The sequence below is a fragment of the Sphingobacterium faecium genome (assembly GCF_003054045.1).
GTDB lineage: Bacteria > Bacteroidota > Bacteroidia > Sphingobacteriales > Sphingobacteriaceae > Sphingobacterium > Sphingobacterium faecium.
Genome location: NZ_QBKH01000001.1, coordinates 461371 through 519041 on the forward strand (window position 1 = coordinate 461371; position 57671 = coordinate 519041).

Here is a 57671-nt window from a genome sequence, read left to right on the forward strand (position 1 = left end):
AGGTTTTAGCTGATTTAGCATTAAACAACCCAGATGCTTTCAAAGCAGTTATTGACGCAGTAAAATAGAGTTTTAACCCCGAGTCAATTTGTTAGATATTGGAAAGGAACCCATCGGGGTTCCTTTTTTTTATTTTTATTGTTACAAGCCACTCATTATTTTATCATTTAATAATGAGCTGTTTTACAGTTTATTTTTTTGAACTGTTTTGAAGTTTGTAATATATTTTTATTTTTATATAAAAGAGCCGTAATTTATGAAGTTTCAAGATCTAGTAAATTTGTATGAAGAGGGGAGATATGAAGATTGTTTATCTGAATTGGAAGTTTTTCTAGTATTGAATCCTCAAGATATCCCTGCATTATTATTAAAAGCGAACGTACTTAAAGAACTTGATTATCAAATTTCAGAAGAAGATAATAAGGAACTTTCCTTAAATGACTTTCAGGAAGTTATCACCCTATATAAAACCATTTTAGAAATTGAACCAAACAATGAAGCTGCATTATTTGGTTTATTGGAAACGACACGCTTTTTCTATAAAGATTTAGATTATGATGAGTACGCTTCCTATATCGAAAGATTGAGTGTGCATGAAGATGAATTGGAAAATGTGTGTCGATTTAGTGCTGATCTAAATTATTTACATGAAAAGTATACTGAATCTGTTCGCAATATAAATGAATTGCTTGCTATCTATGAAGTATTATATGTGCATGATCGGATTAGTAAATGTGCCTTGCTAACTGAAAGCGTACTTTTTAAAGCAATGATACTCCGTGAGAATCTCAATCAACATCAGCAAGCATTAGCCGAATTCAAAAAATATAAACACGATATACTGTCCAATAATGTTTTGTTATATCTGGATATCGGGCAACTCGCTATGGAATATCATGACTATGAAATGATGGGCTGGGCTGGGGTAAAAGCAGTTTTATATGGAAATGAAGATCCTGAAGTAGATGCCGAAATATTTAAGTATTATGAGCAGGTAATGGATCTATTAAATGGTGGATTGGAAAATAAGCAATGCATCTATTTTGCTATTATGGTACAGCGCAATTTTCGTGAAGAGCTAGGGCTTGATTTGTCCGATCCTCTAATCGAAGCTAAGCGTTATATCGACCTTTACCCAGAATGGTTTATACCTTATCATTTTGCAGGAACTTATATTCTGGAAGGGGGAAATTACGAAGAAGCGTTACCTTATTTAGCCAAAGCGGTAGAATTGGAAGGGTTTTCAATAACGATTCATCGTTATATCCTGACCTACTATGAAGTTTATAAGAAATTACCTGAGATTTTACACTGGCCAGAAGATGGTCCTATAGATTATTTTAATTCTGGATGTGAATTTTCAGAGTTTGAAAATTCGATCGGTTCACCCATTTTAGATATGCCTTTATTGAATTACCGCTTGCAGTTTTTCAAAAGGTCTTATTTGGGATTTAAAGCGTATTTCCACAAGAATAAATTTGAAGCTAATTACTTCATCAATAGCCAGCTTATGTCTATGTGCTGTAATAATTATGCCTTAGCGCTCAGTAGCAAACGGAAATATGATGAGGTCATCGATATCTGTAAAGAAGGACTTACTTATAGTAGGTTTTGGGAACTTTATAATACATTGGCTGATGCCTATTTTGAAAAGGGTGAATATGAAGATGCCTTGATCAATTATCATGAGCTACTGGATGAAAGTTTTAAAGAATTTGACTTACCCAATTACCTCCGTATTTCTGCTTATGTGACCAAATGTGAGTTTAAATTAGGCTATATAAAAGAAGCAGAAGAAAGATTAAAAATCATCTCTCAGGAATATGATGAACTCATTCATTCTGCAGATTACACCACGTATGATGAAGAGGATTTATTTGTAACTCGTCAAGCATATATGGAAATTCAGAATGCACGCTTTGATTTAATCAATCATAGGGGAGATTCTGAAACGTTAAAAGATTGGCAAAAAGAATTAGAAAGTAAACCTGATGATGCCTCAAATTGGTATATGTTGATGCAAAATTACTTTCAATTAGAGCAGTATGATCAATGTATAGCATGTGCCAATAATTATCAAGCAACAAAACCGTTGCAGGAAATGGCGCTGATCGATTATCGTAAGTTACATTATTTGAGGGGAAAATCGTACTTTTTGTTGGGCAACTATGCTGCAGCTTTACAAGATTTGTTAGTTGCTTATGATTCGACAAAGTCTACTTTAGTAGAAGAAGAATCATATGGTGATTTTCATTTGATACTCATTCATGTAGTCCGTGCTTATTTTCATTTGCAAGATTGGGAAAATGTGATTCGTATCAGTCAAGAATCCCAAGAAATGTATGTTGCCGAAAACTGGGAAGAAGATGATGATTGGGCGGAAATGACATTGATGTCTGCTGAAGCATCATTTGAATTAGGTGATCAAGAAATTGCGAAGGAAAAAATTCAAGCTATACTTAAAATATTTCCAAAGCATGTAAAAGCCATAGAAAAGAAAAAATCATGGGGATCGGGCTGGTTTGGCTGGCTAAAAAAATAAAAACTTTATATCCTTATTGATTGTTCTATTGACACAAAATATATTGTTATGATTATGATAAGAAAAAATATGATACTTGGTTTTGCAGCTATTTTATTAGCAGCAACAAGTGTAACCTATGCGGCGATCGATTCTAAACCGATTACTCAAGTTGATCAGGTAAAAGGAAAAGAGATTGTTATAGAAGGTAAGGGTAACAAACGTACGATTAAAGTGACTGCTAATGATGTGGTTAAAATAGAAGGTCTGGAAAATACAGTGACGATCGAGGGTTCTTTTGCAAAACTCGAAATTGAAGGTGCAAGTAACTCCGTCAACCTAGACGATGTCAAAAAAGTGAGTGTAGAAGGTATGGGTAATAAGGTCAATGCTAATCATGTTGATATCGTACATGTGGAGGGGACTCAAAACCATGTGCATTATAAATCATCAAAAAATAAGACAGGTAAGGCGGATACTAAAATAGAAGGTATTGATAATATGGTGATGAAAATTAAGTAATCATTTTTTATTTTATCATGTTATGAAGGGACTGATTTATTTAATCGGTCCTTTTTATTTAATCATAGATTGAAAAAAAAACACGCTTTAAGCGTGCGACAACTTGTTCAATAAAATTCAGGTTAATCTTCTCCTGATAATAAATCATCTCCATCAAATGTAAATTCGATTGCATCTGTGTAGCTTTCTAAAGCTGTTAATTCAAAGTCTTTAATCATCTCTTTTAATTTTTAATTACCATAAAGATAAGTTTGTGTTTTTACCATACGGTAAATCTGATGTGAAGTTTATGTTAAGTCTTTCAAAATAATTATCTAGTTAACATAACTATGGCTTTTATGGTGCAGTATTCATATATATCAGTTTGTAATCACTCGTTTTTTAAAAGAAAAACCTATCTTAGTGAAATTACATGATGTAGGTACAATCGTCATTTTGATGCCTACTTTTTTTTCCATATTGATCACTAAATGATAAAGTCTTCATGTCAAATTTAATTAATTTAAAAATTTTCAAGCAGTTTTTACAATCTAGTAATACGGGAGGTATTCTGTTATTTATCTGTGTTATTATTTCCTTGATTATTGCGAATACTCCACTGGCAACTTCGTTTAATAATTTATTAAATACAACAGTCGGATTTGAAACAGAAAATATTCATTTAAACTACTCCATACTGCTTTGGATTAACGATGGATTAATGGCGATATTTTTTCTATTGGTTGGTTTAGAAATAAAACGCGAATTGGTTGAGGGAGAATTATCATCTCCTAAAAAAGCATTATTACCAATTTTAGCAGCTGTGGGTGGTGCTATTCTGCCCGCGCTCATATACTTGTTCATTAATAAAGGACTACCGACAGAGCATGGTTGGGGAATTCCTATGGCTACCGATATCGCTTTTGCATTGGCTGTTATTACGCTATTGGGTAAACGGGTTCCAGCTAGTTTAAAGATTTTCTTGGCAGCCTTAGCTATTGTAGATGATTTACTAGCCATTTTAGTCATTGCTTTGTTTTATAGTGGTGATTTACATTACAGCTATTTATTTATTGCTTTAGGTATTTTCGCATTCTTATTACTGTTGAACTTTTTGGGAGTTAAGAAGATCTGGGCATATTTGATACCGGGCATATTTATTTGGTATTTTATCCATCATTCTGGCATACATGCAACAATAGCTGGTGTATTGGTGGCGCTGACATTACCAACTAATGCGACTGATGATGAATCTCCATTAGAAAAATTGGAGCACATCCTTACTTCCCCAGTAAATTTTATTATTATCCCTCTTTTTGCAATTGCTAATACCAACATCACGATTCATAGTGAAATGGTTGGGGGATTGACAACTGCTTTAGGAGTCGGTATCATCGGGGGACTGCTCGTTGGGAAGTCTGTTGGGATCTTAGGTATATCTTATATTGCTACAAAATTGAAACTATGCACCTTGCCTGAAGGAGCAAATTGGAAACATATCTTTGGAGTCGGTTTACTCGGAGGAATCGGATTTACAATGTCGATTTTTGTCTCTATACTCGCATTTACAGACCCTATGCTCATTGAGGAAGCAAAATTTGCTGTACTGATCGGGTCCTTATTTTCAGGAGCAATCGGCTACTTATTTCTCGCTAGCATTGGAAATAAAAAACCAGTATAATACTAGTCATCGAGATCCATTTTAAGAAAGTAAAGAATAAATCATATCAAGGGCTTGTGCAATACAATTGTACAAGCCCTTTTCTTTACAGAAATATTTCTCATCTAAAATATTAGGAGTTACATGTAACACCTTGCTAAATCCTCATCTTGAAAAAAAAAACCTTTAAAGTTTATAATATATTTAGAAAAGATAACAAAACTTTTTAAGTAAATAATAAATCTTATGTCATCATTAAATTTAACATATGATTAGCATTTATATATCGATCGTTTGATAAAACTTGAAAGTAGAAATCATTATTGTCTTTTTTTTGTTACAAAATGTATTTGTTACAATAAGTGTATATAATTTTATTCGCTATATATCAGTGTGTTATATATGATTTGAAAAGATATTTAACAAATAATTATGAAATTTCAATCGATTGCGTACATTTAATTAACAACTAAACATGTAGTGCTAGGGGAGATTCTTCAAGAGGATATAGCACTGATTAAATTACCAAATTAAACCTTTTTCACATTATGAGAAAACTACTACAGTTTCTTAATGAGGATTTTATTGAGCATAAAAAATCGATAAAATACTCTCTTTGGGCATCTACCGCGCTCGTATTGATTAGCCATCAAACCTTAGGTAACCCAATGTCCAAATTTGCCAATGCTACAAAATATGTAGTAAGCGCTCAAACAGTACAAAAACCCATTCGAGGAAAAATTCAAGATGCGGCCACTAAAGAAGCAATAGCTGGAGCAACAATTAAAGTTGTGGGAAAAACGACGGCAACGTCTTCCGACGCGGACGGTAATTTTCAGATTGATGCAGCTGTAAATGATGTATTAGAAATTACTTATGTCGGATTCTCAAAACAGACAGTGAATGTCACGTCCACTTCATTGCCCCTTGTTATTGGGATGTTAAGTCAAAGTGATAATCTGGAAGAAGTCGTAGTAACTGGCTACGGTACACAACGGAAAAAAGATTTAACAGGTGCGGTATCTGTGGTCAATGTGGATCAATTAAAGAGTACGCCAGCAGCAAGTGCCGTAGAATCTTTACAGGGTCGAGCTACTGGTGTTCAGGTGGTTACTGATGGTGCGCCAGGATCTACACCACAGATCAAAATTCGTGGATACAGTACCATTAACAACAACGAACCGCTGTATATTATCGACGGAGTACCTTACGAAGGGAAGTTAAGTTGGTTGAATCAAAATGATATAGAGTCTATGCAAGTGCTGAAAGATGCCTCAGCGGCCTCTATCTATGGTTCTCGAGCAAATAATGGAGTGGTGATTGTGACCACGAAAATGGGTAAATCGGGTAAACCACAAATTAATTTGGATGCCTATTATGGATTACAAGTACCTAATAGTAGTCGGTTTCCGAAAATGTTGAGTCCGCAACAAGTTTTAGATATTGAAAATAGATTGGATGGAAAAAACAATACTTTACCAGATTATATAATTGCAGGTGCAGCACTCGGCAATGCCATTACACCTGCTGACCTTGACATGTCAAAATATAAATACAATGCTACAAGTCGTTCCGACTTTTATCAAATCACAAAAGCAAATAAAGCAGGAACAAATTGGTTCGATGCTTTATCTCAAAATGCACCTACGCAATCTTATCAATTGAGTGCTACAGGGGGTGGTGAAAATGCAAATTATGCCTTTTCAGGAGGATATTTAAAACAAAAAGGTACCATTGTTCATACGGGTTTTGAAAAATATAATATCCGTTCAAATATGTCATTTTCGGCTTTTGATAAGAAATTGAGATTTGGCGAAAATATGCAATACTCTTTTACTGAAGGCTTTGGTATGGGAGTAAATACGAATACTGCAGGAGATTATATTGGAGAAGGAAGTGCACTTGGTTTCGCTTACCGTATTCACAATTTAATTCCTGTGTATGACGAAGGTGGAAATTTTGCAGGATCGGTCGGTGGACAATATGGTAATGGAGAAAATCCTGTAGCAATAGCTTATCGCGCAAAAGATAATAAGAATAAGAGTAATCTGTTTTTTGGAAATGTGTATGGTGAGTATGATTTGCTTAAAGGTTTGACTTTACGTACCAGTATGGGTATGAAGTATGAAAATTATAATACGGTTTCATATACCTATCCCAATCCAGAATTTACAGAGGGAAGCTTTAATAATGGAATGAATGAAGCTTCTGGAATTAACAAAGAGTGGACTTGGACAAATACGTTAAATTATAAAGCTGTAATTAATGATGACCATAACCTCAATATCTTATTGGGAACAGAGGCGATAGAGAATCGATATAGACAGATATCTGCTAGAGGAAATGGTTACTTTACAACATCCAGTTTAGATTATTTTTATATCAATTCTGCTTCAAGAGATGTTTTTGGAAATGGAGAAGGTACAGTAGGAGCACTATTCTCCATATTTGGAAAAGTAGACTACTCGTATAAAGACCGTTATATTTTTAGTGGAACTGTAAGACGAGATGGATCTTCTACTTTCGGACCTGATAATAAATACGGGGTATTTCCAGGAGTAAGTGCAGCTTGGCGCTTATCTGAAGAAGAGTTTTTAAAAGGCTCCTCTTGGTTGAATGATTTAAAGATAAGAGCTGGTTATGGTGTGACAGGAAATCAGCGGATTCCACAAAATCAATATGTGAATCGTTATCGGGTAGAAGTGAATGCATCCTCTTATCCGATCAATGGACCACTTACTTCAGGGGTATGGCAAAATGCATATAGTAATCCTGCGATCAAATGGGAGCAAGTTTCGGCATTAAACTTGGGATTGGATTTTTCAATTATGAATGGAGATTTTGATGGATCATTTGACTGGTATAATAAGAAAACCACGGATATGCTCTATCCACTTCCTTTGCCAGCAGTTGCCGCGGGTAGAGCAGATGCTCCTTATGTTAATATCGGTGATATGCAAAATAAAGGAATTGAGTTCTCCTTAAATTATCACTACGGTAAGAAGCAAGAGAAACCTTTCACCATAGATCTTTCGGCAAATATCTCTAAAAACGTCAATAAAATTGTGTCTTTAGCGCCATCTATTAGTCAACAAGTATACGGATCATTCCGTAGTATGGAAACATCGATATTGAAAGCAGGTGAGCCATTAGGTGCTTTTTATGGGTATCAAGTTGTCGGTATATATCAAGATGCCGCTGATATCGCAAGTGCTCCTTATGCTGATGGGAAATCAAGAATTGGAGGACTTAAATATGCAGATATCAATGGTGACAATGTCATCGACGCTAATGATAGAACGATCATCGGAAGTCCTCACCCTGATTTTGTCTATTCATTAAATATCAATGCTACTTACAAAAACTTTGATTTAATGGCCTATTTCTATGGTTCTAAAGGAAATCAAAATTATGAAGCAACACGTTACTTCACTGATTTTGGTGTATTCAAAGGACAAAAAAGTGTTCGCGTTTTAGATGAATGGAGTCCAACGAATACAGGAAGTATGATTCCATCGCAGGTCAATGATGCTTCACCATATGAGTATGCCTCTTCAAGTTATTATGTACAAGATGCTAGTTTTTTAAAGCTTAAAAATTTACAGGTAGGGTACAATTTACCAGTTCAAAATCTATTTGGAGGAAATAGTTCGATCCGCAAATTTAGAATGTATTTTGCGGTTACGAATTTGTTTACTATTACCAAGTATGAAGGTTTGGATCCAGAGGTAACTGCTACTCCTTCAGATTATCCTGCACTAGGTGTTGATTTTGGTGTCTATCCTCAGTCAAGACAATATATGTTAGGACTTAGTTTAGGTTTCTAAAGCTTTATTAATTATTAAAATTTAAATATCATGAAGAAAAAGAATATATATATGATACTGGGAGCCACTACACTTTTATTTGCATCATGCGGTAAGGGGTTTTTGGAAAAATTCCCACAGGGAGAGTTGGCCGAATCACAAGTTGAAAATGCAAAGGGAATTGAAGGGGTACTGATTGGCGCTTATGGGATTCTGAATGGAAATGTAAGTGGAACTTGGGGAAACTATTCATCTGCGCCTAGTCAATGGTTATTTGGTGAAGTTGCAGCTGACAATGCCCATAAAGGTTCTACTTCTACCGATCAACCCAATATGAATATGATCGAATTTCATACACCCAACAGCTCAAATGATAACTTGAGCCAAATGTGGGAAGTGTATTATGAAGGCGTATTGCGAACGAACAACACTTTGCGTCTATTAAAAGTAGATCAGGCTGGAGCCAAAACCATTACGGCAGCGCGAGCAAAAGAGATTGAAGGTGAAGCAAGAGTATTAAGAGCACATTATTACTTTTATCTATGGAGAGTCTTTAAAAACTTGGTATATGTCGATGAAAATACCACTTCAGATGAAGCAAAAGTAAAGCCTAATAAAGATGATGTATTGCCCAAAATAATAGATGATCTTAAGGTTGGTATTGAAAATTTACCTTTAACAAAAATTAATCAGGAGTCTGGTCGGATGGATAAAAATATCGCAAAAGCATATTTAGGTAAAGTGTATCTATACCAAAAGAAATATCCTGAAGCGCTTGTGTTGTTCAAAGAAGTTATGGCGGGTAAAGATATTCTAGGAATGCCTTTTCAAAATAACTTTGATGTGCTGAATGAGGATGGACCAGAAGCATTACTCGTGGCTAAACATGCGATCAATCCTGATGGAAGTGGTGACAATGCAAATGTCGGAGATATGCTAGCTGGTTTAAATGGAAATAATCCTGTTGGATGTTGTGGTTTCTATCAACCTACCATTGACTTGGTAAATGCTTATAAAGTAGATGCCAATGGTTTACCTATGTTAGATGGCTCTTACCGTACAAATCCTTATAAATCAGATTTCGATGCAGCATCGCCATTGACGTATAAATTGGATACTACTTTACGTTTTGACCCACGTTTGGATTATACCGTAGGTCGTAGAGGTGTGAGATATCTTGATTACGGTGTAATGCCAGGAAATGCTTGGATCAGAGAGGCATCAAGTGGTGGTCCTTTTGTTGGTATCAAAACCATGATACCACAGAGCCAATTTGCAAGCCATACAGCTTCTGGTGCAGCATATATCACGGATTTGGACGTTAATATTATACGCCTAGCCGACGTGATATTGATGGCGGCAGAGTGTGAAGTGGAAGCCGGAAATTTGGCAGGAGCGATGAATTATGTGAATGCAGTGCGTACTCGTGCAGCAAATTTGCCAGCTAAAAAAACAGCGTACAATAATAATGCGGCGGTCTATGTAGTAAAACCATACTTATCTTTTCCTGATGCAACCTATGCACGTAAAGCCGTTCGTTTTGAGCGTCGATTAGAGTTAGCGATGGAAGGACATCGTTTTTATGATTTAGTTAGATGGGGAGAAGCAAAGTCGACATTAGAAAGCTATTCAACTTTTGAAGGAGGTATTTTGCCAGCATATAAAGGTCTGAATTTTAAACCTGAAAATGAATATTTCCCAATTCCTCAAACGCAAATTGATAGAAGTGGAGGAGCTTTAACACAGAATACAGGATATTAATCATCCTTTTTTAAACAATAAAAAGTGGCTTGCCTGATTTCAGGCAAGCCACTTTTATATACTAATACTTATGAGATTTATTTGATTCTAAAAGAAATGTTATGGCGATCCCTATACGCTCAAGATGTCTATTGATAAAAGTGATCATTTTTAAGATGCCCTTTCCCTCAGATAAATAAAGGAACTCAATTTGCTCTTTAATCTTCTGAAATTTATCTACTGATAACTTAGAGTGATCTTAGATCTGCAATAAATGCATCTACATTTTTTTCATCTGTTGCCCAAGAAGTGATTAATCGAATTGCTGCATGATCATCATCGATTTCCTTCCATACATAGAATAGATAATTTTCATTAAGTTTCTGGATAACATCTTTTGGTAAAATAGGAAAGATCTGATTAGTCGTTGAATTTGTTAAAAAAGAAAACCCTTTCGACTGTACAGCGTCCACTATTTTCATGGCCATGGTGTTTGCATGCTTTGCCAAGTCAAAATATAGATCATGCCTAAATAACTCTAAAAATTGTATTGCTAGTAAACGTCCTTTAGCAAGCATGGCACCTTTCTGTTTCAATACATATTCAAAATCGAAGGCTAGTTCTGGGGTACTAAAAATAACCGCTTCTCCCAATAATGCACCATTTTTTGTTCCACCGATATAGAAGATATCTGTTAATCTTGCGATATCAGCGAGTGTCATATCATTATTTTGCGCCATGAGTGCATGCCCCAATCGAGCACCATCGAGATAGAGTAACAAATTATTGGTCTTGCAGCATGAAGATAAATCTTCTAATTCACTTTTTGTATATATGGTACCGATCTCAGTCGAATTGGAAATATAAACCATTCTTGGTTTTACGACATGTGGCTTTAGTGCATATTCTTTTAATGCGTTTTGGATATCTGAAGGTCTTAATTTACCATCTTCCGTTTCTACTGCAATAACTTTATGTCCCGTTGCTTCGATAGAACCGGTCTCGTTGGCCGAAATATGTCCTGTCTTAGCACTTATAACCGCTTCATGTACACGAAGTAGAAAAGAAATTACGATGAGATTTGTTTGTGTACCGCAAGAAAGAAAATGTATCGTAGCATGAGGATTTTTTATTTTTTCCTTTAATACCTCTTTAGCTTCAATACCATATTCATCTTCACCATAGCCCAGTTGTTGTACGAAATTTGTTTCTATGAGTTTAGTTAAAATATTGGGGTGTGCACCCTCAGAATAGTCATTTTTGAAATTATACATTTTTTAATATTTTCCTACGTTCTTTATCTATTCAAGTAGCTTTTATATAGCCTATGTAAAGATAAAATATAATTGATAAATTCATAACACCATAATTTTCTTAATGGGACTAGCTTAAGTTGAAAGGTGCTGATTTGAATATGGTATAAAATAAAAAATCACGGAATTATATTTCCGTGATTTTTAAAATCTTTTAGGAACCTGGCTCCTTTAACCTTTTTTCTTTTTCATGGTCATTTTAGCTTTTTTGCCAGCGCCATAATTATAGGTCTTGCTATTGCTTTCTTTCTTTTGATGAAAAGCTGCACCACGACTGTCAGGATTTTCTTGATCGATAAGCGTAGGATTTTCTTTTTTCGCGCTATAAATTGATAATTTTTCGGGTAAATCAAGTACCTCCATTTTTTGACCTACGATTTGTTCAATTTTTTTGACTTCGGGCAATTCCAGATCAGTTGCGAAGGTGAAAGCCAATTGCTCTTCATCATGAGATTTAATGATTCGTTGAATAAGCATATCGTTATGCTCAGGTATTTCAAAATGGAAGATATAAGGTATGCCTGATAGATCTAATTCTTCAGTTCCTTCATTGGCAACAATCAAAATTCGATGTGCGTTATCCTGTTTGAATAGATCGATATCATGAATGTTTTTATCTTCAAAAAATAGGGGGTTGAAGATCAGAATCTCTTCATTGTACTTACGGTGCAAGCTTTTTCCTAACTTTTGCGCAGTAAGTTTACTATTAACAAAAATAATAACTTTATCAAACACTTCGTTATCCAGCATCAAGCTATTGAGAAGATTGATTTTAGTTGTGAAATTGGGTACTTGATAAAGAAATAAGTCATGAACGTTAAGTTTTTCTGATGCCAATTCCTCCACTTCAATAAGGGCAGGAGTAACCATAAAACTATCGATCATCTGATGTAATTTTTCGTGCTCTACAGTACTAAAAATTAGATGTTGACATTTTTTACAGCTTTGTACAAGTTCCTTGACAGGGGTGATCATTCCATTTTTTATAACCTCTTCGGCATCATCGATAATGAGGGTATGGATTAAATTGAGATTTAAGCCTAGTTTAAGATAAACAGCTCTTGCTCTATTGGGCGTCGAAACAACGATTTCAACACCTGCAACGAGCTTCTCAATCTCCTGTTCCATACTTCCTCCAGCCCGTAAGCCGATAATACTAAGGTCTTTATTTTTACTGATCAAATAGAATTGATCTACAATATTCTGAACGCGTTCTTGATCCGGTGCCAAAATTAAAACTTTGGGCGCATCAGGAACATTAAATTTAAGTCCAGAAAGTACACTGAGTACGTAAGTAGTCGTTTTTCCTGAACCCTCAGGACCGATAGCGATGATATCTTGACCTCCTAATATCCGTGATATCGATTTTACCTGTATTTCCTTTGCTGTTAAATAACCCAAGTCTTCCATGGATTTTTGTAACCGCTTGCCTAATTTTAATTTATCGAGAGACACTTTATCGTCGTATTTAATGAATAATGGTCAAAGTTACTCAAAAAAAACTTTGCAAATACCTGAATATAGACCTTTATCGTATATTAATTGATCAAGAGAGAGGCAAAGCGATGGAGAGAGGTTTGCATTTTTTCCTCTTACTTCAATAAATCAAAATCTTTTCATGGTGATAAGTACTCTTTTGATTACAGGTGTACGAAATTGCAAAATGTGGGGTTGATGATCAAGCTACCAAAGATCTTTTTACCCCCCTATTTAAGTTTGTTTCATCAACTTCTTTTATTGTCTTATTATGATTATCTTTAAAAAAAAGCATATTTGACGTTATTGAAAGGAGGACAGATGTCCGCACATGTAGAAAAGTATTCATTTGTATTTCAACCTTGTGAAAAAGGTATTCAACTTGTAAAATCTATCAAAGAAAGTTTGAAAAATAAGATTGGATGGTTTTCAAGCTGTCATTCGTTGGCCCATATTACGATCTGTGAATATCAGGCTGATATGGATATGTTATCGCATATAAAAAGACAAGTTGCTGAAGTTCTAAAATTTGAACAATCACAATATGTCTATTTTGATGAATATCAGGTTTTTCCACAAAATGGTACATTTTATATTGCTCCAGCATTAAAATCAAAACAATTTTTGAAAAAGAAAATGGAAGCAATAACTCAGTTAGATTTTGCAACTGAGCTTTATAAGAGTGAAGAACCGCACTTGACTGTAGGGCGAAAACTGGATCAAGAAAAGTTAGCGATAGCTTCTGAAAATCTGAAAGCAGTTGATTTGGACTTTTTTTGTTCCAGTATTTTTTTGCGTAAGTTTAATCCTATTCGAAAGCAATACGATATCATAGAAGAGTTTAAGTTTGGGAATTTTCAAAAACCGCCCGTTGAAGTGGGACAATTATCCTTTGATTTTTAATAAAAGGGGTAAAAATGTAGTTTTTAGTTTAAGGATTTATATCTTTATTTCCAAAAGATAGATCAGGTTTAAATTACAATAAATTGCTACATGAGTAAAGATCCTTACCAACATGAAAAATCTCTTTCTGACGTACACGAAAGTGTTGAAATCATTAAGGATAAGTCAAAGATTAAGAAAGTACTCAGTTTTTTTGGACCTGCTTATCTGATCAGCGTAGGGTATATGGATCCTGGCAATTGGGCTACAGATTTGGCAGGTGGAAGTCAGTTTGGCTATGCTTTACTCTGGGTACTATTGATGAGTAATATTATGGCTTTGCTACTGCAGAGTTTATGTACACGATTAGGTATTGTACGACGTAAAGATCTTGCACAATGTAATCGAGAAACATATCCAAAGCGCATGAATTTTGTGCTTTATATCTTAGCAGAAATTGCGATCGCAGCATGTGATCTTGCCGAAGTATTGGGGATGGCGATAGGGCTTAATCTTCTTTTCGGGATCGATATCCTTTGGGGTGTTTTGATCAGTTTTGCCGATACATTTCTAATCATGTATTTGCAGAAGCTGGGTATGCGTAAAATGGAGCTTTTCATTATAGGACTGATTACCATGATCGGGATGTGTTTTATGGTAGAAATGTTTTTGGTGCAGCCTGATTTTAGTGAAGTTGTGACTGGCTTTATACCCAGCTTGCCCAATAGCGCTGCGCTGTATATTGCCATAGGGATTATAGGTGCAACTGTCATGCCCCACAATTTGTACCTACATTCTGCATTAGTACAAACTCGAAAAATAGAGAGAGATGATCATTCGATTAAAAAAGCCATTAAATATAATTTTTTCGATAGCGCGATCGCTTTAAATTTAGCATTTTTAGTGAACGCTGCCATCCTCATTCTCGCATCAGCAGCTTTTCATAAAAATGGAATGCATAATGTTGCAGATTTAGAAGATGCTTATCATTTATTGGGAAAAACATTAGGAACAGATCTAGCACCAAAATTATTTGCAATTGCGCTGATACTAGCAGGGCAGAGTTCCACCGTGACAGGAACTTTAGCAGGACAAATTGTAATGGAAGGATACTTGAGGTTACGGATTAGTCCAACATTAAGAAGAATTATTACGCGCCTGTTAGCCATTATACCTGCTGTATTGGTTATTTTGATTGCTGGAGACTCTCAAGTTGGTTCCTTACTCATTTTTAGTCAGGTTATATTAAGCATGCAATTGGCATTTGCAGTAATTCCTTTAATTCATTTTGTGAGCGATAAGGAAAAGATGGGCAATTTTGTTATCAAGCCTTATGTACAAGTGTTAGCATGGTTGATCGCAACTATTATTGCAGTGCTTAATATAAAGTTGGTATATGAGGAGATTACTGAGTGGATTGTCAAGTATGACTCCCTATGGCTGACCAGTATATTAATTCTTGGTGCGATGGGTATGGTGGGACTATTATTGATGACACTTCTATATCCAATCCTTCACAAAAACAAACCCATTGAATTAGATGTACATCCCCCTTTTGAGGATTTGAAATTTGAAGAGCCAAAAGTATTTAATAAGGTTGTTCTGGCTTTGGATTACTCGACTTCAGATACTAAAGCTGTACAATATGCGCTTTCGATTGCCAATCCAGATTCCCATTTTATTTTAGTGCATATCGTGGAAAGTGCGGGTGTAAAGTATACTGGAGAGCCCACAGATGATCTAGAGTCTAGACAAGATATGGAAAGACTGAAAAAATACGCACATTTTTTTTCCGATCGAGACTATCAAGTGGATCTGGAACTGGGATATAATAATCGTATTTCATCCATTGCTAAAATCTGTGAACAATATCAAGCTGATTTATTAATCGTTGGTAGTCATGGACATACCGGTGTGAAAGATTTTGTCTTTGGTGAAACTGTAAATAAATTGAGACATACCGTAAAAATACCTGTGTTTATCGCACAATAACCTGATATGATAATTATTTAAGGTAGAAGATATTTGAACTGTTCGTTATCTTTTTTATCTTAGTTAATAAGTTAAAAATGCGAATGGAAAATATTAAACAGATTTATATAGAAAAAGAGGTAGCACATTTCCTTAATCTTTCTATGTATCAAAATCAGATTACTTTTTTAAGCAATTTGATGATTTCTTCTAAAAGCGATCAAATTTTAGATAAAATTCGTATTGACATTGATACAGATGAACCTTGGATGGAACCTTATTCCTACCAACTCGCATATTTACCTGTAGGTTTATCGGTTAAAATACCGACAGATAAGATCATGATTAAACCTGCTTATTTTATTCAATTAAGTGAGGTTGAACGCAGTTTTTATCATATTAGAGTGTATCAAGATGAAAATTTATTGACAGAGGAAACTGTCGAAATTGAATTACAACCGATGTCTTTCTTTGGTGGTTTTAATGCACTTCCTGAATTATTAGCTTCCTATGTAACACCAAACCATCCTTATATTTATAATATAAAGAATAAGGCAGTAGCATATTTAGAAGAGCAAAATTTGCCAGTTAAATTTGAAGGTTATCAATATGAAGATCCTGTACGCATATTGGAAATGATGCGAGCTATATATAAGGCCATTCAGTCGGAACAGATTGTCTACAGTACCTTGCCTCCAAGTTATGAAGAACGGGGCCAACGGCTGCGTTTGCTTGATGTGATTGCTAGTAAGCGTTTTGGTAATTGTATTGATATTAGTTTATTGTATGCAGCTTGTCTAGAAGCAATAGATCTAAACCCAATCATAATCGTGACTAAAGGACATGCCTTTGTCGGCTGTTGGCTTCATAATGATAAATTTTCTGAAATTATTAATGAAGATAAAACGGCTATAACTAAACGTTTTGCTAAAGGAATAAGTGAAATTGTTGTCATTGAGTCGACCAGTGTCTGTAAAGGCATTTCTATCAGTTTCAATGAAGCAATAGATCTCGCTGAAGCGAATCTGGTCGAAAAGGATGACTTCGTTTTATCAATCGATATCAAAAGAGCTCGAGCTAGTGGTATAAAACCACTTCCTTTGAAATTAGATGCTAGTATGAGTGAACTTTCAGAGCTGATCGTAAGAAATGCAAGTGTCAAAGAAGAAAAGATTGAAGTTGGTAAGATTTATGCCGAAAAAGAACTGAACGGGAATAAAATCATTAGTAAACAGAAGATCTGGGAAAGGAAACTATTGGATCTGTCATTGCGCAATAATTTACTTAATCTGCGCATGACAAAAAACATGTTACAGATCATGGATGTGAATATTCATGATTTAGAAGATCTATTAGTAGATGGAAAGAGCTTTTCGATTAGTGCAAGTGCAAATGCTCCCCTGTTAAAACAGTATAGTATCTTGAATGAGACGATGCATGCGTCATCTCCAGCATATCAACTAGCGCAGGAAGAATTGGCACATAATCGTTTGATTTCTTACTATCATAGTGAAGATTTGGATACCATCCTCACCCACATCTATCGAAATGCCAAACTATCTATTGAAGAGAACGGATCCAGTACACTTTATTTAGCGATTGGATTATTGAAATGGCGAGATAAGAAAACACCTAGTCAAGTCAGGTCTGCACCAATAATTTTGATTCCTGTAGAATTGACACGTAGGTCCATTAATAGCAAATTTATACTTCGTAGCCGAGAAGAAGAGGCGATGATTAATATTACTTTGTTGGAATTTCTACGTCAAGAATATGAACTTGATTTGAGTGATCTGGAAGAACTCCCGAGAGACAACAAAGGTATTGATGTCACTCAAGTAATTGCCCAAATACGTAGAGCGATCATGGGACTGAAAGGCTGGGATATTGCCGATCAAGTAATCTTAGGTAATTTCTCCTTTAATAAATTGATCCTATGGAATGATATTGCACATCAATCTGATCAGATCGCACAAAGTACAATTGTTCGGAGTCTAATAGATGGTCAATTGCGACTAGATGTTGAAGACAAAGAAAGTACATTAGATTTTGATAATATTCATCCCGCAGCATTGGCATTACCAATTGCGACAGATGTTTCGCAATTAGCAGCTATTTACGCTTCAAGTGAAAATCAAAGTTTTGTCCTGCACGGACCTCCAGGTACAGGAAAGTCACAGACGATTACCAATATCATTGCCAATGCCCTATATCAAGGCAAGAAAGTCCTTTTTGTTGCGGCAAAGAAAGCGGCCTTGGATGTTGTATATAAACGATTGGCAGCTATCGGATTATCAAATTTCTGTTTGGAGCTACATTCCAATAAAGCAAAAAAATCAGACGTACTTGCGCAACTTGCTGAAACATTAGAACTTCCTAAGTTGTTGGACAATTTTGATTTTAATGACGAAGCTAATCATTTAATAAATGCTAAAAGAGAGCTCCAAGTATATATCGAACAATTGCATGCACAACAGACAGTCGGTTGGACGTTATACGATAGTATTATTGCAATTACCACATTAGAATCCTATAGTTTTTCTAAAATTGATTTACCAAAAACAATTTTTGATACGCTCACCAATGAGAAATGGCGATCATGGAGAGATTTAGTGATCGATTTATATTCTGTATCACAGATCATAAATAAGCCTAGTCGTAATCCATTTAGGGGAATTGCGCTTACCAATTACTCAACGGCTATCCAACAACAAGTAGCATCCTCATCCCTTCAATTGAAACAAAGTTCGGAAGAGTACGAATCGGTCATGAGCCGTTTTATTTCAGCTATTGATCTCCCTATTCAAGTGTTTTCTTGGTCAGATCTGAATCAGTTTAATCAATTGGTAAATTCCTTATTACAACTACCAGAAACGGGATTGTCACTTTGGCGGGTACTCCTTAATCAACAACAGCAAGAAAAGATACAAAAGTGGTTAATTGATTTTGAAAATTTTCAAACTAAACGTCGTATTCTATTAAGTATTGCCCATAAAAGTGTGTTAGATGCTAATTTAACAGCATTAGAATCAATTTGGAATGCAGCAAAACAGACTTGGTTTTTTCCAAAATGGTTAAAAAAGAGACAGGTACAAAAAGGGTTATCGAGCTATAGCAGCAAGCTTTTAAATGAAGATGCAGCATTAGATCAATTCTTCTCCGAAGTCAATGCATATCAACAAATTACTGATGTAGTCAAATCAAGAGAATATGATTTCATTCGTCAAGCATTATCCAATTCTTATATGGAGGAGGAAACGGATTTAGGCTATATCAGAAAACAAGTTGAAGGGATACAATCCTTAAATGAATTATTGAGACCCCTATTAATTTCACCTTTGGAAGAGGTTGTCTCCCAATGGATAGCAAATTCGAAAATCAACATCAAGCAGTTGATGCCAAACCAAGAGCAAGCACTGCTTCATGTTTCAACTGCGTGGGAAACCTTACTTAATCATACCCATCAATTTCAACAAGAAACGCAATTGGATATCCGATCCTATCCAGTTCAAGTCGATTGGTTGACTGAAATAAAGGAAAAAATGGCGGGCATAGTAGCACATATTGATGCCCTCAAAAATTGGACGAACTATTCTAAAATAAAAGAAAAAGCGATTGAATTGGAATTAGGATGGTTAATAGACCGCTATGAAAATGATGAAATACAACAAGAACATTTCGTGGAGCATTTTGACTATAGCATTCACTATAATCTAGCCAATCATGTAATCGCTTCTCATGATGCACTGAATATGTTCAATGTTCGATTATTTGAAGATAAAATTGCGAAGTATAAACAGATTGCTCAGGGATTCACGGAATTGACAAAGAAAGAATTGTTGCTGCGTCTAAATAAGGACTTGCCAAATACGGTGCAGGAAGCCGTTCAAGGTGCTGAATTAGCAGTGCTACAACGTGCTATCAAAAATAGGGGACGAGGATTAAGTATAAGAAGATTATTTGATCAGATACCGAATTTACTACCTCGATTGGCTCCCTGTATGTTGATGAGTCCTATATCTGTAGCGCAGTATTTTGAAGTAAATCCGGAGCAATTTGATTTGTTAATTTTTGATGAGGCGTCACAATTACCAACTTGTGAGGCCGTAAGTTCTCTAGCAAGGGCTAAACATGCAGTAATTGTAGGAGACCCAAAGCAAATGCCGCCGACATCATTTTTTATGAGCAATAAAGTCGATGAAGAAAATATAGAAATAGAAGATTTGGAAAGTATTTTGGATGATTGCCTTTCTTTATCTTTTCCATCTAAGTATCTGCTGCGTCATTATCGAAGTAAACATGAGAGTTTGATCGCTTTTAGCAATGCTCATTATTATGACAATAAACTATTAACATTTCCATCTGCAGATGATTTAAATAGCCGAGTTACTTATCAGTATGTAGAAGGATATTATGATAAGGGTAAAAGTCGCCAAAATAAATTTGAAGCACAGGCGATCGTCGATGATATCGCAAAACGGCTTCGTAATGAAAAGTCGAGAAAACAAAGTATCGGTATAGTCACTTTTAGCCAAGTACAACAGAGCTTAATTGAAGATAAACTGAATGAGTTATATCGAAAAGACACCCAGTTGGAATCATGGGCAGTTGAAAGAGACGAACCGATCTTCATTAAAAATTTGGAAAATGTGCAGGGAGATGAACGTGATGTCATCTTGTTTTCTATCGGTTATGGACCAGATGAAAAAGGTCAACTCAGTATGAATTTTGGACCTTTAAATCGTGAGGGTGGATGGAGAAGACTCAATGTTGCTGTAACAAGAGCTCGTGAGGAAATGAAAGTCTTTGCGACACTGCGATCAGACCAGATTAATTTAAACCGAACTGCTTCGGAAGGAGTCGCTGGTCTGAAAAATTTCTTAGCTTTTGCAGAAAAAGGACATTTGCCCCTTGATGCAGGTATGATAAGCGCCGAGGATAACCAGCTAAATTTAAGTCAACATGTGGCTAACAGATTGCGAGCAGAAGGACTGGTGGTCAATGAAAATATAGGAACATCAGATTTCAAAGTTGATCTAGGTATTGTTCATCCAGAGTTCCCGAGTCGTTATATTTTATCCATTTTGTTGGATGGAACCCATTATTTTAATGCCGAAACTACGAATGATAGAGAATTGGTATTGCCGCAGATGCTGGAGAGCTTAGGATGGAATATCTTTCGTATTTGGACTTTAGATTGGATTGAAAACTCGGATGTAATTGTAGAGTCCATTTTGGTAAAAGTAAATGAGCTAGTCCTACAAGTGGATGTGCCATCTGAAGAGGAAATTAATCCAACGGTATAGTTGAGTTTTAGTCTTTTGATGATGTAGATCATGACATTATTAAATTTATAAATACCACGAGCATTACCTCAACAAATAATGCTCGTGATAAGTCAATGACCAAGATTAAAATTTATAGCCGACCATAATTCCAATAGTCCTGTTTTTAGCATCTAGCGTCTTATCAACACTGCTCAATCCGTGGCTGTAATACGCATCAAGAGTCAATCGGTTGATATCGATACCTAATCCCACTCTTCCATCAAAAGAAAATTTCTTGTAATCCGTATGTGCTGTTGATTTAACCGTTTTGATATCATAATTTAATTGAGGTCCCAACATCGCCCGAAGATTGAAATCTTCCTGATTGATTAGTTTATATCCTACCTGAAGAGGTACATTTATTTGATAGAATTTTAATGTCTTTTCGTTCTTATCAAGTGTATAGCCTTTGCGTAACAAGCTGGCTCCAATACCTGGCTGAAAGAATAATTGATTCCCAATGCGTGCAAATCCAGCTACTGAAACACCGATTTTTCCATTATTATCTGTGATGGAATGATTACCAAATGATGTCATGTGATAATTACTTCCAACTTGAAGTCCATAAGTCACTTCCTGTGCGTTCGCTATTGTACCCAATCCTAATAATGTCAATCCCAAAAGGGCAGTTTTAAATGTCGTTTTCATTTTTCTAAATTGTTTGTATTTGTATCGATTAATTATTCATCTTTCTTTTATGACAACGAAGTATGTACATACCCTTGGTAAATTTTTAAATTATTATAATTTATTATGTTTTAAATTTGATCCACTAAAGAAAAATAAAATTCATGTAAGGGTATAGCTCAGTTTAGTTGTCTTACTATAAAGTAGATCAATTAATGAGTGCGGAAAATACAATCCATGTCAGAAAATAAAGAGAAAAAATTTGAACAACTGTTTCGTACGTATTATAAGGAATTGCACCGTTCAGCATTTCGATACCTCAGAGATAGTGAAAGTGCTGAAGAAATTGTCCAACAGGTCTTTTTGCGGTTATGGGAAAAAAATTGGGAGCAGGAGATACACACTTCGATAAAAGCTTATCTGTATCGTTCGATTTACAACGAAAGTATGAACTTGTTGAAAAAAGAACAGAGAAAGCAGACCTACCAATCTTATCAGCAGAGCCGGCAAGACGTCGTACCAGCTGTAGATCAAAGTGCAAAAGATCTCGATCAAAAGTTGCAGGTAGCATTAGCGACACTGCCAGAGAAGAGCCGTATCGTATTTGAGCTCAGTCGTTTTCAAGAAATGAAATATAAAGATATTGCCGATACATTGGATCTTTCCATAAAAACAGTCGAAGGTCATATGACCAAAGCTCTTCGACATTTACGTATCGAGTTGATCGATTATTTAACTGTAATTATTTTCTATATCATCTATATCATATGAATAAGGAATTGCTAGAAAAATATATCATTGGAGAAACCAATGAAGAAGAGAATAAGATAGCCCAATATTGGTTGGAGCAAGATATCCGTAATCATGCAGAATATTTAAAAATGAAAAAAATGTGGGATGGTTTACCTCAAGCGCTTCAAGCACCAGAAGTAGATGTGGATCAAGCTTGGGAAAACTTTAAAACCGCTAGGGATAATGGGCCTGCCACGAAGTTTGAGGTTGATGACAACCAAACGATGAAGATGGGATGGAATTGGTGGGTCGCAGCTGGAATACTGTTTATGTGTTCTATCGGGTTTTATTTCCTGGATAAAAGTCATAGACAAGAGCAAAGTCTCTATAGTACAACATCCGTGCTTAGAAATACGTTGCCTGATGGCTCTATAGTGACCCTCAACAAAAATTCAAAACTTGCGTATTCTAGTACGTGGATGAATGTACAAAGAAGTGTAAAACTAGAACAAGGGGAGGTATTTTTTCAAGTGTTTAAAGATAAAGCACATCCTTTTGTGATTGTTTCGGGTAAAAGTAAGATTACGGTATTGGGCACTAGCTTTAATGTGCGTCGTCATGAAGATGCTACTGAGGTTATTGTAGCGACAGGTTTAGTGAAGGTTTCTTACAGTAATAAGGAAGTATACTTACATCCTAAAGAAATGATTACGATGAAAGACAACGACACAACCACTGTTTCTGTTAAACAGATACCAGACCAATTTTATAAGTATTATGTGGATCGCGAGTTTATATTTGAAAACACCAGTTTAGATCGTGTCGTGGAGCTGTTAAGTAAAGCCTATGACCAAAAAATAATCCTTGATCTTGAAGCAGATAAAAAACTTCTATTGACAGCTACTTTCAAACAAAACAGTTTAAGTGATATTTTGAAGGTTATCGCAGATACCTTTAAATGTAAAGTCACTATTAAAGATTCAATAATTCATATAACTCGATAATCATGTTTTTGGTAAAACTTATCAATCATATCCAGCCCATACTTTTCTTTACAAGATTCAAGCACTTTTTATTATTCTTAGTTTTATTAAGTTTTTTTAACGGATATGGTCAACAGCAACTTTCAGCTGATATCCAAATGCCTGCTTTCCCAACAACCACAGTAGGTCAGATTTTTCAGGTATTACAAGAAAAACAAGGTACCTTATTTTCTTTTAATAGTCATATTTTGCAGACAGATAGTACTCTGCATCTTGTAGCTTATAAGGGTACTTTATTTGGTTATCTCGATCGTATTCTAGGAAAGGAATATAGTTTTAAGGAATTAGGTAAACACATTATCCTTCAATATACACCGCAGCGTATGTCTGTAGATTTTGAAGTACAGACCCAAGATAAAAATAAAGTAGTCATCATGGGCTACATCAAAAATATCAAAACAAATAAACCCATTTCTGATGCAAGTATTTTTGATCGAGATGCTTTACTTTCTACTTTAACAGATCACAATGGTTATTTTGAACTTGATGTTAAGAAAAAAAATAGTTTGATTGCCGTCAATGTGAGTAAAGAAATGTTTCGTGATACGAGTGTCATGGTTATTTTTCCGATTGACGCAAAAGTAGGTAATAAAAAGCGTCGCTATGGTTACTTTTCAGGATATGAAGAAGATACTGGTCTTTACCAATCGTTTTTTGGAAGAGTATTTTTATCCCCTGCACAAAGTATTCAAAATATGAATCTGGGAGGACTCTTTCTCTATAGCCCTTACCAAATTTCGATGACACCAGGATTAAGTTCCCATGGATTTATTCGTTCACAGATTGTCAATAAATTTTCAATGAACATTCTTGGAGGATCTACAGCAGGAGTAAAGGGAATGGAAATAGGGGGGATTTTTAATCTCAATCAATACGATATGGAGGGGTTTCAGTTCGTTGGAGGTTTTAATGTCGTTGGAGGTCAAGTAAAAGGACTGCAGGTCGCTGGAATATCTAATCAGGTGTTTGGAGATGTTCAAGGTGTACAGCTGACAGGTGGGCTGAATAAAGCAGATACGCTAAAAGGAGCTCAAATAGGGGGTATTGGCAATCTGATCAAAGAAGGTGCAGGTGCTACACAATTAGCAGGTGGATTTAATTATAGTAAAGGTGTAGTCAGCAATCAGTTAGCAGGTGTGTTTAATCACAGCAAAGAGATGGCGAACAATCAGATTGCAGGGGTTGCCAATAGTGCAAAAAAAGTAAAAGGAATTCAATTAGCTGCTTTAGTCAACATAGCAGACAGTAGTGATTATCCAATTGGCTTATTAAACTTAATCAAAAATGGGGAAAAGAGCCTTTCCATATCAATTGATCAAGATGAATATTTTGCTTTACAATTTAGGTCCGGTGGTCGCGTGTTATATAGTGTTTTGGGAGCAAATGTAACATTAGCGGATGATCAAATCGCTAAATATGCTTTTGAAGCAGGTATTGGTGCGGTGCTTTTACATGGTAATAAATTCATGTTACGTGCTGAAATTTCAAATCGCAATCAGTTTACCAATAATTTTAAACTCTTATCCAATAATCATTCTAGTATCAGATTGATTCCAGAGCTGCGTTTAAGTAAGCATTTATCCTTATTTGTAGCGCCTAGCTTTAATTACGTTAGCAAAGAAGATAATCCCGTAACACAAGCCGGTAAATCCTTATGGAGGGTTTGGGGTAGAGATAAAAACAGAAATACTTTGTTTGGTGGTGGGGCAGCTGGAGTGATGTTAAAATTATAGCGACCGATCTATACGTTGATTTGTTGGTAAAATGAGTTGGTTTTACTGGTCATGATCTTGCTAATCAAATTTCTGTAAGAAATCATGCAAGATAGATATAGAATATAATGAAATTACCTGATTGTGGTTAGATAGATCAGGTGAAAATACGTACCCATGCACACTATGTGTAAGTAAATCGATAAGATAATGAAATATATTTAATAGGGCTGCTTCAGCTGTGGTTAATTAATAAAAAGAGGGTAAATCAATCCTATTTGATTTACACTCTTTTATATTATGTTGGATCGTATGTATTTCATCAATATAACGTCATAAAAAAAGGAGATAATCGAAATTATCTCCTTTTATATATGCTATCCTGAATAATTATTATTCAGCAACTACTTCGAAAGGAACTTGAACTTTCACTTCTTTGTGTAAGTTTAAGTTTGCTAAGTATTCACCAATTTCTTTAGGCTCTACTTCGAAAGTAATACGACGACGGTCAACATCAAAACCTTTAGCTTTTAAAGCATCAGCAATCTGAATGCTGTTTACTTTACCAAAGATTTTACCAGTTTCACCAGCTTTAGCACCGATTGATAACTTAACAGTTTCCAATTTAGCAGCTAATTCAGTAGCGTCTTTTTTAATTTTATCTTGTTTGAACTGAGCTTGTTTAATGTTTTCAGCTAAAACTTTCTTTGCTGATACAGTCGCTTGAATAGCAAATCCTTGAGGGATTAAATAATTACGACCGTAACCTGGCTTTACATTTACGACATCATTTTGCTCACCTAAGCCTTTGATATCTTGTTTTAAAATAACTTCCATGTTCTCTAGTCCTCCTTATTTTAATGAATCAGCTAAGTAAGGTAACAAGCCGATGTGACGAGCACGTTTAACCGCTTGAGCTACTTTACGTTGGAATTTCAATGACGTACCAGTTAAACGACGAGGTAAGATTTTACCTTGGTCATTCACAAATTTCATCAAGAAATTAGCATCTTTATAATCGATGTATTTGATACCATTCTTTTTGAAACGGCAATATTTTTTACGATTGTCCTCTACTTTAGGGGCAGTTACGTATTGGATATTTTCGTTAGCCATTAGTTTGATCCCTCCTCAGTTTTAGTTTCCGCTTTTTTGTTGAATGCACCGCTACGTTTTTTCTCGCTATAAGCTTTAGCATGTTTGTCTAAAGCAATAGTTAAGAAACGCATAATACGCTCATCACGCTTGTATTCAACCTCTAATTTATTAATTAATTCTCCTGGAGCCTTGAATTCAGTTAAGTGATAAAACCCAGTTGTTTTTTTCTGGATTGGATACGCTAATTTTTTCAAACCCCAATTGTCTTCAGCGACAATTTCGGCTCCGCCTTCTGCTAAGATGTTTTTGAATTTTGCGATTACTTCTTTCGCAGCATCTTCAGAAAGCAACGGGGTAAGAACGATTACAGATTCGTACTGTTGCATTTTGTTAAATAATTATGTTTATTAATTTTTTCTCCGTACTTACGGAAGTGCAAAGATAATTAATAGATTTTAAATATACAATGATTACTTTTCCTATTTTATTTTAGTTTTTGCATTTCCTCCTTTATGGCAGTTTGTGTCGTTGCAGATACCGGTATCAACGGTAAACGTACGTAATCCTGACCGATACCTAATTCTTGTAAAATATACTTAACGCCACAAGGATTTCCTTCTACAAAACATAAGTCTGTTATTTCCAATAAAGAATTGTGAATCGATCTTGCCTCAGCATAGTTGTTAGCCGTACATAAAGCTGCCAATTTTGATATTTGTGCAGGATAAGCATTTCCAACAACAGAAATAATACCTACAGCGCCCAACGCCATCATGGGCAAGGTAGCAGGGTCGTCACCAGATATTAATAAGAAGTCTTTAGGTTTGTCTCTTAAGATCTCATTGAATTGAGCAAAACTGCCAGAAGCTTCTTTAGTTGCCACGATATTTTTAAAATCTTTTGCCAAACGTATTGTTGTCGCTGGAGTCATATTGCTTCCTGTACGTCCAGGTACATTATATAATATAATCGGTAGTGGAGATACTTCAGCTATCGCTTTATAATGCTGATAGATCCCTTCCTGTACCGGTTTATTATAATAAGGAGAAACAGATAAAATGGCACAAAATCCAGCTGGATCAAAATTTTTGATCTGCTCTACCATTTCAGCTGTATTATTTCCACCAATACCCGCAACCAATGGTACGCGTGCATTCACCTGTTTGACAGTGAAATCCCAGATACGCTTTCGTTCATCTTTAGATAAAGTGGCTACTTCACCAGTTGTACCCAAAGAGACTAAATAATTCATACCTGAGTTGATCTGATAATCAATTAGCTTTGCTAAAGAATCAAAATCAACTGTTCCATCTGCGTTGAAAGGTGTAACTAATGCTACACCAGCTCCATGAAGCTCGTTCATTGTGTTGTTTGTAAAGATTAATATTTAATTTATATACTTATTGTATTGTTGATCAAAGCTAATAATTCATCTTCATTGATCATCTTGATGTTTAGTTTTTCTGCTTTTGCTAATTTTGAAGGTCCCATTTTATCTCCTGCTACGAGATAACTTAATTTTGCTGAAATACTTGAAACCATTTTACCGCCATTGCTTTCGATAAGCTCTGTCAATTGTTCTCTTGTATGGTTAATAAATACACCAGATATTAGAAATGTTTGGCCAGTCAAGGTTTCACTATCCAAAATTACTTCTTTCTCTTCAATTTCAAACTGTAAACCATAAGATTTTAATTTTGCGATCAACTCCTCATGTGCTGAAATGTGTAGGTATTCATGAATACTTTCTGCAATACGAATCCCGATATCCTGTACCATAGCGATTTCTTCAACAGAGGCGGCTTTAATGGCATCAATCGTTTTGAAATGCTGGGCTAGTTTTTTAGCAATTGTTTCTCCGACGTGTCGAATCCCTAGTGCAAAGAGTAATTTTTCAAATGGTTTTTCTTTGGATTTCTCAATTCCTTTCAGCATATTGTCAATGGATTTTTGTCCAAAACGATCTAATTGCTGTAATTGATCTACATGATCTTTGAGGCCATAGATATCAACAATATTTTTGAGAATTCCTTTTTTATAAAACGTTTCTATCGTTTCATCACCTAAGCCTTCTATATCCATCATTTTACGACCGATAAAGTGTTGCATTTTTCCAACAATCTGAGGCGGGCATCCATCTTCATTGGGGCAGTAGTGCACAGCTTCACCTTCTTGTCGTATTAATTCTGTGTGACATTCTGGACAATGTGTCGGATAGACGTACGCAAGAGCATCTGGAAGTCTTTTAGCTTCATTTGCCGCAATGATCTTCGGGATAATTTCGCCCCCTTTCTCGACAAAGACCGTATCACCTTCATGAAGATCAAGTCTTGCGATTTCATTGGCATTGTGCAAAGAAGCTCTTTTAACGGTTGTGCCAGCTAAACTAACCGGTTTCAAATTGGCAACAGGAGTAACTGCTCCAGTACGACCAACTTGATAGCTGATCGATGTAAGTTGCGTTTCAACACGCTCTGCTTTAAACTTATACGAAATCGCCCAACGTGGGTTTTTAGCTGTAAAACCTAATTCTTCCTGTGCACCATAATCATTTACTTTGATCACGATACCATCGATTTCATAACTTAGATCATGTCTTTTTTCATCCCAATAATCAATAAATGCAAAAACATCGTCTAGCGACTGACACTTTTGTGTATGTTCACAAACGTGAAATCCCCATTCTTTAACTGCTTGAAGACTTTCCCAATGGTTGTGAAATAGTTTGTTTCTATTGTCGCAATACAAAAAGTACAAGAAGCAATCTAAAGGTCTTCTCGCTACTTCAGCGGAGTCTTGCAATTTAATTGTTCCTGCTGCAAAATTACGCGGGTTGGCGTAAGTTTGTTCTTCGTTTTCTGCCCTTTCTGCATTTAATCTTAAAAAGGCATTTTTATGCATAAAGATTTCGCCCCTGATTTCGAATTCTTCAGGATAATGACCTTTTTTTAAATGAATTGGAATACTTCTAATGGTTTTGATGTTATTGGTGACCACATCCCCTTGTGTACCGTCTCCACGTGTTACGGCCTTTACAAGTTTACCCTGTTGATATGTCAGGCTTATGGATAAGCCATCAAATTTCAATTCACAGATGTATTCAAAATGTTCACCTATTATTTTACGTACTCGTTGATCAAAATCACGTAGATCATCTTGGTTATACGTATTACCTAAAGACAACATCGGCCAGCGATGTCTAACCGTTTCAAATTTGGAGGTCACATCTCCACCTACTCGTTGTGTAGGGGAGTTGGGATCAGCAAATTCAGGGAATTGTAATTCTAACGCTTCAAGTTCTTTTAATTTCTGATCAAAATCGAAATCTGAAATTAGGCTTTGTGCCAACACATAATACTGATAATTATAGTGGTTGAGCTCTTGCGTTAGTGCAGTTATTTTTTGTTCAATATCCATGAATGACATGTTGCGAATTTACAAATAAAAAGTACGTTTAATCAATTTACAAATAGAAATTAATAAAAAATGCAGCTCATATCGATGGCTGCATTTTTATGCGGTTTTACCAGTTGAGAGTAAATCGATTAAAAAAAGCTATCTTGATCTAAGTCAGAAAATTTTTGCTTCTTATCTAGATAATAATCAGCGATTATTGATTTTTTATATTGACCTGCCTTATTTTCTATTCCCGCATAGTTGTTTCTTTTTTTAGCGTTTTTAAAAAAATTAAGGAAGAAAGATTGATGCGCCCGACTCACCGCCCAAGCATCTTTAAATTTTCTGTCAAAAACAAATTTTATTAAAGCAATTAAATCAAGCCATAGTCGCATGAATATGGTGGTAAATGCTTGATCTACAGGTAAATTTTTTTGAAGCATGAACAAGTTGTTTCTGAAATTCAAATATGTTTTTTGAGGGTTGCTAGCATTTAATGTACCCCCTCCAACATGATAAACTGTTGAATCAGGACAATATCCGATACGATATCCCATTTTCTTTAATCGCCAACATAAATCGATTTCTTCCATATGAGCAAAAAAATCTTCATCTAATCCTTTCGCTTCTTTCCAAGCGTGGCTCTTAATAAATAAAGCAGCTCCTGATGCCCAGAAAATTTCTTTTTCGAGATCATATTGTCCCAAATCATACTCAACCTTATCCATAATACGGCCACAACAAAAAGGATATCCATAACGATCGAGATATCCACCTGCTGCACCAGCATGTTCAAATTTTGCCTTATTATGAAAAGCAAGTATTTTAGGTTGTGCTGCTACTAGCTTCTCATCTCGCTCCAACATATCGATGACAGGTTCGATCCAATTTGGGGTAACCTCAACATCAGAATTGAGCAGAACAAAATAATCTGCTTCTACACGGGATAAGATATGGTTATATCCACCAGCAAAACCATAGTTTTGGGCGTTTTCTAATAGGGTAATTTTAGGATATGAAGCACGAACAAACGATAATGAATCATCTGTAGATGCATTGTCTCCAATAACGAATTCTATATTTGGGTAACTGCTGTTATATACAGAGGGCAAAAATTTTTCTAAGAAAAATCTCCCGTTCCAATTTAAAATAACTACAGCTACTTTAGGGTAATTTTTCATTTTCTACGTTTTCTTTTCCATCTTCTGTGCGTCCAAAGCCAATATTGCGGTTCTTCACGAATAATTTGCTCCGTAAAGGCATTATGAATTTGAGTGATTTCCTTGTCAGAATAAGAAGAAGGATCTTCAATTAATGTTGTGAATTTACAAAAATAATATCCTCTTTTTTCTTTTCTTCCAATATGGCAAAATACTACAGGACCATTGGTCATTTTAGATATCCGCTCCACGCCCGTATACACAAGCGTTTCTTGATTTAAGAATTCCAGAAAGTAATCCGCATCCGAATGTAGGGGAGCTTGATCTGCAACAAAAACACTAACACTTGGTTTACCTCTCAGTTTAACCAGATGCCTGACAATTTGTTTCATAGGTACCATAATTGCCCCAAATCGGGACCGAACTTCATTATAAACTTGGTCAATAGTTTTATTATTGAGGGGTTTATAGACAATGAGTGTAGGTGATTCTGTGATAGCACCTAAACGGTGAATCCCATACTCCCAATTGCAGTAGTGAGCGGTAACAGCTATGACTGTTTTGTTTTGTTCCAGATGCCTTTTTAATTCCTGTTCATCCTCAAGTGTAATTCTCCTGTTAACTTCTGCACGGCTGATATTCTTAAATTTTAGACATTCTAAAAGAAGATCTGGAAAAAAGCGGTAAAATTTCTTAGCTATCGTGACGATTTCAGCCTCAGTCTTTTCCGGAAAAGAGTTTCTAAGGTTTTCAAATACGACATCTTTACGATATTGGATGATATAGTATAAGATATAATATAAAAAATCAGATAAAAGATAGATGAACCAAAACGGCAGCAAAGCGAAAAGATATAAAAGTGCTGATAATGCTTTTTGTTTCATGTATACTTTGTAACTATTGTAAATCTTACCTGCAAATATCCCTAATTTAAGTTATTTTTGCCCTAGATAAAGTAAAATTCAACGATTTTTATGTCAACTCATTTATTATTAACGACTTGCTACTTACCTCCAGTTTCTTATTTTCATTGTATTCAACAAAACGCGTTGCCTATTTTGATTGAGAAGTTTGATAATTTTCAAAAACAAACCTATCGCTCAAGAGCGCGCATTGCGACTGCGAATGGTATACAAGAATTGATCGTACCTATTCAGCATAGTAAAAGAGAACGTTCGCCAATGTCTGAGAAAAGGATTTCCTATGAATTTGATTGGCAAAGATTGCATTGGTTAAGCCTGCAGGCTGCTTATCGAAATTCTGCCTATTTTGAGTATTATGAAGATGATTTTGCTCAGTTTTATAATAAAAAGTTTGACTTTTTATTTGATTTCAATATTGCTCAATTAGAGCTTTTGCTCAAATCATTAAAATTGAAACGCGAGTTGTCTTTTACAGAAGAATATTTTAGAGCTGTTCCTGATGCTTTAGATTTTAGAGATCGTATTCATCCAAAGAAAGAAAGCCTTTTAATAAGCCCTAAACCCTATTATCAGGTGTTTGAAGAGAAAAATGGTTTTTATCCAGACTTAAGTATTGTCGATTTATTATTTAGTCAAGGACCTCAGTCAAAAAATTATTTTTAATATATTTATCTGTGTACAAAACTTTTAGATCCTATTATTGTTTTGCAATAATAGATTCATGTTTTATGAAGAGAATTTTAGCGACTATTTTTTGTCTGTTTTTGTGTTACTCTGTTTTTGCCCAATCTGGAGTTGATACTTTACATTATCGTAAAGTATACTATTTTGGCGGAACAGGTATGGGGTTTCCGTTGGGTAAGACTAAAGATGTTTTATCTCCAAAGTTCTCTGGGAGTTTAGGATTGGATATTTCCCTAAAAAATCCTAAGTATTATCTATATCCCGCTTTATATACCTTGTCGTTTGATTACAAACAAAAAAATCACGATGATCAGTATCCTTTTAAGATTGAAGATGCAAATGCGAATTTTTATACTTTTTCTTTGGCAGGTGGAATCCGTAAGCAATTAAAAAAATTAAATGCTTATGCTTATGCAGGTCCAGGAGTAGGTTTCCTGACCGAACCCAGGGTCAAGGTCGATGCCATTAACAATATTGCCAAAATTGAAAATGAGAGAAAGTTTTCTTTTTCTGGTAAATTAGGTGTTGGCGCAGATTATCGATTCAATGGTTTTTTCCTTGGTTTAGAAATTGGCTATTTACATTCCTTTAATAAAATTCAAGAAACCCCAATCAATATTATGACCGTCATGGTGGGACTAAAGTCTGATATCACAGGGTTAGGAGATAAGGTAATCAAAGTAATAGGGGTCGAAGGCTCCATTAGTGGAAAAGAGCAACGTTAAAATGCTCTTTTCCATTCCTGCTATTAATTGTGGATTTTAACAAAGTCTTCCGATTTTTTTCCTTTTTTATTTGCGATTTGATTAATAATAATTTTAAAGGCTTCAAGACGGGCTTTTTTCTTATTATCCGTTTCAATTTCAATCCATGGCGACAGCTTGGTTCCAGTAGTTTTAAATAATTTAGTGATATAGCTGGTGTAGTCATTCCATTTTTCTTGAGCTTGTTTATCTAGAGGACCAATTTTCCATTGTTTAAGTACATCAGTTTTTCTTTCTTCCAATCGTTTAACTTGCTCTTCTTTAGAGATGGTCAAAAAGAATTTGATTAAGATGATGCCGTCTTGTATCAAAAGCTCTTCTACTTCCTTGACTTGTTTTAGAAACAAGGTATGCTGTTCTGGGGTGCAAAATCCAAAGACGGGCTCCACTACTGCTCGATTATACCAGCTTCTGTCAAAGAATACCATTTCACCTGCATTGGGCAGCTGCTTAAAATAGCGTTGAAAATACCATTGAGTAGATTCTTCTGCTGTAGGCTTCGGTAGACTGACCACACGTAATTTTTTAGGATTTAAGTATTCAACTAATCTTTCTATAGTACCTCCTTTACCGGCAGCATCTCTTCCTTCAAAAATAATTAAGACACGTTTATTCTCCTCAATTACTTTATTTTGAATTGCGGTTAGCTCAATTTGTAACTCGTGCAATTCTTTTTCATACTCATATGTTTCTAGAAATTTTTTTTCCTTAATTACTTTTTGATCGATCAAGTATTGAAAAACCTCTTTATTGTTTAAAATGTTTACAAAATCTTCTAAATTGAAATCTGCCATATCGATGGTGGTTTAAGTAAGTGACTATACTATAACAATAAATATACGGGAGAAGTTTAAGGTTAATCGCATGTTACATGATTTATTTTTAAAGAATAATAAATTGTCGAATATCACGTTTTATAATTAAATCACCTTATTCTTTATGGGGATCATAGATGAATATAAATTATTTTGAAGATGACATTTTAAAAATAATTTAAAAAAAATAGAACGATGCACAATAATTCAATAATAGGCTCGTTTTAATTACAAATACTTTTCATAAAATAGGTTAATATATGGCTAACGATAAGCTTGAGGTTCCCCACTTCAAGCTTTTCTATTTTATATCAATTTAATGTAAATAGGAAGTCAATTTTTTTCAAAACTAAGGAGTTCTCATTTTGAGAACTTATTTTTGCTTTCAAATCATTAGAAATGGAATACATCAAAAACGTTAATGCCTATATAGCTAACGAAAGAAATCAACTCCTTGCTCATCCTCTTTACTATAAAATAAAAACGATCGAAGATCTGCAAGTATTTATGCAAGGCCATGTTTACGCAGTTTGGGATTTTATGTCACTTTTAAAGGCGTTGCAACAAAAACTAACCTGCACAACTACACCATGGTATCCTTCAGAGTTTCCAAATACAAGATATTTGATTAATGAAATTGTTGTTGCTGAGGAATCAGATGAGTATATCGATGGTAGGAGATTAAGTCATTTTGAGATGTATCTGGATGCATTACATGCTCTTGGAGGAGATAGTAGTGCGGTTAATAACTTTTTGGAAAAAGTATACGGTGAATCGTCTATTTTGGATGTTATAGCAGCAAGTGATTTGCATCCTAATATAAAAGAATTCTTAACATTTACTTTTGATGTTATAGAAAATGGTACTGCACATGAGATTGCTGCTGCATTCACATTTGGTCGAGAAGATTTGATTCCAGATATGTTTTCATCGATATTAAAAGAAATCCAACTTCATTTTCCGGATTCCAATTTGGAAAAATTATTATATTATTTTGAAAGACATATCGAATTGGATGGTGATGAACACGGTCCTTTGGCAATGAAGATGATTATGGAACTCTGTGGCGATGATGCATTGAGGTGGAGGGAAGTAGAAGAAGTTTCAAAATTGGCATTACAAAAGAGAATCAAATTGTGGGATGCTATTGATTCAGCATTGTAAATGATTGACGGAAGCTTAATTATAGGATTATTGTAATTTAATATAAGCATTCTATCTTTGTTATAGATAAATAGACTAGTTATAAGCGTATATGTTTTTTCAATATTTACTGGAGGTTTGGAAATCTTTGACAAGAAGAAGAGTCCGTGTTTTCATTCAAGAAAAAGAATATGAATTGCTCGATGCTAAATCGGGCAATTTTTCTATTATTACCTATAATATTGCTGGACTTCCTCAAGTTATTTCATCCGCTAAAACAGATCGGTCTTCCAGTATTGCACATATTGGCTCGCTTTTGAATGATTTTGATATAGCACATATACAAGAAGACTTTAATTATAACTATCATTTGTACCAGGGTGGTAATTTACATCCTTATCGTACCATCAGTATGGGACTAGCTATTTTTGGTGATGGATTGGATAGTTTATCTAAATATCCGCTTACTAATTTTAAACGGATCGAATGGCAGAATAGGACAGGTTCTGATCGATTGACACCAAAAGGCTTTAGCCATTGTACGGTGCATTTGGCAGTGGGCGTTGCAGTTGATTTTTATAATATTCATGCCAACTCACAAGACCATCCTAGGGCAGCGAAAGCCAGAAGAGCAAATTATATTCAGTTAGCTACTTATATCAATAAACACTCGTTTGGTCAGGCTATTGTTGTTGCTGGAGATTTCAATTCCCATTTTGCTTTTTCAGAGGACAATCTAGAAGAATTTATGGTTAAGACGCAGGTGCAAGATAGCTGGATAATGCTTGAGCGTGATCAGGTCATACCTACTATTGATCCTTTATTTTTATGTATCGATATTATGGACATCGATAATCAAACCGAATCGATTGATAAAATTATGTTTAGAAGCAACCAGCAGATTACGTTAATTCCAAAAAAATATGAAGTCGAGCGGGACAAGTTTGTTGATAAATCTGGAGAACCTTTATCAGACCATTGGCCAGTTTCAGTCGTTTTCGATTGGCTGTTGAATGAGTAGAGTACATTTACTATTTTCTCAGGTAAATTAGTTGAAAAACGATCCATAAGGAAGTGTAGGCACAAAGATGAAGCAATCTGCACTATAAATAAATGATAAAGAATGAATTTGTATGATACAGGTCTAAAATATTATTGTGTATAAAACAAATTCTCTAAGTTTGAAAGAAAAAACATGGCTAACGCAACAGGATATTTAAAAAAGTTACGCTTAGAAGCTAAAAAAAATTTAATTGAAGGAGAAGCATTTCTCAAGGAAAATGCAAGACGTGATACAGTCGTCAGTTTACCTTCGGGTTTACAGTACGAAATAATGGTAGAAGGAACGGGGAAAAGTCCCAAATTGACCAATACTGTAAAATGCTTTTATGAAGGACGGCTCATCAATGGTACTGTATTTGACTCAACGGAAAAACGTAAGAAGCCGGTATCATTTCCCGTGAACGAAGTTATTGCGGGCTGGACAGAAGCCCTACAATTGATGAAAGAAGGTAGTAAATGGCGTTTGTTTATTCCATCATCACTAGGATATGGTGATTTGAGTGTTTCAAAAGAAATTGGTGGAAACGCTGCATTGATTTTTGAAGTAGAACTAGTCTCTGTTCATTAGGTAATTGCAGACATATTGTGTCTGTAAACATGTTCTGCTTAAAAGATCTGCAAGTGATGGTATCCAATAGCACGGATGCATGCTGATCAACCTATAGGATTTTTTAATGAATCCTTACCTCGCATTATTCAGAATAAAAATATAGGTTTGTAGTATGAAAATATTACAAACCGTTTCTTTGGAAGATGTTCGTGTATTTGCTCCAATAGGATTTTACGAAGAAGAGCAAGTTTTAGGAAATGAATTTCTGGTACATGCCGTAGTGAGTTTTGATGCGGGTATTGATGATCATGAGAATTTAGATAAGACCGTTAATTACGAGATCTTATATCAAATTATCCATGAAGTCATGAAGCCCAAGCGTAAACTATTGGAATCCGCGGCCCATGAAATATTGAAAGCTATTTACACAAAATTCTCCTTTGCGCAAACAATCGATATATCCATTAAAAAATTAAATCCCCCATTCGGCGGTGATGCTGCTCATTCCAAAGTTGCTGTTCGTTACTGTAGCTCATCTTATTGATAAAAATGAGATTTTGATAATAGATTATGGTTATAGCTTTTAGTAAATAGCCATGCTGCTTTTAGGGAAATGACTACCGGTGAAAATAGTATTCTTGGTTTACGTTAAACAAATCATAAAAGACAAGACCTCATGAGATCTTGTCTTTTTTTTTGCCTGAAAAACCTTCTTTTTGTGCCAAATTTGTAGTTAACTTTTGAGGTAGCTAGGGGTAGGGGAGCTGTCAATTATAATACCTAAAAATCCTTGTTGAAATAAGCACTCTAGGTAGATGATTGATATTAGAACATGGCATGGATTAATGTATCTCGAATAAGATTTATTTCATTTTATGGAGTAAACATTGATTTTATGTAATTTTTTAGTTTATATAATTGTCCTATCTATCTGTTTTTAAAGTGGTTATTATATAGTTTAAATGTGTATGTATTGCTAGGAACTATCTTTCATACTGATCAGAACGATATGGAAACCTGTCTTCGATATTATTCATCACTTTAACAACCCAATAATTTTTAAGCTTGTAAAAAAACAAAGATCCTAAAAGAAGATTATTCATAAAAATTACTTTTTTCAAACCTTGTGCAATATTCTTGACTCATACTCTTTAATTAAGGTGTGAATAAGGCGTTTTGGCGTCTTTTAATATCAGTTTGGTTATAAGTTTAGTGTATTTAAAAATATGCTCTTAAATCGACTTATATTATTTAATTGAATCGTTGTGATCAAATGGAAATGCTTACTATTACAACTTTGCTTTAAAGTAATAAAAAGTAATTATATATGAATTAGTCTTAATTGAAGATGAATATAATCTTTCTCTAATAATTGATTCATAGATATTTATGTTTTTTTGAAAATTCACCTTGTTGGATATTATTTGATTATCATAGTTGCGGCTATAGGAATCAAATTTACATCTTATTTCTATTTCATATTCATTTTCTAAACAAAAATCCAGCTATGCATCTTGATCGCTTTCTTTTGGTGTATCCATTTTGATTTAGCCCTCCTGATTTAATTGATGTCATTACGTTAACTAATGAATCCTGTCCGTGTTTTATAGTTGTTTTGTGTTCATTTTAAGTGATTTACTATAGATTCTGTAATCGAAAAGTGATTTAAATAGAAAGTGTTTTATTGCTATTATTTTTAGTATTTTTAATGCTCGGTAGAAATCATTTTAAATAAATTATTTTAAATATATCGTGAAGTTTCATCAGATTAGTAATTCAATTATGAATTTCATAATTATATATAGAATGGTGCTGTTTTTCATATTATTATATGTCTCAATATGAAGCTATTATTTATATAATTTTAACATGAATAAACGTAAACTCTTCTCTTAATTAAGGACTCGAATACCAAATAATTATGATTTTTAAAGTCATAATCACACTATGTTTTCACGTAATAAATGGTAAAATAGTATGATTTCTTAAAAGGGATTAATGTAAGAGATAATTGAATTTGATGACTATAATTCAAAATATAGTCTCTCCATAATACAATTATTAAGCTCGGTTTTTAATAAATTGGAGTGGTGCTTTAAATTTATTAAAAAATGAATTATCTTCATTCAAATTTTATTTTATGAAAAAAATCATACTCCTCCTTTTATGTTTATTCGTTGTCTTCGTTGGAAAAAGTCAAACACATCGTTTATTATTTCAAACGGATTACGGAGATTTTAAGGTTCTCTTATATGACTATACTCCCCAACATCGTGATCTGATTTTAAAGTCGATTCAAACAAAAGTTTATCAAGATGCTTTGTTCAATCGTATTATTTCTGATTTTGTGGTGCAAGGGGGGGAGCATGATGTCGATATTGAAAAACGTGAAGCTGCAGATCCAACAAAACAAAAACCACGTCTTGCTCCAGAATTTGACGATAGAGCGTTTCACAAAGTTGGAGCTCTGGGTGCAGGAAGAGATGTCAATCCAGAAAAAGCATCTTTTCTGAATCAAATCTATTTTGTAGTTGGTAAAAAGATTACAGCAAGTGAACTTGACGTTCTGGAATTGAAAAAGAATATCAAGTATACTGCTGAGCAGCGTTCAACCTATTTGAAAATTGGAGGTCAGCCTCGATTAGATCATGATTTTACCGTATTTGGAGAAATTTATGAAGGATTGGATGTGATTTTAAAAATCAGCAAAGTAAAAACAGATTCCCAAGATTATCCATTGCAACAAGTTCGCTTTGAATTATCAGAAATTAAAGATTAATATTGTGATATTTCCGCCTGTTCGTGTATAAATGGTTGGGGCGCGATATCCATTAATTTATCTGTTTTGATAATAAAAAATCGGCATAAAAATTAGGGATTTCACTCGCTTTTATTGCATCCATGACCGTTATAATATCATAAGGGATGCGGATGATTTCAGCTTCAATGCGATCTTCAAAAAGTCTCAATAAGAGATAAGTGGCATCTATACTTTCTTCTTTTGAACGGCCAACTGAGCCAGTATTAATTGCCCATTTGTTAGCAATAGATTTTATATATGAGATATGAGTATGCCCCATTACCAATATATCCGCCTGTGTTTGCTTGAATATTTGTTCAAAAGTAGTATCTGATGTTGTTTCGTATAGATAATGTTCATTGCTTTCTAGACTGCCATGCACTAATTGGATACGCCAGTTTTTCGTTTTTACTTTATATTCAAATTGCATTGAATAAGGAAGTTGACTTAAAAATAGCTTGTTTTTTGCTGTTATGATCTTCTTGGAATGATTGATGGCTTGGATTCGGCAGGTTGTTTCTTGATCATCATGTTTTGATAATGGTATGATAGGATAGTCAAATGCAATACGCTCATCATGATTACCCATGATACAAGGTATCTTTTTAGATAAGATAGATTCAATTACTTCATTACTCCAAGGAGCAAAATCCACCAGATCACCCAGACAAAAGGTATTCTTAATTTTTCTGGCGTCAATATCTGCTAGTACAGCTTTCAATGCCGGTAGATTTCCGTGTATATCGCTAAAAATGGCTATCTGGATCATCCTATTTTTTAGACACAAATCTAGCTTATTACTTCAAGTATTTATGGTGTTTTTTACAGATTTAATAGTTTTTCAGATCTGTTTTTGATATTAATATAAACTTTTTATACTTACTTATAGCGTTAGCAGCATATCTATAAGGCATCAGGTTTTTAGTCTTTAAATAAAAATTTAAAAATATAAAATGAATTTCGAAATCATTTTATATTTTGCCCTCCTAAATATTTAAATAGTTATGGCTTCAGGTATATTTGCAATATTGGATGATATTGCTGCTTTAATGGATGATGTGGCGGTTACAAGTAAGATCGCTGCGAGTAAGACTGCTGGAATTCTTGGTGATGATTTGGCCGTAAATGCGGAGAAAGCGACTGGATTTCTTTCTTCTCGTGAAATTCCAGTATTATGGGCCATTACAAAAGGTTCATTAATCAATAAAATTATTATTGTTCCAATTGCCTTATTGCTTAATGTTTTTTTTCCCGTTGCAATTAAATTTATTCTGATTATAGGAGGTATCTATCTTGCGTATGAAGGAGTGGAAAAAATCATTGAATATTTATTTCATAGACAAAAAACTGGACATGATGTGGTGGTTGAAAATGAAGAAAATAATACCGAATTAGAAAAAGTAAAAGTAAAATCGGCGATTACTACTGATTTTATATTATCTGTTGAAATCGTTATTATAGCACTTGGAACGGTATTGAATCAAAGTTTACCCATTCAGATCTTAACAGTATCAGTAGTCGCTATATTTGCTACCATTGGTGTTTACGGTATAGTAGCTTTGATAGTACGTATGGATGATGCTGGATATAAATTGATCAAAAAATCAAAAGATAAAGGATTTGTTTCCAAATTTGGGCATTTATTAGTGAATTCTTTACCTATTGTTATTAAATTTCTGGCAGTAGTTGGAACGATTGCACTGATATTAGTATCAGGTGGTATCTTTGATCATAATATTGACTATTTACATCATTTCCTTCCGAATGTCCCCTCTATGTTGAAACAAGTTGGTTATGGCCTGATTGCAGGTCTATTTGCAGTTTTACTAATGACAGGTGTTAAGAAGGTTTTTGCTAAAAAATAATTAGTTTTAAAAAACCATACAGAAAAGGCATCCAGGTGATGCCTTTTCTGTGAATATGGACTACGATTGGCCAGACAATAAATTGATCTTTGAAAGGTTTATTTATGGCGGAAGTACCAGTTCAAGCTAATGTGTATCTATAAGTATAATTGATCTCCATATGGATAATTTAACGCAATTGAAAGGTTCTGCTGAATTTAAGAATCGAATGCTATCGCAGGATGATATCTGGCAGATCGCACAGTCAAAAAGACTTTTAGGAATCTCATTTGTCAATTGCCCCATTCAAGATGATGATATTTTGGAAATATGTAAACTCACCAAATTAGTCAATGTAACACTTGAAAATACAAAGATTACGGATCTTGCGCTTAAATATTTAGCAACATTACCCAATTTGAGTTATCTATTTATTACGAATGCAAATATTTCGGGTCAGGGGTTTGAACATTTTATAAGTCATAAAAAACTAAACTGTATTTGGGCATGTCAGACGAAATTACAGGATAATACGTTGCAGATCTTAGCGCAAATTCCTAAATTAAGTATGCTGAGAATCGATGGTACACGTGTTACATTTGACGGCCTCATGACAATTGCAAGTAACCCAAGGATTGAAATTGTCGCAAATGATCTCTTTAATAAACAGCAAATAGAGCAGTTTGAGCAGAAGCAGAGGGATTTGGCTAAAAAAAATAAAAGTGCTAATCCACAGGATATTGATGATGCCAAGAAAAGTCTGCTGCTATTTTTTAATGCTATGACCAAATGGGAGCAGAATGCTGTTAAGGTTGGTTTTACTAAGGATCTAAGTTTAAAGTGCACATTACTATTTCGGGAGCATTGTATAGATAAAAGCCGGACAGGTTATAGACCAGATAATTTATTTTATTCTCATGGTCCGAACTATACTTACCTTACACACAGTATTATAGATGGTGAACAGGTGACTAAGAATAAGATTTATCTATTTACGAAAGATCATATTGATTTTCAGTACCGGTTTATTTTGATTAAAAAAGATGGACAATGGAAGATTGATGAAGTACAAAGCCTTGATGGTGGCTGGAAAAAAGTAGGATTGTAATTTTTTGGAAATTTGGATGTACTTTTGAATTATCAATTTATTGATAATTCGATAAATATGAGGATGGAAAGACGAATTTAAATTGAATATAAAATGAAATATTGAATTTGTTTATTATTGTATACTATATTGTAAACGTATTATATATAAGTAAATTACTAACATGAATCCATCAAAAAATAGACTTCAAATCGGTAAATTATTACTAATTGCTATTCCAACAGTATTTATTTTTTTGTTGATATGGATAGGTACAGTATATATTGGTAATACTTATTTTGGTTCTACAGCAAGTTCTGGACAATTCTTACTGTGGATATTAAGTGGAGCCATTATTTTTGTAGGTTTTCCAATAGCAACGAAGCAAATTTTTCATCTAGGATCATTCAGTAAAAATGATAGTATAGCACAAGAAGTTCAAAAAACACAAAAATTCAGTAAATCAGACTGGTTATTTTTTCTTTTGATTCATAGCATTGCTATACCGATTTTATTTTGGACATTTTCTGATTTACAGCATCACGTATTGATTTATAATTACTTTGTGGATATTTTCGGTAAGAATTACAGAGGAGCGCCTAATTTTCCCATCTTAATAGCATTTGTATTTGCAACATTATTTTTGCTTACTTTTATTTATGTTTTGTTCCTTAAGCTTAAGTATGGAACTTTTAGTAATCCCAAAGGATTGACAGATGTTGATGAACGGAATTTCAAACAAAAACAAGAGATCTATTTTTCATTTGTAGCTTCTTCCATGTTTACGGTAATGATGTTATACTTTTTGAAGATGATATTGCTAGTATAAGCTTTTCGCTCACATGGATTCTTTATATGATCTGACTTTTAATTTTTACACTAAAATCTCGTAGTAAATGATAATCGGGATAATATTTCAGAGTCCTGTATCTTGCTTGACCATTTGATAGTGTATCGTTTTCTGTTTTAGGTCTGATATATTTATTTGAACTAATTTGTCCGATAATTTTAGATATATAAGCTGCTTTGGGAAATCGTGATCTTGATTCTCAAAAGTAAATGCCTCTTTCTTTTCTATCATCTTGAAAGAGATGTTTTTACCTTGATTTTGATTTAATACTATAGCGTTATAGGTTACCCCATATTTGTCCTGAGTAATCTCCAAATATTCAGATACATACATCTGTCCATTTTTAATTTGATACGAAAACCCTTTCATGATAGAATCATTTAATTGATCCCAATGCTCAAATCGCTCCGCATGGTTCACTTTCCAAGTCCCCACTAAGAAAAGAGGTAGTTTAGACTGCCCGAATGAAAAAAAGCTAACTAAACTGATGATAACGAATAAAAATAATTTTAGTTGCATATAAATTTATTTTTTGGATGTATTAAATAACAACGTTGTTTTTATTTTATTCACTCATGCATCTGGAAGAGTGATGGTAGTCCATATAGTTATTTTTTATAGCTTGCTTTGTATATCATTGAAAATTTATTATTCTACCAGGGTGAAAATAATAAATCTAACGCAGAACCCTAGCTTTTCTAAACGACAAAATAAGTTTCTCTAGTTTTATTATTTATATTTTATCAAATGATCTCTGAAGGTTATTAGACAAATGCAACAGATATTTTAGTATGAAATAGGGAGTAAATGAGTGTGTTTAAAATTTATGGTCAGAAATATAAAACATAAATGAAATAACTACGTTATTTTTTTAGATAATCATGTTAATGCACTAAACTATTTTTAACCATGTTCAACCTTCTATACCTTGTGGCTGTTATCTTATTGATATTAATAGTATTTTTTTTGTACAAAAAATATTTTAAATGTTCCCATAAATGGGAAGCGCGAGAAGTAGACAATAAATATCCAGTATGGTTTTGTGTCAAATGTGGTATGATGAAGAAAGAATCATAAATCAGCATCTCACAATTTTATTGCTCAATTTTTGGATCCAAATAGCTGGAGTGTATATCCATAAAAAGAGTAGTGGCTAACCTACTCTTTTTTATGGATATACCTTTTTAGGGTGATTATAGCTCCTAATTGAAATAAAGTACTTGCCTGATGTTTACGTTTAAGATCATTCATCGTTTTTTCAATGGACGAGAGGCTGTAAGGAACTACGCCTTTGCTTTTTAATTCAATGGAAATCTCTTGTTGCGTCTTTCCTTTAAGTAGTGAGTCTATAATTAGCTTTTCAAATTCAGTGTGCATGTTATAAAGTTAAACAATTTCTGATAACTGGTTTTATGTTTAGGTTGGAAACGGTTTAAACAATGAGATTATCAAGATCTTTGTCACATACAGCATTTATTGTTTGCATATATTTTGAGGAACTGTTTCGGCTTAGATGGGCAATACAGCTATCGATTCATATGTATTTTATTTTTATTTGACCTGATGATATAGTCTTATAATTTCATCAATTACCAATTGAGGATCGTCATAGAAAACATAATGTTCAGCTTTTTCGGCTAAGATATATGTGCGATTTTTTTTCTCCATTGCAAACCTTTTTAATGCATCTTTAAAGTCTTGCCTATCTTCTCCTTCAAATGGAGTTATTCCAGAAGCAATGATCGTGAGGGGTGTTTCGATAGCAGGTGCAACTTGGCGCATTATTTCACTAGTGTTTTCATAGTTTAACACAAGATGATAAAATCCTATACTTTCCTTTTTAATGGCTTGTATACTATCGCGAAATAGTTCTTTCGTATAGCTTGCGCGCTTGGGAGTCATAAAATAAGGACTTACTATATCAATAAAAACTGCTCCTTTAACTTTTTTTGGTGAATTTGAGATGAATTTCATGACATAATTACCTCCTAATGAGTGAGCTACAAAAAAATAATTTTCTGTAAACTTTAGTATTTTGAGGGCTGAATATAGATCGTTGACTTCATTTGTTATATTGACATGGTTTGAGTCAATTTCGCTTTTTCCAAATCCAGCACGATCATAGGTGATGAGTGGCGCGTTGGTTCGGTGACTTAGTTTTTTACATATTTCTTTCCACACAGAGCCATCATTACCAGCTCCAGATTCGAAAATAATGGGTACTCCTATACCGGCTTTGATGGTGAAATGTAGTTTGTGACTACCTACATCGACTAGTGTATCTTTAGTTTGACAGATAGCCATGGTTTGAAATAGCATCATCATTGCTATGATCAGTGAATACCTTGTTTTCATCATATGTTTTTATATCATCATTTTTCAAACTTAGATAAATTTGTTCATTTAAAAATTTCCTCTTTGTCCTATATTTCACAAAGTGAGTATTAAAAAGAGCAGGATGATAAAGTTTATGAGCTATATTTAAAATCATCTCAAGCGAAGTTAAATTCACAGTACATCGGCTGGAGCATAATGGACTTCATCAAGATTGTGAAGTATGGTGTGAAACCAAATTAATTTTTATTGTAAATAAGATTTCTTAAAAATAACCTTTGTTCAATTGTTTATTTTAATATCTATCTTTAATTTCTTTTTAATAGAAAAAATTATTCTTAAATTGCTTTGGTACTTCGTTTTGAATAGGATCTGTTGTATTTATTTTTCATTTATCGTCTAAAAACTAAAAAACTTCATCAAATAATATAAGTAAGAATGAAAAGATGTATCAAACAAATTGGAAGGACTTTACTGCTAGTTGCGGTAGGATTGTCTTCATTTAATCAAGCAGACGCTTGTACGAGAGTTGTTTATAAAGGCCCAAATAACACAATCCTCACAGCTCGCAGTATGGATTTTTCAATCCCAATTCCCTCTAATCTATGGCTATTTCCGAGAAACATGGAACGTGATGGAAGTACAGGTAAAAATACGATAAAATGGACTTCTAAATATGGTAGTATGACTACAAGTTCGTGGGACATTGCCGTATCTGATGGTTTGAATGAAAAAGGTCTTGTTGCAAATCTACTTTGGCTCGTAAGTTCAAAATATCCTGAATTTTCGAAAGAGGGCACAGGAAAAAAAGGTTTATCAGTTTCGCTATGGGCTCAATATGCTTTGGATAATTTTGCTACAGTAGCAGAAGCTGTAGCGCATTTTAGCAAAGAAGAGTTTGTTGTAGTTACAGATTTTATACCTGGAACCGATAAGTTTACAACTGTGCATCTTTCGATGTCCGATGCGACTGGCGATAATGCTATTTTAGAATATATAAATGGGAAGTTAGTTATCCATCATGATCCTTCATATACCGTAATGACTAACGATCCAATATTTGAAGAACAATTGGCGATAAACGAATATTGGAAAGGTATTCCAGGGAATATATTTCTTCCTGGCACAAACAAGGCCGCTGACAGATATGTACGTGCATCCTATTATATCAAAGCCATTCCGCAAACTGACGACATTAGAATAGCTTTAGCCGGAGCATTAAGTGTGATCAGACAATGTTCTGTACCTTACGGTATATCTACCGAAGGTTTTCCCAATCTATCCACAACAAGGTGGAGAACAGTTTCAGACCAAAAAAATCTTGTATACTATTTTGAAGATGCGCTCAGTCCAAATGCGATCTGGGTAGATTTGAAAAAATTGGATTTCAGTAAGAATGGAAAAGTAAAGAAACTTCCGCTAGACAAAAACCAAATCTATGCAGGAGAAACATCTGGTCAGTTTTTAGAAGCCAAACCATTTGTATTTCAGGGCATATAAATTGAATTCATTGAATTTAAAATAAGATATTCAGCTAAATCCAATTGTTAGCTCTAATCGTATAGAAATACAAAATCCTCTATTCGAGTGCTCTAATCCACTAAAAAAGAAAAGCCCAACCTAAGTTGAGCTTTTCTTTTTGTGGAGCCGGAGAGATTCGAACTCTCGTCCAGTCATGGTACTGTATACGCTTTCTACATGCTTAGCTTCTCTTTAATTGTCGAGCGAGGGAAGGTGAGATGCTGACCTATACCGTACGCCGTATTTGCTGAGTCTTACAAGTGATTAGCAAAATCACACCTGCCAGTTCTATTGTTCGATGCCCCTGATGTTAAACCAAAGAACAGGATCTAACGGGACAAATAGCTATGTTAAGTCTAACTTAAGCAGCTAAGGCGTAGTTTTCTTCGCCAGTTGTAATTGTGAAAGTTCCGATTAAAGTGCTCTACTAACAACGCACTGCATGCTTACATAACCGTCTCCATCCTGTCAATTCCGGTCGACCCCAATTATGTAGGACACAAAAATACAAATATTATTCCAATAATGAAGTAATATACAGGGTTAGGATGCAATATATTTACTAACTTACATTTATTGATCTACAAACAATTGTTAATCAGAATTGTTATAAAGATGAAATATTCATTGAATCAAAAAATAAATCTACATGGCTAAAGAAATAAAATCCAAAAAATCGAAAAAGATCAGTAAAAATGTGTCAACGCCAGTTGCTAAAAAGAAGCCTGCTGATGAAATTACCAAAGCTCATATAGTTGCGGAAAAATCGAAAAAACCTCGAAAATTAAAGAAAGCGTCTAAAAAAGAGATTTCAAATGAGGATTCTAAATTAGTTAAGGCTTATAAAAAACTGAATAAGAAAGTGAGAGAAACGCTTTCAGATATACAGGAAAAATTGCCCTTTTTTCATGTAGATGAAACGGTTCAACGCACCAGTTCAGGTAAAGATAAAAAAGTTAAAGACAAGACTAAAAATAAAAAATCAAAAGATGGTCAACTTTCGGGAGCTATATCTGATAAGAAAGTAGTTTCGAAAAGTGATGATTCGCTGAAAAATAAAAAGAAGAAAAAATCAGCTGCGACACCTGCTGCATCTTTTGACAAAAGTAGTAAAAGTAAATCTATCCTTGACAAAAAGGTGACTGCTGAAATTAAGCCTGAGCGTAAATTGAAAAAATCAGACAAGAAAAAGCAATCTTCTGATAGTAAACCTGATTCTGCACAGCCTGATTCTGCACAGGCCGCTGCTGAAGCTGCTGATAACCCGCAACTTGTGCCAGGATCTACAACTGCGGATGAGAATTCAAAACCTGTAGCAGCAAGTAAGCCAGCAACAACTGCATCAAAACCAGCAGCTAAACCTGCACCTACGAAAGTAGCACCAAAGACAGCTGAAGCTCCAAAACCTGTAGCGGCAAGTAAGTCAGCAACAACTGCATCAAAGCCAGCAGCTAAACCTGCACCTGCGAAAGTAGCACCAAAGACAGCTGAAGCTCCAAAACCTGTAGCGGCAAGTAAGCCAGCAACAACTGCATCAAAGTCAGCAGCTAAACCTGCACCTGCGAAAGTAGCACCAAAGACTGCTGAAGCTCCAAAACCTGTAGCGGCAAGTAAGCCCGCAACAACTGCATCAAAGTCAGCAGCTAAACCTGCACCTACGAAAGTAGCACCAAAGACTGCTGAAGCTCCAAAACCTGTAGCGGCAAGTAAGCCAGCAACAACTGCATCAAAGCCAGCAGCTAAACCTGCACCTACGAAAGTAGCACCAAAGGCAGCTGAAGCTCCAAAACCTGTAGCAGCAAGTAAGCCCGCAACAACGGCATCAAAGCCAGCAACTAAATCTGTACCTTCGAAAGCGGCGCCAAAGGTTGCTGAAGCTTCAAAACCTGCAGCAGCAAGTAAGCCAGCAACAACTGCATCAAAGCCAGCAGCTAAACCTGCGCCAGCGAAAGCTGAAATGAAAGTAGCTGAAACTCCAAAATCTGAAGTTCCTTCAAAAACAGTGACTGATTCAGTAAAACCAGCCGACACTAAAGAGGGAGGAAAACCAGCTACAGAATCGAAAGCAACTCCAGCCCCTCATCCGAGTTTAGCTCATGATAATACTAAGAAAGTGGCAACCCCAGATAAGGATGCAGCTGGTAAAATAGTGCAAACAGAAGAAAAAGATATCAGTTCAAAATAGCATCTGCTTTTAAGAATGAAATAAAAAAAGGAATGCTTTACTTTGGTAAAGCATTCCTTTTTTTATTGGGGAAACTCAAATTATTTAAGCAATCCCGCACGTTTCAATAACGCCTCTACAGTTGGCTCTTGGCCTCTAAATTGTTTATACAAACTCATCGGATGTACTGTTCCTCCTTTGGATAAAACGGTATCTTTAAATTTTGTAGCAATCTCTTTGTTAAAAATTCCATTTTGCTTAAAGTAGTCAAATGCATCAGCATCCAATACTTCTGCCCATTTATAACTATAATATCCAGATGAATAGCCACCATCAAAAATATGTGAAAAAGAAGTGCTCATCGCATTATCAGCAACATCAGGATAAAGCTGTGTTGATTCAAATTGATTTTTTTCAAATTGCTTTAAATTATTGATCGCTGTAGGATCTTGACCGTGCCACCCCATATCTAGCATTCCAAAGCTGAGTTGGCGAAGTGTAGCCATGCCTTCTAAAAAAGAGGCACTTTCGCGTATTTTTTCAACCATTTCCATTGGAATTGGTTCTCCGGTCTCATAATGTTTAGCAAATAGCGTTAATGCTTCTTGCTCATAACACCAGTTTTCCATGACCTGACTTGGCAATTCTACAAAGTCCCAGAATACGGAAGTTCCTGAAAGAGTTGGATATACGGTATCTGCCAGCATGCCATGTAAAGCGTGACCAAATTCATGAAATAAAGTAGTCACCTCATTAAAACTCAAGAGAGAAGGCTTGGTTTCTGTAGCTGGTGTAAAATTGCAGACAATGGAAACATGTGGACGTTCGTTTTGATCCGCTCTTTTATATTGGGGTTTAAAAGATGTCATCCAAGCACCATTGCGCTTGCCTTTCCTAGGGAAAAAGTCGGCATAAAAAATAGCGACAAAATCTCCTTGCTCATTTTTTACTTCAAAAGTTTGTACCGAAGCGTGATACTTGTCTATATGCTGTACTTCATTGAAATGTAATCCAAATAATCTTCCTGCGATTTCAAACGCACCATGCAGTACATTTTCTAGTTTGAAATAGGGTTTCAATTGTTCATCATCAAGTTGAAACTTCTTCTGTTTTAGTTTCTCAGCATAATAAGCTCCATCCCATTTTTGCAGTTTGTCAATACCATCAGTTTCCTTTGCAAAAGCAGTTAATTCATGGAATTCTTCTTTTGCCGCTGGTTTTGCTTTGATCAGTAGATCACTTAAAAATTCACTTACTTTAGCTGGATTTTGAGCCATGCGTTCCTCTAATACAAAATGAGCATGTGTTTCATATCCCAAAAGCTGCGCACGTTGATAGCGTAACTTGCTTATTTTTAAGACAATTTCTTCATTGTTATTCTCATTTTGTTGAAAACCTTTTTTACCAGCAGCAATGCTGATCGTTTGGCGTAATTCGCGGTTATCGGCGTAAGTGACAAATGGAACATAACTTGGATAGTCCAAAGTAAAGATCCAACCAGATTTCTCTTTAGATTTCGCTAATCCTGCAGCTGCTTCTTTCACTCCATCAGGCAGACCAGCTAGATCGCCTTCTGCTGTAATATGTAATTCATAAGTATTTGTATCGGCCAATACATGCTCACCATATTTTAATTTGAGTAGCGACAGTTCGCTGTCAATAGCACGCAACTGATCTTTTTTATCTTCTGCTAATAGCGCCCCATTGCGAACAAAATCTTTATAATTTTTTTCTAATAACGTTATCTGTTCTGATGTGAGTTCTAATTTTTCTTTTTGATCATAGACTTCCTTAATTCTTTTGAAAAGTTTAAAATTAAGCGTTATATCATTGCCTAACTCCGAAAGCTTAGGTGCAACGTCTTGTGCTATTTGTTCCAGCTGATCATTGGTTTCCGCAGAATGTAGATTGAAAAAAATACTAGATAGACGATCTAGCGGCATTCCCGAAAATGCAAGTGCTTCAATGGTGTTTTCGAAAGTAGCAGGGGCAGTTGCATTTGCTATGGCATCAATTTCTGCTCTCGTGTTGCTAATGGCTAGGTCAAATGCAGGTATATAGTCTTCGTTTTTTATTTTAGAAAATGGTGCGGTATTATAAACCGTCTCAAAATGTTGTGTTAAGATACTCATAAAGTAAATTTAATAGAATATTTTGAACCTGTGTATAAAAATGGAAATTACGACAGCAAGATGATAATAAGATAATGATATTTTATCATGTAAAGCACGCATGTAATGGCGCATTTTTTATGGCGTATATGGTCGTTTTGGTTCAAAGTAATTCCATAATAAATGGGATATTTTTCTTGTCAGTTCTTCAGCTTCATTATGCTTGGTCCAACTTTGATCCTTTATGTTATTGGTCAAGACACAAAAAACATAATCACCGCTAGGTGCATTTACCAGGACAACTTCACCTCGAGCTTCATCAACAGATCCTGTTTTTGATGCGGTTTTAATATATGCTGGTATTTGTGATAGTGAACGTTCGTTGTAAAAAATATTACCCAAATAGCGATACATCCGATCCGAAGCTTTCAAACTGACAACTTTGCCTTGATAGATCATCTCAACTAATGTTGCCATTTCTCGTGGAGTAGTTTGTCCCCAACCGTATTTCTTCCAAATATCATGGCGTCCCTCAGTACGGGAATTGACTTTAGTATTGACTAACCCTAATTTATCCATCAGTTCATTAATCACTAAACCTCCGCCTGCAAGTTGTTGATTCCAGATAGAGGTAACATTATCACTATAACTTATCATCAATCCAACTAGGGTAGATAAATCTGTTTCGGTGCTGTCTTTGAAGAATTGCATTAAGCCAGAACCGCCATATTGCTGAGATGAACGATAGGTGAATTTTTGATCGAGATTTAATTCTCCTTTTTCTATTTTGTCGAAAACCCCAACAAGTATCGGTATTTTGACGATGCTGGCTGTTGGAAAGATAGAATCTGCTTGGATTAAAACTGATTTTTGCGTTTTTAGGTTTTTTACATAGATACCAATATCTCCTTGAAAGTTCTGGGTGAGTGCTCTTAGTTTCTGTTCTAATTTTGTGTCAATTTTTTGAGCAAGTAGCCTATATGGAACTAAGCATATCGTCAATAAAAAGATGAATAAAAATTTTGTTCTCATTAGATTTTAGTTGTATCTTATAAAAGTAATGATAATTAAACTATAATTAATCGAGGAGAATAATATGAATCTTTTTATGTTACTATTGGGATGTAAACCATCAGGCAGACATATTGAACAACATGATATTTATTTTGGTATAGCAGAACAATTGGGAGAATTGGTGTCATCGATTGAAAACTATTGGCCAGAGGCAAAAGATGATATTCATGTTGATTCTTGGCGAAGAGTAACAAAAGTTGGGAATTATCAAATTTCCATATCGACCGAACCAGTAGATAATAAAGAGCTAAAACTATATTTTGTCAATCTAGGAGGGTACAAGCCCAACGATATGGAAGAGTACCATTATAAGGAGCTCGTTGTAGCGCGTGAGTTGGAAGAAGCGAAGGATTTGGCAAAAAAGACGGTTTTCTTTAAGCATCATCTATCTCCACATATTGATGATAAATATGGTATCGATGTCGATGATATCTATGAAATCGAGGAGCTCCTGCCGTCCTTATTTAAAGAACAATACTATGTCAGGATTGAGCAATGTCCTGCTGCTATTTCATATGAGGATGAGATAACCAATGGTTACTTTACGATGGAGATCTTGCGAGATCAATTGGAATAAATCGCACAAGCATTGTTATAAACTGTACCCTTATTTTGATCAAGTTTACTTGTAATTTTATAACAAAAAAATAAAGTGAATAATTTGATCAATTTATCCCGTAAAAAATTCATTCAACGTGCTGCTATAGCTGTTGCTGGCGCATCTTTACCGATGGGCACTTTAATCGCTGATCCCATGAATGCTAATCAACCCAATAACGTAATTTCAAAACTGCATTTCAAGAATGTTCGTTTGGAGACAGGTTTTACGTTTGATGAGGCCGATGTGATTGCTACGAAGACAGATTTATTTTATGTTGAAGTTGAACATGGAAAAATTATTAAAATAAGTGCTAACCAACCTCATGCAGATGCTATTGATGCTAAGGGATTGTTGATGTTGCCCTCTTTTAAAGATATGCATATTCACTTAGACAAAACTTTTTATGGTGATAAGTGGCAAGCTATCAGACGTGGCGCAGGTGGAGTGAAAGGAATGATTGCTTTGGAACAAAAGATGCTCCCCGACTTATTGAAAAATTCAACTTTTAAAGCAGAAAAACTGATTGAACTTTTGCAGTCAAAAGGTACGGCATTTGCACGTAGTCATGTCAATATTGAACCGACATCTAAATTGCAATCACTTAAAAATCTGCAGATCGCTCTAGAAAATAAACGTAAAAGCTTTGGAGCAGAATTGGTTGCTTTTCCACAACATGGCGTATATTATACAGATAGTGTTCCTTATTTAAAGGAAGCTGCTCAAATGGATATCGACTTTATAGGAGGTGTGGATCCGTTTTCTATTGATGGGCAGATTGAAAAAACAATGGATTTTACTGTTCAACTTGCCTTGGATCATCATAAAGGAATAGATATTCACTTGCATGAGTCTGGAGAGTCGGGATTGAAAACGGTGGAATACTTAATCGATAAGGTCAATGAAAATCCGATTTTAAAAGGTAAAACATTTTTAAGCCATTGTTTTGTACTTGGGAAGATCGATAAAATAAAGCAGGAAGAAGTTGCGGAAAAGTTAGGGGCTGCACAAATCGGTATTGTTTCAACAATTCCTTTTGGAGGTTTAATTATGCCAATTCCGACATTATATAAGCATAACGTAAACGTTTTGACCGGTAATGATAGTGTTGTGGACCATTGGGATACTTTTGGAACGGGGAGTGTTTTACAGAAAGCGAATTTGATGGCTCAGCTCTATGGCTACTCTTCAGAGTTTTTACTATCAAGAAGTTTAAAATTAGCAACTGCAGGGATACTTCCTTTAGATGACAAAGGAGTACAGCAATGGCCGAAAATAGGGGATCAAGCTGACTTTGTATTAGTTAAAGCAAGTTGTTCAGCTGAAGCAGTTTCGCGTATTTCAGATATCCACGCTCTGGTTCATAATGGAGAATTGGTTTACTAAGCGTAACAAATTAGGTTATATTGCTATTTTCATATTTTGATTTTTCTAATAAAAATACAATGAAGTTTAATTTATTCTCCACCTTATTTAGTAAATTGAATTGTTAAATTTGAGGAGAATGGATAACCAACGCGAATATTTTCCTGTTTTGAATATTCAAGAATTTACTGAAGCACCTTCGGAGCTCAGTAATTTATTATTTCATGAGTTACGTGGTTCACGTCAGATCGTAGAACCTCATAAGCATGATTTCTTCATTATTTTGTTATTTGAACAAGGGAGTGGATCGCATACTATTGACTTTAAGAGTTATGCGGTTGAACAGCAACAGGTGCATTTACTTTTTCCGGGTCAAGTGCATCAATGGGAATTTCAAGAGACGACCGTTTGCTATCAATTGATGATCAATCGTGAATGGTTCGAGCGTTTTCTGCCAGACCTTCGTTTTTCTTCTTTATATTATCAACAACATCCTGTTTTTCAGATTTCAGATTTATTGTATAAGGCACTGCGATATGAATTTCTTGCCATCGCGCAGGAGTTGAAAGATAAAACTGTTCTATGGGAAATTATTCAAACACGGAGTAAATTAATCGGTCTGTTGCTGCGTAAAACTTTTGAGCTTACGTTTAGTGATTTTGAAAAATATCATTCAAATCCTATTATTTCAAAATTTGTACAGCTTATCGACCTACACTTTAAATCAGATCGATCTGTTTCTTTTTATGCTGAAAAGCTCCATATATCAGCCAATTATCTCAATATAGTCTGTAAAAAAGGAGTTAATATAGCGGCCTCAACATTGATTCATGATCGTATCTTGTTGGAATCAAAACGCTTACTGAAAATTTCTGAAATGAGTGTGAAAGATATTGTCTATGAATTAGGTTTTTATGATCACGCCAGTTTTTCCAAGTTTTTTAAAAATCAAACGGGTATGACTCCTTCTCAGTTTAAAGAACAGGGATAATTTGAACAACAGGTAGCATGATCTGTACATCGATGATCCAAGCCGTGATTTTTATATTTGTTATATAATCATTGATCATATGCTATCATCTCATCAATTACTTGCCAAAGGGCATTATACACTAAAAAATATTCGTTTAGAAACAGGATTTGAATATGAAAATGAGGAAGTTATAGGTACCCATACTGATTTATTTTGTATTGAAATTGATAATGGGAAAATAAAAGCAATTAGAGCCCATGATCCGAAAGAGGAAGCTATTGATATGAAGGGGAGGCTGATGTTACCAGCTTTCAAAGATATGCACATCCATATCGACAAAACCTTATTTGGGCTACCTTGGCAAGCCCTATCTCCCAAAAGAAAAACGGTTGCTGATATGATTGCATATGAGCAAGAAATCATCCCCGATTTACTGAAAACTTCGACAGCGCGTGCAGAGCAACTGATTGGTCTGCTGCAAAGCTATGGAACAACCTATGCGAGGACTCATTTCAATGTAGATCCTACATCTGGACTTCAATCTTTTGAACATCTTTTGAGGGCATTGGAACATAAACAAGAATCTTTTAAAGCAGAGCTTGTTGCTTTTCCACAGCATGGTTTGTATTATACTGATTCGGTTCCTTTGATGAAAGAAGTGGCAATGTATGATCAGGTTGATTTTATTGGGGGATTGGATCCTTTTAGTATTGATGGGAGTGTCGAAAAGCCATTAGAATTTACGGTCCAATTGGCTTTAGATCATGGTAAAGGAATTGATATCCATTTGCACGAAGCTGGTCCATCAGGGGTGCAAGCAATACAATACCTCATGGATAAGGCAATCGAAAATCCACAATTGCAAGGAAAAACATTTATCAGCCACGCTTTTGCCTTAGCTCATTTGAATACAAAAGAAGTAGAAGAGATCGCAGAAAAATTGGCATTTGCACAAGTTGGTATAGCCTCTTCTGTACCTTTTAAGGGTAGACCTCTGCCTATTCCTGAATTAAAAAAACGTGGTGTCCATGTATTAATTGGAAATGATAATGTACAAGATTACTGGAGTACATTTGGTACTGGAAATATGTTACAGAAGGCAAATCTTATAGCTGAATTGTATGGCTATGCGACAGAATTTCAGCTTTCTAGAACGTTACAGTTTGCCATACAAGATAGATTGCCCTTGGATGATGAAGGAAAGCAACAATGGCCACGTATCCATGATGATGCCCAGTTTGTTTTTATAAATGCGACCTGCTCTGCTGAAGCAGTGTCCAGGATGTCCACTGTACACGCATTTATGCATAATGGAAATCTTTTTGTGACATATTAAAGCTTGTCAAGTTACTATAGGAGCGGGGATGATCTTTATTTATGGGCAGTACTGATCAATTAAATAGATGTAATAGATGAAATTACAAAAAATTAACATGCAATTGTTCATTCTAAAATATAATTGACGTATTTTTGCAAATCCTAAAATCAATATGGTTTGGTTGGAATAGGGAAAAATAAATATTATGAAAAGAATAGGTGAATCCAAAAAGATTTTTGGTATTACAAAAAATGAAGATTTAGCAACGTTAAAAAAGATATATCGTGACTTAATCAAAGCTTGGCATCCGGATAAATTTCAAGATGAAGTGCAAAAAGAGGAGGCTGAGTTAAAGAGTACAGAAATTATTGAGGCTTACCACTTCTTAGTTAGTATTGCTCCTGAAACACACGAAGCCAATTTAGAAGAGTATAACAATACGATCAATAACTTTTTTATTGAGGATTTTGAATTTAAAGGTCAGACGTTAAGAGTTACATTTCAGGATAAAAGTACATATGAGTATTTTGGTGTTCCAAAAACTGTGTATACAAAGTTTCTTAATGCTGAGTCTCGTCCAAGATTTGGTAGAAGACAAATTTTCAACTCATACACATTCCGCAAAAGTGCGAATGCAATGGGAGCATAATTTGATTGCTTATCATAAAAATAGCCTTATTGATAAAACAATAAGGCTATTTTTATGCAGTTTTATTTAATTACGCT

47 protein-coding genes and 1 other RNA gene (2 of these 48 only partly in view) are annotated in these 57671 nt (G+C 34.8%); 29 read left to right on the forward strand and 19 right to left on the reverse strand.

The genetic code is table 11. From position 1 onward, the window contains the following. The 6 genes from rplT to C8N37_RS01985 all read left to right on the forward strand — a co-directional run. Positions 1-68, forward strand: partial view of a 50S ribosomal protein L20 gene (gene rplT, locus C8N37_RS01960; RefSeq protein ID WP_021191518.1) — the end only. The gene continues 277 nt to the left of window position 1, outside the view; 68 of the gene's 345 nt are visible here — the last part of the coding sequence; the start codon falls outside the window, past its left edge; the stop codon is at positions 66-68. Between the two features lie 188 nt (positions 69-256). Continuing rightward, positions 257-2542: a tetratricopeptide repeat protein gene (locus C8N37_RS01965; RefSeq protein WP_108157300.1), complete on the forward strand. Its 2286-nt coding sequence runs from the start codon at positions 257-259 to the stop codon at positions 2540-2542. Positions 2543-2611: 69 nt separating this feature from the next. Beyond that, positions 2612-3043, forward strand: a complete 432-nt coding sequence (locus tag C8N37_RS01970) for a DUF3060 domain-containing protein (RefSeq protein WP_186812863.1) — start codon at positions 2612-2614, stop codon at positions 3041-3043. Between the two features lie 484 nt (positions 3044-3527). Next, positions 3528-4703, forward strand: a complete 1176-nt coding sequence (nhaA, locus tag C8N37_RS01975; RefSeq protein ID WP_108157302.1) for a Na+/H+ antiporter NhaA — start codon at positions 3528-3530, stop codon at positions 4701-4703. 527 nt (positions 4704-5230) lie between these two features. After that, entirely contained in the window at positions 5231-8509 is a 3279-nt protein-coding gene (locus tag C8N37_RS01980) for a SusC/RagA family TonB-linked outer membrane protein (protein ID WP_108157303.1), read from the forward strand. 30 nt (positions 8510-8539) lie between these two features. After that, on the forward strand, positions 8540-10249 hold the full coding sequence (locus C8N37_RS01985; RefSeq protein ID WP_108157304.1) for a RagB/SusD family nutrient uptake outer membrane protein: 1710 nt from the start codon (positions 8540-8542) through the stop codon (positions 10247-10249). Between the two features lie 227 nt (positions 10250-10476). Here the strand turns inward: C8N37_RS01985 and C8N37_RS01990 are convergent, their stop codons facing one another. After that, positions 10477-11502: a threonine aldolase family protein gene (locus C8N37_RS01990; RefSeq protein ID WP_108157305.1), complete on the reverse strand. Its 1026-nt coding sequence runs from the start codon at positions 11500-11502 to the stop codon at positions 10477-10479. Between the two features lie 210 nt (positions 11503-11712). Further along, positions 11713-12951 (reverse strand): DEAD/DEAH box helicase, encoded by a 1239-nt coding sequence (locus C8N37_RS01995; RefSeq protein ID WP_244914318.1) that lies wholly within the window; start codon positions 12949-12951, stop codon positions 11713-11715. A 363-nt stretch (positions 12952-13314) separates the two neighbouring features. Here C8N37_RS01995 and C8N37_RS02000 point away from each other — a divergent pair, with 363 nt between their 5' ends. The 3 genes from C8N37_RS02000 (at position 13315) to C8N37_RS02010 (ending at position 21176) form a co-directional block, all read left to right on the forward strand. Further along, the gene (locus tag C8N37_RS02000) at positions 13315-13920 is read left to right on the forward strand and encodes a 2'-5' RNA ligase family protein (protein ID WP_146170980.1); all 606 of its coding nucleotides are present in this window, start codon (positions 13315-13317) and stop codon (positions 13918-13920) included. A 90-nt stretch (positions 13921-14010) separates the two neighbouring features. Continuing rightward, positions 14011-15891 (forward strand): Nramp family divalent metal transporter, encoded by a 1881-nt coding sequence (locus C8N37_RS02005; RefSeq protein ID WP_108157308.1) that lies wholly within the window; start codon positions 14011-14013, stop codon positions 15889-15891. 83 nt (positions 15892-15974) lie between these two features. Continuing rightward, positions 15975-21176 (forward strand): DUF4011 domain-containing protein, encoded by a 5202-nt coding sequence (locus tag C8N37_RS02010; protein ID WP_170114453.1) that lies wholly within the window; start codon positions 15975-15977, stop codon positions 21174-21176. Positions 21177-21281: 105 nt separating this feature from the next. Here C8N37_RS02010 and C8N37_RS02015 read toward each other — a convergent pair whose 3' ends face one another. Then, a complete protein-coding gene (locus tag C8N37_RS02015; RefSeq protein ID WP_108157310.1) occupies positions 21282-21845 on the reverse strand; it encodes a porin family protein in 564 nt (187 codons plus the stop codon). Between the two features lie 216 nt (positions 21846-22061). Here C8N37_RS02015 and C8N37_RS02020 point away from each other — a divergent pair, with 216 nt between their 5' ends. From C8N37_RS02020 to C8N37_RS02030, 3 genes are read left to right on the forward strand one after another with little or no spacing between them, the layout of a single operon-like run. Then, positions 22062-22595 carry an RNA polymerase sigma-70 factor gene (locus tag C8N37_RS02020; RefSeq protein WP_108157311.1) on the forward strand — a complete coding sequence of 178 codons (534 nt, stop codon included), beginning with the start codon at positions 22062-22064 and terminating at the stop codon, positions 22593-22595. After that, positions 22592-23560 carry a FecR family protein gene (locus tag C8N37_RS02025; RefSeq protein WP_108157312.1) on the forward strand — a complete coding sequence of 323 codons (969 nt, stop codon included), beginning with the start codon at positions 22592-22594 and terminating at the stop codon, positions 23558-23560. The genes C8N37_RS02020 and C8N37_RS02025 overlap by 4 nt, the downstream gene beginning before the upstream one ends. A 2-nt stretch (positions 23561-23562) precedes the next feature. After that, complete coding sequence (locus C8N37_RS02030) at positions 23563-25332, forward strand: hypothetical protein (RefSeq protein ID WP_108157313.1); 1770 nt, start codon at positions 23563-23565, stop codon at positions 25330-25332. Positions 25333-25704: 372 nt separating this feature from the next. On the opposite strand, the gene rplI is transcribed toward C8N37_RS02030, so the two are convergent. The 7 genes from rplI to C8N37_RS02065 form a co-directional block, all read right to left on the reverse strand. Beyond that, positions 25705-26148 carry a 50S ribosomal protein L9 gene (gene rplI, locus C8N37_RS02035; RefSeq protein WP_108157314.1) on the reverse strand — a complete coding sequence of 148 codons (444 nt, stop codon included), beginning with the start codon at positions 26146-26148 and terminating at the stop codon, positions 25705-25707. Positions 26149-26163: 15 nt separating this feature from the next. Next, positions 26164-26427, reverse strand: coding sequence for a 30S ribosomal protein S18 (gene rpsR / locus C8N37_RS02040; protein ID WP_021191490.1), 264 nt, complete (start codon positions 26425-26427; stop codon positions 26164-26166). Continuing rightward, the gene (rpsF, locus tag C8N37_RS02045; protein ID WP_045754298.1) at positions 26427-26795 is read right to left on the reverse strand and encodes a 30S ribosomal protein S6; all 369 of its coding nucleotides are present in this window, start codon (positions 26793-26795) and stop codon (positions 26427-26429) included. Before rpsF ends, rpsR begins: the two co-directional genes overlap by 1 nt. A 98-nt stretch (positions 26796-26893) precedes the next feature. Beyond that, positions 26894-27772: a 4-hydroxy-tetrahydrodipicolinate synthase gene (dapA, locus tag C8N37_RS02050; RefSeq protein WP_108157315.1), complete on the reverse strand. Its 879-nt coding sequence runs from the start codon at positions 27770-27772 to the stop codon at positions 26894-26896. Between the two features lie 29 nt (positions 27773-27801). After that, positions 27802-29835 (reverse strand): NAD-dependent DNA ligase LigA, encoded by a 2034-nt coding sequence (ligA, locus tag C8N37_RS02055; protein ID WP_108157316.1) that lies wholly within the window; start codon positions 29833-29835, stop codon positions 27802-27804. Between the two features lie 119 nt (positions 29836-29954). Beyond that, complete coding sequence (locus tag C8N37_RS02060; protein ID WP_108157317.1) at positions 29955-30986, reverse strand: glycosyltransferase family 2 protein; 1032 nt, start codon at positions 30984-30986, stop codon at positions 29955-29957. After that, positions 30983-31849 carry a lysophospholipid acyltransferase family protein gene (locus tag C8N37_RS02065; RefSeq protein ID WP_108157318.1) on the reverse strand — a complete coding sequence of 289 codons (867 nt, stop codon included), beginning with the start codon at positions 31847-31849 and terminating at the stop codon, positions 30983-30985. Before C8N37_RS02065 ends, C8N37_RS02060 begins: the two co-directional genes overlap by 4 nt. A gap of 90 nt (positions 31850-31939) precedes the next feature. Here C8N37_RS02065 and C8N37_RS02070 point away from each other — a divergent pair, with 90 nt between their 5' ends. Both C8N37_RS02070 and C8N37_RS02075 read left to right on the forward strand, forming a co-directional pair. Beyond that, positions 31940-32551 carry a WbqC family protein gene (locus tag C8N37_RS02070; RefSeq protein ID WP_108157319.1) on the forward strand — a complete coding sequence of 204 codons (612 nt, stop codon included), beginning with the start codon at positions 31940-31942 and terminating at the stop codon, positions 32549-32551. 65 nt (positions 32552-32616) lie between these two features. Continuing rightward, positions 32617-33297 (forward strand): outer membrane beta-barrel protein, encoded by a 681-nt coding sequence (locus tag C8N37_RS02075; protein ID WP_108157320.1) that lies wholly within the window; start codon positions 32617-32619, stop codon positions 33295-33297. Between the two features lie 23 nt (positions 33298-33320). Here the strand turns inward: C8N37_RS02075 and ppk2 are convergent, their stop codons facing one another. Further along, positions 33321-34130 (reverse strand): polyphosphate kinase 2, encoded by an 810-nt coding sequence (gene ppk2, locus C8N37_RS02080; protein ID WP_108157321.1) that lies wholly within the window; start codon positions 34128-34130, stop codon positions 33321-33323. A gap of 420 nt (positions 34131-34550) precedes the next feature. On the opposite strand from ppk2, the gene C8N37_RS02085 reads away from it, so the two are divergent. The 5 genes from C8N37_RS02085 (at position 34551) to C8N37_RS02105 (ending at position 39685) form a co-directional block, all read left to right on the forward strand. Then, positions 34551-35315 carry a DUF3050 domain-containing protein gene (locus C8N37_RS02085; RefSeq protein ID WP_108157322.1) on the forward strand — a complete coding sequence of 255 codons (765 nt, stop codon included), beginning with the start codon at positions 34551-34553 and terminating at the stop codon, positions 35313-35315. A 91-nt stretch (positions 35316-35406) separates the two neighbouring features. Then, positions 35407-36315, forward strand: a complete 909-nt coding sequence (locus tag C8N37_RS02090; protein WP_108157323.1) for an endonuclease/exonuclease/phosphatase family protein — start codon at positions 35407-35409, stop codon at positions 36313-36315. A gap of 174 nt (positions 36316-36489) precedes the next feature. Then, complete coding sequence (locus tag C8N37_RS02095; protein WP_108157324.1) at positions 36490-36924, forward strand: FKBP-type peptidyl-prolyl cis-trans isomerase; 435 nt, start codon at positions 36490-36492, stop codon at positions 36922-36924. A 154-nt stretch (positions 36925-37078) separates the two neighbouring features. Further along, on the forward strand, positions 37079-37450 hold the full coding sequence (folB, locus tag C8N37_RS02100; protein ID WP_108157325.1) for a dihydroneopterin aldolase: 372 nt from the start codon (positions 37079-37081) through the stop codon (positions 37448-37450). A gap of 1596 nt (positions 37451-39046) precedes the next feature. Beyond that, positions 39047-39685, forward strand: a complete 639-nt coding sequence (locus C8N37_RS02105) for a peptidylprolyl isomerase (protein WP_108157326.1) — start codon at positions 39047-39049, stop codon at positions 39683-39685. Between the two features lie 52 nt (positions 39686-39737). Here C8N37_RS02105 and C8N37_RS02110 read toward each other — a convergent pair whose 3' ends face one another. Beyond that, on the reverse strand, positions 39738-40475 hold the full coding sequence (locus C8N37_RS02110; protein WP_108157327.1) for a metallophosphoesterase family protein: 738 nt from the start codon (positions 40473-40475) through the stop codon (positions 39738-39740). A gap of 235 nt (positions 40476-40710) precedes the next feature. On the opposite strand from C8N37_RS02110, the gene C8N37_RS02115 reads away from it, so the two are divergent. The 3 genes from C8N37_RS02115 (at position 40711) to C8N37_RS02125 (ending at position 43466) form a co-directional block, all read left to right on the forward strand. Continuing rightward, on the forward strand, positions 40711-41571 hold the full coding sequence (locus C8N37_RS02115) for a DUF808 domain-containing protein (RefSeq protein ID WP_108157328.1): 861 nt from the start codon (positions 40711-40713) through the stop codon (positions 41569-41571). A 160-nt stretch (positions 41572-41731) separates the two neighbouring features. After that, positions 41732-42658: an NTF2 fold immunity protein gene (locus C8N37_RS02120; protein ID WP_108157329.1), complete on the forward strand. Its 927-nt coding sequence runs from the start codon at positions 41732-41734 to the stop codon at positions 42656-42658. 163 nt (positions 42659-42821) lie between these two features. Next, positions 42822-43466: a hypothetical protein gene (locus C8N37_RS02125; RefSeq protein WP_108157330.1), complete on the forward strand. Its 645-nt coding sequence runs from the start codon at positions 42822-42824 to the stop codon at positions 43464-43466. 87 nt (positions 43467-43553) lie between these two features. Here C8N37_RS02125 and C8N37_RS02130 read toward each other — a convergent pair whose 3' ends face one another. The 3 genes from C8N37_RS02130 to C8N37_RS02140 form a co-directional block, all read right to left on the reverse strand. After that, on the reverse strand, positions 43554-44006 hold the full coding sequence (locus C8N37_RS02130) for a DUF6265 family protein (RefSeq protein ID WP_108157331.1): 453 nt from the start codon (positions 44004-44006) through the stop codon (positions 43554-43556). A 639-nt stretch (positions 44007-44645) separates the two neighbouring features. Further along, a complete protein-coding gene (locus tag C8N37_RS02135; protein WP_108157332.1) occupies positions 44646-44864 on the reverse strand; it encodes a hypothetical protein in 219 nt (72 codons plus the stop codon). A gap of 174 nt (positions 44865-45038) precedes the next feature. Beyond that, positions 45039-45845, reverse strand: coding sequence for an alpha/beta fold hydrolase (locus C8N37_RS02140; RefSeq protein ID WP_108157333.1), 807 nt, complete (start codon positions 45843-45845; stop codon positions 45039-45041). 414 nt (positions 45846-46259) lie between these two features. Between C8N37_RS02140 and C8N37_RS02145 the strand changes: the two genes are divergently transcribed. After that, entirely contained in the window at positions 46260-47321 is a 1062-nt protein-coding gene (locus C8N37_RS02145) for a linear amide C-N hydrolase (RefSeq protein WP_108157334.1), read from the forward strand. A 139-nt stretch (positions 47322-47460) separates the two neighbouring features. On the opposite strand, the gene ssrA is transcribed toward C8N37_RS02145, so the two are convergent. Then, positions 47461-47828: a transfer-messenger RNA gene (gene ssrA / locus C8N37_RS02150) on the reverse strand. A 163-nt stretch (positions 47829-47991) separates the two neighbouring features. On the opposite strand from ssrA, the gene C8N37_RS02155 reads away from it, so the two are divergent. Further along, the gene (locus C8N37_RS02155) at positions 47992-49527 is read left to right on the forward strand and encodes a hypothetical protein (RefSeq protein WP_108157335.1); all 1536 of its coding nucleotides are present in this window, start codon (positions 47992-47994) and stop codon (positions 49525-49527) included. 80 nt (positions 49528-49607) lie between these two features. Here C8N37_RS02155 and C8N37_RS02160 read toward each other — a convergent pair whose 3' ends face one another. Beyond that, positions 49608-51638, reverse strand: coding sequence for a M3 family metallopeptidase (locus tag C8N37_RS02160; protein ID WP_108157336.1), 2031 nt, complete (start codon positions 51636-51638; stop codon positions 49608-49610). A 117-nt stretch (positions 51639-51755) separates the two neighbouring features. Further along, entirely contained in the window at positions 51756-52649 is an 894-nt protein-coding gene (locus C8N37_RS02165) for a serine hydrolase (protein ID WP_108157337.1), read from the reverse strand. Between the two features lie 76 nt (positions 52650-52725). Between C8N37_RS02165 and C8N37_RS02170 the strand changes: the two genes are divergently transcribed. The 5 genes from C8N37_RS02170 to C8N37_RS02190 all read left to right on the forward strand — a co-directional run bounded on the left by C8N37_RS02170 (position 52726) and on the right by C8N37_RS02190 (position 57594). Beyond that, a complete protein-coding gene (locus C8N37_RS02170; protein WP_244914319.1) occupies positions 52726-53268 on the forward strand; it encodes a DUF1543 domain-containing protein in 543 nt (180 codons plus the stop codon). A gap of 75 nt (positions 53269-53343) precedes the next feature. Beyond that, entirely contained in the window at positions 53344-54675 is a 1332-nt protein-coding gene (locus C8N37_RS02175) for an amidohydrolase (RefSeq protein ID WP_244914320.1), read from the forward strand. 118 nt (positions 54676-54793) lie between these two features. Continuing rightward, positions 54794-55645, forward strand: coding sequence for a helix-turn-helix domain-containing protein (locus C8N37_RS02180; RefSeq protein WP_108157339.1), 852 nt, complete (start codon positions 54794-54796; stop codon positions 55643-55645). A gap of 79 nt (positions 55646-55724) precedes the next feature. Continuing rightward, entirely contained in the window at positions 55725-56963 is a 1239-nt protein-coding gene (locus tag C8N37_RS02185) for an amidohydrolase (protein WP_108157340.1), read from the forward strand. Positions 56964-57150: 187 nt separating this feature from the next. Continuing rightward, complete coding sequence (locus C8N37_RS02190) at positions 57151-57594, forward strand: KTSC domain-containing protein (protein WP_045753889.1); 444 nt, start codon at positions 57151-57153, stop codon at positions 57592-57594. A gap of 70 nt (positions 57595-57664) precedes the next feature. Here C8N37_RS02190 and C8N37_RS02195 read toward each other — a convergent pair whose 3' ends face one another. Next, positions 57665-57671 carry the 3' portion of a pyridoxal-phosphate dependent enzyme gene (locus C8N37_RS02195; protein ID WP_108157341.1) on the reverse strand. 1358 nt of this gene lie beyond the right edge of the window, so the window shows 7 of its 1365 coding nt (coding positions 1359-1365); its start codon lies beyond the right edge, outside the window; its stop codon occupies positions 57665-57667.

Coding starts and splice junctions, on each gene's coding strand:
- rplI (WP_108157314.1), bottom strand. CDS start 26,148: ATGGAAGTTATTTTAAAACAAGATATCAAAGGCTTAGGTGAGCAAAAT.
- C8N37_RS02140 (WP_108157333.1), bottom strand. CDS start 45,845: ATGATGAAAACAAGGTATTCACTGATCATAGCAATGATGATGCTATTT.
- C8N37_RS02155 (WP_108157335.1), top strand. CDS start 47,992: ATGGCTAAAGAAATAAAATCCAAAAAATCGAAAAAGATCAGTAAAAAT.
- ligA (WP_108157316.1), bottom strand. CDS start 29,835: ATGTCATTCATGGATATTGAACAAAAAATAACTGCACTAACGCAAGAG.
- C8N37_RS02190 (WP_045753889.1), top strand. CDS start 57,151: ATGAAAAGAATAGGTGAATCCAAAAAGATTTTTGGTATTACAAAAAAT.
- C8N37_RS02145 (WP_108157334.1), top strand. CDS start 46,260: ATGAAAAGATGTATCAAACAAATTGGAAGGACTTTACTGCTAGTTGCG.
- C8N37_RS02065 (WP_108157318.1), bottom strand. CDS start 31,849: ATGAAACAAAAAGCATTATCAGCACTTTTATATCTTTTCGCTTTGCTG.
- C8N37_RS02030 (WP_108157313.1), top strand. CDS start 23,563: ATGTTTTTGGTAAAACTTATCAATCATATCCAGCCCATACTTTTCTTT.
- C8N37_RS02085 (WP_108157322.1), top strand. CDS start 34,551: ATGGAATACATCAAAAACGTTAATGCCTATATAGCTAACGAAAGAAAT.
- C8N37_RS01985 (WP_108157304.1), top strand. CDS start 8,540: ATGAAGAAAAAGAATATATATATGATACTGGGAGCCACTACACTTTTA.
- rpsF (WP_045754298.1), bottom strand. CDS start 26,795: ATGCAACAGTACGAATCTGTAATCGTTCTTACCCCGTTGCTTTCTGAA.
- C8N37_RS02115 (WP_108157328.1), top strand. CDS start 40,711: ATGGCTTCAGGTATATTTGCAATATTGGATGATATTGCTGCTTTAATG.
- C8N37_RS02135 (WP_108157332.1), bottom strand. CDS start 44,864: ATGCACACTGAATTTGAAAAGCTAATTATAGACTCACTACTTAAAGGA.
- C8N37_RS02060 (WP_108157317.1), bottom strand. CDS start 30,986: ATGAAAAATTACCCTAAAGTAGCTGTAGTTATTTTAAATTGGAACGGG.
- C8N37_RS02105 (WP_108157326.1), top strand. CDS start 39,047: ATGAAAAAAATCATACTCCTCCTTTTATGTTTATTCGTTGTCTTCGTT.
- C8N37_RS02090 (WP_108157323.1), top strand. CDS start 35,407: ATGTTTTTTCAATATTTACTGGAGGTTTGGAAATCTTTGACAAGAAGA.
- C8N37_RS02180 (WP_108157339.1), top strand. CDS start 54,794: ATGGATAACCAACGCGAATATTTTCCTGTTTTGAATATTCAAGAATTT.
- C8N37_RS01990 (WP_108157305.1), bottom strand. CDS start 11,502: ATGTATAATTTCAAAAATGACTATTCTGAGGGTGCACACCCCAATATT.
- C8N37_RS02095 (WP_108157324.1), top strand. CDS start 36,490: ATGGCTAACGCAACAGGATATTTAAAAAAGTTACGCTTAGAAGCTAAA.
- nhaA (WP_108157302.1), top strand. CDS start 3,528: ATGTCAAATTTAATTAATTTAAAAATTTTCAAGCAGTTTTTACAATCT.
- ppk2 (WP_108157321.1), bottom strand. CDS start 34,130: ATGGCAGATTTCAATTTAGAAGATTTTGTAAACATTTTAAACAATAAA.
- C8N37_RS02120 (WP_108157329.1), top strand. CDS start 41,732: ATGGATAATTTAACGCAATTGAAAGGTTCTGCTGAATTTAAGAATCGA.
- C8N37_RS02110 (WP_108157327.1), bottom strand. CDS start 40,475: ATGATCCAGATAGCCATTTTTAGCGATATACACGGAAATCTACCGGCA.
- folB (WP_108157325.1), top strand. CDS start 37,079: ATGAAAATATTACAAACCGTTTCTTTGGAAGATGTTCGTGTATTTGCT.
- C8N37_RS01965 (WP_108157300.1), top strand. CDS start 257: ATGAAGTTTCAAGATCTAGTAAATTTGTATGAAGAGGGGAGATATGAA.
- C8N37_RS02160 (WP_108157336.1), bottom strand. CDS start 51,638: ATGAGTATCTTAACACAACATTTTGAGACGGTTTATAATACCGCACCA.
- dapA (WP_108157315.1), bottom strand. CDS start 27,772: ATGAACGAGCTTCATGGAGCTGGTGTAGCATTAGTTACACCTTTCAAC.
- C8N37_RS02125 (WP_108157330.1), top strand. CDS start 42,822: ATGAATCCATCAAAAAATAGACTTCAAATCGGTAAATTATTACTAATT.
- C8N37_RS02075 (WP_108157320.1), top strand. CDS start 32,617: ATGAAGAGAATTTTAGCGACTATTTTTTGTCTGTTTTTGTGTTACTCT.
- C8N37_RS02005 (WP_108157308.1), top strand. CDS start 14,011: ATGAGTAAAGATCCTTACCAACATGAAAAATCTCTTTCTGACGTACAC.
- C8N37_RS01995 (WP_244914318.1), bottom strand. CDS start 12,951: ATGGAAGACTTGGGTTATTTAACAGCAAAGGAAATACAGGTAAAATCG.
- C8N37_RS02185 (WP_108157340.1), top strand. CDS start 55,725: ATGCTATCATCTCATCAATTACTTGCCAAAGGGCATTATACACTAAAA.
- C8N37_RS02020 (WP_108157311.1), top strand. CDS start 22,062: ATGTCAGAAAATAAAGAGAAAAAATTTGAACAACTGTTTCGTACGTAT.
- C8N37_RS02015 (WP_108157310.1), bottom strand. CDS start 21,845: ATGAAAACGACATTTAAAACTGCCCTTTTGGGATTGACATTATTAGGA.
- C8N37_RS02130 (WP_108157331.1), bottom strand. CDS start 44,006: ATGCAACTAAAATTATTTTTATTCGTTATCATCAGTTTAGTTAGCTTT.
- C8N37_RS01980 (WP_108157303.1), top strand. CDS start 5,231: ATGAGAAAACTACTACAGTTTCTTAATGAGGATTTTATTGAGCATAAA.
- C8N37_RS02025 (WP_108157312.1), top strand. CDS start 22,592: ATGAATAAGGAATTGCTAGAAAAATATATCATTGGAGAAACCAATGAA.
- C8N37_RS02165 (WP_108157337.1), bottom strand. CDS start 52,649: ATGAGAACAAAATTTTTATTCATCTTTTTATTGACGATATGCTTAGTT.
- C8N37_RS01970 (WP_186812863.1), top strand. CDS start 2,612: ATGATACTTGGTTTTGCAGCTATTTTATTAGCAGCAACAAGTGTAACC.
- C8N37_RS02070 (WP_108157319.1), top strand. CDS start 31,940: ATGTCAACTCATTTATTATTAACGACTTGCTACTTACCTCCAGTTTCT.
- C8N37_RS02010 (WP_170114453.1), top strand. CDS start 15,975: ATGGAAAATATTAAACAGATTTATATAGAAAAAGAGGTAGCACATTTC.
- rpsR (WP_021191490.1), bottom strand. CDS start 26,427: ATGGCTAACGAAAATATCCAATACGTAACTGCCCCTAAAGTAGAGGAC.
- C8N37_RS02170 (WP_244914319.1), top strand. CDS start 52,726: ATGTTACTATTGGGATGTAAACCATCAGGCAGACATATTGAACAACAT.